The sequence below is a fragment of the Pelagerythrobacter aerophilus genome, assembly GCF_003581645.1.
In the GTDB taxonomy this organism is placed as follows: domain Bacteria; phylum Pseudomonadota; class Alphaproteobacteria; order Sphingomonadales; family Sphingomonadaceae; genus Pelagerythrobacter; species Pelagerythrobacter aerophilus.
In genome coordinates this window covers 110,062-167,732 of sequence record NZ_QXFK01000016.1, presented here as the reverse complement: position 1 = coordinate 167,732, position 57,671 = coordinate 110,062, and the positions used below count along the sequence as shown (strand labels likewise).

General features: G+C 65.6%; 49 protein-coding genes (2 of these 49 only partly in view). 21 read left to right on the top strand and 28 right to left on the bottom strand.

Features of this window, described 5'->3' with window-relative positions; translation table 11 throughout:
* Together D2V04_RS09120 and D2V04_RS17930 are read right to left on the bottom strand one after the other, a co-directional pair.
* Positions 1-639, bottom strand: partial view of an AraC family transcriptional regulator gene (locus D2V04_RS09120; RefSeq protein ID WP_119513258.1) — the 5' portion only. The gene continues 174 nt to the left of window position 1, outside the view; the window shows 639 of its 813 coding nt (coding positions 1-639); the start codon lies at positions 637-639; its stop codon lies beyond the left edge, outside the window.
* Between the two features lie 24 nt (positions 640-663).
* The gene (locus D2V04_RS17930; protein WP_182849715.1) at positions 664-813 is read right to left on the bottom strand and encodes a hypothetical protein; all 150 of its coding nucleotides are present in this window, start codon (positions 811-813) and stop codon (positions 664-666) included.
* A gap of 379 nt (positions 814-1,192) precedes the next feature.
* Here D2V04_RS17930 and D2V04_RS09115 point away from each other — a divergent pair, with 379 nt between their 5' ends.
* Positions 1,193-1,783, top strand: coding sequence for a lysozyme (locus D2V04_RS09115; protein WP_119513256.1), 591 nt, complete (start codon positions 1,193-1,195; stop codon positions 1,781-1,783).
* 11 nt (positions 1,784-1,794) lie between these two features.
* Here the strand turns inward: D2V04_RS09115 and D2V04_RS09110 are convergent, their stop codons facing one another.
* From D2V04_RS09110 to D2V04_RS09095, 4 genes are all read right to left on the bottom strand, one after another.
* Complete coding sequence (locus tag D2V04_RS09110; RefSeq protein ID WP_119513254.1) at positions 1,795-5,991, bottom strand: translocation/assembly module TamB domain-containing protein; 4,197 nt, start codon at positions 5,989-5,991, stop codon at positions 1,795-1,797.
* Complete coding sequence (locus D2V04_RS09105; RefSeq protein WP_228766340.1) at positions 5,991-8,081, bottom strand: autotransporter assembly complex protein TamA; 2,091 nt, start codon at positions 8,079-8,081, stop codon at positions 5,991-5,993. Before D2V04_RS09105 ends, D2V04_RS09110 begins: the two co-directional genes overlap by 1 nt.
* A gap of 46 nt (positions 8,082-8,127) precedes the next feature.
* A complete protein-coding gene (locus D2V04_RS09100; protein WP_119513250.1) occupies positions 8,128-8,970 on the bottom strand; it encodes an arginyltransferase in 843 nt (280 codons plus the stop codon).
* Positions 8,971-9,122: 152 nt separating this feature from the next.
* Entirely contained in the window at positions 9,123-10,376 is a 1,254-nt protein-coding gene (locus tag D2V04_RS09095; protein WP_119513248.1) for a threonine ammonia-lyase, read from the bottom strand.
* A 142-nt stretch (positions 10,377-10,518) separates the two neighbouring features.
* Between D2V04_RS09095 and D2V04_RS09090 the strand changes: the two genes are divergently transcribed.
* Positions 10,519-12,216, top strand: coding sequence for an amidohydrolase (locus D2V04_RS09090; protein WP_119513246.1), 1,698 nt, complete (start codon positions 10,519-10,521; stop codon positions 12,214-12,216).
* A gap of 310 nt (positions 12,217-12,526) precedes the next feature.
* The gene (locus D2V04_RS09085; RefSeq protein WP_119513244.1) at positions 12,527-12,754 is read left to right on the top strand and encodes a hypothetical protein; all 228 of its coding nucleotides are present in this window, start codon (positions 12,527-12,529) and stop codon (positions 12,752-12,754) included.
* 219 nt (positions 12,755-12,973) lie between these two features.
* On the opposite strand, the gene tatC is transcribed toward D2V04_RS09085, so the two are convergent.
* The 9 genes from tatC to D2V04_RS09040 all read right to left on the bottom strand — a co-directional run bounded on the left by tatC (position 12,974) and on the right by D2V04_RS09040 (position 20,213).
* Positions 12,974-13,768 carry a twin-arginine translocase subunit TatC gene (gene tatC / locus D2V04_RS09080; protein ID WP_119513242.1) on the bottom strand — a complete coding sequence of 265 codons (795 nt, stop codon included), beginning with the start codon at positions 13,766-13,768 and terminating at the stop codon, positions 12,974-12,976.
* Between the two features lie 6 nt (positions 13,769-13,774).
* Complete coding sequence (gene tatB / locus D2V04_RS09075; protein WP_119513240.1) at positions 13,775-14,146, bottom strand: Sec-independent protein translocase protein TatB; 372 nt, start codon at positions 14,144-14,146, stop codon at positions 13,775-13,777.
* Positions 14,147-14,172: 26 nt separating this feature from the next.
* Positions 14,173-14,424 carry a twin-arginine translocase TatA/TatE family subunit gene (gene tatA / locus D2V04_RS09070; protein WP_119513238.1) on the bottom strand — a complete coding sequence of 84 codons (252 nt, stop codon included), beginning with the start codon at positions 14,422-14,424 and terminating at the stop codon, positions 14,173-14,175.
* Between the two features lie 74 nt (positions 14,425-14,498).
* Positions 14,499-15,119 carry an SMC-Scp complex subunit ScpB gene (gene scpB, locus D2V04_RS09065; protein WP_119513236.1) on the bottom strand — a complete coding sequence of 207 codons (621 nt, stop codon included), beginning with the start codon at positions 15,117-15,119 and terminating at the stop codon, positions 14,499-14,501.
* Positions 15,116-15,919, bottom strand: a complete 804-nt coding sequence (locus D2V04_RS09060) for a segregation and condensation protein A (RefSeq protein WP_119513234.1) — start codon at positions 15,917-15,919, stop codon at positions 15,116-15,118. The genes scpB and D2V04_RS09060 overlap by 4 nt, the downstream gene beginning before the upstream one ends.
* Positions 15,916-16,935: a beta-N-acetylhexosaminidase gene (gene nagZ, locus D2V04_RS09055; protein WP_119513232.1), complete on the bottom strand. Its 1,020-nt coding sequence runs from the start codon at positions 16,933-16,935 to the stop codon at positions 15,916-15,918. Before nagZ ends, D2V04_RS09060 begins: the two co-directional genes overlap by 4 nt.
* Before the next feature lie 76 nt (positions 16,936-17,011).
* Positions 17,012-17,716: an SPOR domain-containing protein gene (locus D2V04_RS09050; protein ID WP_182849714.1), complete on the bottom strand. Its 705-nt coding sequence runs from the start codon at positions 17,714-17,716 to the stop codon at positions 17,012-17,014.
* A 2-nt stretch (positions 17,717-17,718) separates the two neighbouring features.
* Positions 17,719-19,479, bottom strand: a complete 1,761-nt coding sequence (gene argS, locus D2V04_RS09045) for an arginine--tRNA ligase (RefSeq protein WP_119513230.1) — start codon at positions 19,477-19,479, stop codon at positions 17,719-17,721.
* Positions 19,480-19,562: 83 nt separating this feature from the next.
* Entirely contained in the window at positions 19,563-20,213 is a 651-nt protein-coding gene (locus tag D2V04_RS09040; protein ID WP_119513228.1) for a hypothetical protein, read from the bottom strand.
* Between the two features lie 70 nt (positions 20,214-20,283).
* On the opposite strand from D2V04_RS09040, the gene ispH reads away from it, so the two are divergent.
* From ispH to rnhA, 3 genes are read left to right on the top strand one after another with little or no spacing between them, the layout of a single operon-like run.
* Positions 20,284-21,258, top strand: a complete 975-nt coding sequence (gene ispH, locus D2V04_RS09035) for a 4-hydroxy-3-methylbut-2-enyl diphosphate reductase (protein ID WP_119513226.1) — start codon at positions 20,284-20,286, stop codon at positions 21,256-21,258.
* A 5-nt stretch (positions 21,259-21,263) separates the two neighbouring features.
* Complete coding sequence (gene thrB / locus D2V04_RS09030) at positions 21,264-22,229, top strand: homoserine kinase (protein WP_119513224.1); 966 nt, start codon at positions 21,264-21,266, stop codon at positions 22,227-22,229.
* A 19-nt stretch (positions 22,230-22,248) separates the two neighbouring features.
* A complete protein-coding gene (gene rnhA / locus D2V04_RS09025; RefSeq protein WP_119513582.1) occupies positions 22,249-22,698 on the top strand; it encodes a ribonuclease HI in 450 nt (149 codons plus the stop codon).
* A gap of 15 nt (positions 22,699-22,713) precedes the next feature.
* Here rnhA and D2V04_RS09020 read toward each other — a convergent pair whose 3' ends face one another.
* From D2V04_RS09020 to D2V04_RS09010, 3 genes are all read right to left on the bottom strand, one after another.
* Positions 22,714-22,890, bottom strand: coding sequence for a YegP family protein (locus tag D2V04_RS09020; RefSeq protein WP_119513222.1), 177 nt, complete (start codon positions 22,888-22,890; stop codon positions 22,714-22,716).
* A 69-nt stretch (positions 22,891-22,959) separates the two neighbouring features.
* Positions 22,960-24,057, bottom strand: a complete 1,098-nt coding sequence (locus D2V04_RS09015) for an NAD(P)/FAD-dependent oxidoreductase (RefSeq protein WP_119513220.1) — start codon at positions 24,055-24,057, stop codon at positions 22,960-22,962.
* Positions 24,058-24,064: 7 nt separating this feature from the next.
* Complete coding sequence (locus tag D2V04_RS09010) at positions 24,065-24,961, bottom strand: alpha/beta fold hydrolase (RefSeq protein WP_119513581.1); 897 nt, start codon at positions 24,959-24,961, stop codon at positions 24,065-24,067.
* Between the two features lie 166 nt (positions 24,962-25,127).
* Here D2V04_RS09010 and D2V04_RS09005 point away from each other — a divergent pair, with 166 nt between their 5' ends.
* From D2V04_RS09005 to D2V04_RS08975, 7 genes are all read left to right on the top strand, one after another.
* Positions 25,128-25,619, top strand: coding sequence for an A24 family peptidase (locus D2V04_RS09005; protein ID WP_119513218.1), 492 nt, complete (start codon positions 25,128-25,130; stop codon positions 25,617-25,619).
* 84 nt (positions 25,620-25,703) lie between these two features.
* A complete protein-coding gene (gene cpaB / locus D2V04_RS09000; protein WP_119513216.1) occupies positions 25,704-26,720 on the top strand; it encodes a Flp pilus assembly protein CpaB in 1,017 nt (338 codons plus the stop codon).
* A 64-nt stretch (positions 26,721-26,784) separates the two neighbouring features.
* Positions 26,785-28,314 (top strand): type II and III secretion system protein family protein, encoded by a 1,530-nt coding sequence (locus D2V04_RS08995; protein ID WP_119513214.1) that lies wholly within the window; start codon positions 26,785-26,787, stop codon positions 28,312-28,314.
* Positions 28,315-28,328: 14 nt separating this feature from the next.
* Positions 28,329-28,979 (top strand): CpaD family pilus assembly protein, encoded by a 651-nt coding sequence (locus D2V04_RS08990; RefSeq protein WP_119513580.1) that lies wholly within the window; start codon positions 28,329-28,331, stop codon positions 28,977-28,979.
* Between the two features lie 2 nt (positions 28,980-28,981).
* Positions 28,982-30,256 (top strand): AAA family ATPase, encoded by a 1,275-nt coding sequence (locus D2V04_RS08985; RefSeq protein WP_119513212.1) that lies wholly within the window; start codon positions 28,982-28,984, stop codon positions 30,254-30,256.
* Positions 30,257-30,320: 64 nt separating this feature from the next.
* Positions 30,321-31,292 (top strand): type II secretion system F family protein, encoded by a 972-nt coding sequence (locus D2V04_RS08980; RefSeq protein ID WP_119513210.1) that lies wholly within the window; start codon positions 30,321-30,323, stop codon positions 31,290-31,292.
* A 13-nt stretch (positions 31,293-31,305) separates the two neighbouring features.
* Positions 31,306-32,313, top strand: a complete 1,008-nt coding sequence (locus tag D2V04_RS08975; protein ID WP_119513208.1) for a type II secretion system F family protein — start codon at positions 31,306-31,308, stop codon at positions 32,311-32,313.
* 33 nt (positions 32,314-32,346) lie between these two features.
* Here the strand turns inward: D2V04_RS08975 and D2V04_RS08970 are convergent, their stop codons facing one another.
* From D2V04_RS08970 to D2V04_RS08955, 4 genes are all read right to left on the bottom strand, one after another.
* Positions 32,347-32,826: a MarR family winged helix-turn-helix transcriptional regulator gene (locus D2V04_RS08970; RefSeq protein WP_119513206.1), complete on the bottom strand. Its 480-nt coding sequence runs from the start codon at positions 32,824-32,826 to the stop codon at positions 32,347-32,349.
* A 60-nt stretch (positions 32,827-32,886) separates the two neighbouring features.
* Positions 32,887-33,759 carry a crotonase/enoyl-CoA hydratase family protein gene (locus D2V04_RS08965; RefSeq protein ID WP_119513204.1) on the bottom strand — a complete coding sequence of 291 codons (873 nt, stop codon included), beginning with the start codon at positions 33,757-33,759 and terminating at the stop codon, positions 32,887-32,889.
* A gap of 105 nt (positions 33,760-33,864) precedes the next feature.
* Complete coding sequence (locus tag D2V04_RS08960) at positions 33,865-34,650, bottom strand: SDR family NAD(P)-dependent oxidoreductase (RefSeq protein WP_119513202.1); 786 nt, start codon at positions 34,648-34,650, stop codon at positions 33,865-33,867.
* Positions 34,651-34,741: 91 nt separating this feature from the next.
* Complete coding sequence (locus D2V04_RS08955; protein WP_119513200.1) at positions 34,742-35,914, bottom strand: acetyl-CoA C-acetyltransferase; 1,173 nt, start codon at positions 35,912-35,914, stop codon at positions 34,742-34,744.
* Between the two features lie 295 nt (positions 35,915-36,209).
* On the opposite strand from D2V04_RS08955, the gene D2V04_RS08950 reads away from it, so the two are divergent.
* The 3 genes from D2V04_RS08950 to D2V04_RS08940 all read left to right on the top strand — a co-directional run bounded on the left by D2V04_RS08950 (position 36,210) and on the right by D2V04_RS08940 (position 42,875).
* Positions 36,210-39,308, top strand: coding sequence for a TonB-dependent receptor domain-containing protein (locus D2V04_RS08950; protein ID WP_119513198.1), 3,099 nt, complete (start codon positions 36,210-36,212; stop codon positions 39,306-39,308).
* 406 nt (positions 39,309-39,714) lie between these two features.
* Positions 39,715-40,956, top strand: a complete 1,242-nt coding sequence (locus D2V04_RS08945) for a putative 2OG-Fe(II) oxygenase (protein WP_147391804.1) — start codon at positions 39,715-39,717, stop codon at positions 40,954-40,956.
* Complete coding sequence (locus tag D2V04_RS08940) at positions 40,953-42,875, top strand: tetratricopeptide repeat-containing sulfotransferase family protein (RefSeq protein WP_119513194.1); 1,923 nt, start codon at positions 40,953-40,955, stop codon at positions 42,873-42,875. Before D2V04_RS08945 ends, D2V04_RS08940 begins: the two co-directional genes overlap by 4 nt.
* Positions 42,876-42,900: 25 nt before the next feature.
* Here the strand turns inward: D2V04_RS08940 and D2V04_RS17770 are convergent, their stop codons facing one another.
* Positions 42,901-43,170: a hypothetical protein gene (locus D2V04_RS17770; RefSeq protein ID WP_147391803.1), complete on the bottom strand. Its 270-nt coding sequence runs from the start codon at positions 43,168-43,170 to the stop codon at positions 42,901-42,903.
* A gap of 345 nt (positions 43,171-43,515) precedes the next feature.
* Between D2V04_RS17770 and D2V04_RS08935 the strand changes: the two genes are divergently transcribed.
* Together D2V04_RS08935 and D2V04_RS08930 are read left to right on the top strand one after the other, a co-directional pair.
* Positions 43,516-43,914, top strand: coding sequence for a hypothetical protein (locus D2V04_RS08935; RefSeq protein WP_119513192.1), 399 nt, complete (start codon positions 43,516-43,518; stop codon positions 43,912-43,914).
* A 208-nt stretch (positions 43,915-44,122) separates the two neighbouring features.
* Positions 44,123-47,212 (top strand): TonB-dependent receptor plug domain-containing protein, encoded by a 3,090-nt coding sequence (locus D2V04_RS08930; RefSeq protein WP_119513190.1) that lies wholly within the window; start codon positions 44,123-44,125, stop codon positions 47,210-47,212.
* Positions 47,213-47,290: 78 nt separating this feature from the next.
* Here D2V04_RS08930 and clpB read toward each other — a convergent pair whose 3' ends face one another.
* Positions 47,291-49,870, bottom strand: a complete 2,580-nt coding sequence (gene clpB / locus D2V04_RS08925) for an ATP-dependent chaperone ClpB (protein WP_119513188.1) — start codon at positions 49,868-49,870, stop codon at positions 47,291-47,293.
* A gap of 271 nt (positions 49,871-50,141) precedes the next feature.
* On the bottom strand, positions 50,142-51,596 hold the full coding sequence (locus D2V04_RS08920; protein ID WP_119513186.1) for an ATP-binding protein: 1,455 nt from the start codon (positions 51,594-51,596) through the stop codon (positions 50,142-50,144).
* Between the two features lie 186 nt (positions 51,597-51,782).
* On the opposite strand from D2V04_RS08920, the gene D2V04_RS08915 reads away from it, so the two are divergent.
* From D2V04_RS08915 to D2V04_RS08905, 3 genes are all read left to right on the top strand, one after another.
* Positions 51,783-54,692, top strand: a complete 2,910-nt coding sequence (locus D2V04_RS08915) for a M16 family metallopeptidase (RefSeq protein WP_119513184.1) — start codon at positions 51,783-51,785, stop codon at positions 54,690-54,692.
* Positions 54,693-54,755: 63 nt separating this feature from the next.
* Positions 54,756-55,061, top strand: coding sequence for a hypothetical protein (locus tag D2V04_RS08910; RefSeq protein WP_119513182.1), 306 nt, complete (start codon positions 54,756-54,758; stop codon positions 55,059-55,061).
* Between the two features lie 99 nt (positions 55,062-55,160).
* A complete protein-coding gene (locus D2V04_RS08905; protein WP_119513180.1) occupies positions 55,161-55,511 on the top strand; it encodes a DUF2200 domain-containing protein in 351 nt (116 codons plus the stop codon).
* 16 nt (positions 55,512-55,527) lie between these two features.
* Here D2V04_RS08905 and D2V04_RS08900 read toward each other — a convergent pair whose 3' ends face one another.
* The 3 genes in view from D2V04_RS08900 to gatA are tightly spaced (at most 28 nt apart) and all read right to left on the bottom strand, a layout consistent with a single transcriptional unit that may run on beyond the window.
* On the bottom strand, positions 55,528-55,893 hold the full coding sequence (locus D2V04_RS08900) for a VOC family protein (RefSeq protein ID WP_119513579.1): 366 nt from the start codon (positions 55,891-55,893) through the stop codon (positions 55,528-55,530).
* 28 nt (positions 55,894-55,921) lie between these two features.
* Entirely contained in the window at positions 55,922-57,418 is a 1,497-nt protein-coding gene (gene gatB, locus D2V04_RS08895) for an Asp-tRNA(Asn)/Glu-tRNA(Gln) amidotransferase subunit GatB (protein WP_119513578.1), read from the bottom strand.
* Between the two features lie 14 nt (positions 57,419-57,432).
* Positions 57,433-57,671 carry the 3' portion of an Asp-tRNA(Asn)/Glu-tRNA(Gln) amidotransferase subunit GatA gene (gene gatA / locus D2V04_RS08890; protein WP_119513178.1) on the bottom strand. It continues 1,258 nt past the right edge of the window, so the window shows 239 of its 1,497 coding nt (coding positions 1,259-1,497); its start codon lies off the right edge, out of view — the gene reads right to left on this strand; it ends in the stop codon at positions 57,433-57,435.

Below are 57,671 nucleotides of genomic sequence, written 5' to 3'. Positions count from 1 at the left end.
GAGCCCGGTGCAGGCCTTGAACACGTGGGCGAACCGAAACACGCTGAGGTCTGCGCGCGCCGCAAGGTCGGACAAGCCGAAATCCTCCGCGAAATGGTCGTCGATCCAATCTCGCACGGCGCGTGCGGCATCTCCGCCCGATTGTGGCCGGGCCGCTCGGGATTCGGTGCGGCCGAGCAGCGCATCGATCAGCGCGGCCAGCGCACTTTGCTGCGCCAGCCGATCGTCCGGTCCCTTGCTCAAGCGTGCGTGGAGACCGGCGATCGTCCCGGCCAACGCCGGATCCGATACCACGGGCGCAGAGAACGTCGGCGGCGCGTCTCCTCTTTCGCCGGCATAGGCCGCGATTGCGTGGGCGGGGAGATAGAACACGCGATAGCGCAGCGCCTCGCGCCCGAGGCTGCGGTTGGCGTGGGGTTCGTGCGGGTGGAGCAACAGGGCGTCGCCGCGGGAGACGGTGTACGTTCGCCCGCGCACGCTGAGCTCCTCTGCGCCCTCGATCACGGTTCCGACGACATAGCCCTCGTGCGTGTGCACCGGAAAGGCGCGATCGCGATACGACACCGTGACCAGTTCGACGCCGTCGAGGAAACGGGGCCGCGCGAAGGCCACACTGTCGCGGGATTGCGCTGGTCTCATGTCGTCTCCGGTCGCGCCATATCGCTAGGCGTCGCCCTCGTCCTTCTGCGCTTTTGCCTTGCCGGCCACCGCGCCCAGAAGCAGACCAAGCAATATGCCGAGCGCAACCTGGTCGAAGATAACGCCGGCGATGATGCCCAGCATCAGCCCCCCGCCCGCGAATGTCTTGTCCATCCAGCCTCCCTGCGTTGCGCAAAGCTAGGGGATCACCGCGGCCGGTGCAAACGGACACATGCCATTTTCCTACACGGCCTGACTATGCCACACAGTGTGGATGCGCATTTCCCGATTCGTTTCTTTACCGTGCAGTGTATCGGGCGAGACGGGGCCGGAAAGTCCCGGCAGTGTGGCTTTAAGAAAAGCGAAGTGCACACATGGCCCGGCGATCTCTTTTGTAAACTCCTGACGGGAAAAGAAGAAGCCGCAAGGTTACACTTTGCTAATCCTGGCATGGACGTCAACACCCGCCGGGCTGCACGAAAAACCATTTTCCTACACGGCCCAATCCTGCCTAATTGCTTCGCCTCGATTCGTTTTCGACGAGGTGAGTTCCATGAGACGCAAGACGATTTTCGATGCGGTCCGGCGGATGCTCGGGCGCGGATTCCGGCAGGTGGAGGTCGAGCGGCTCGACCGGGCGATAGACCGGGCGCTCGGCGCCGAAGGTGCGCCTGAACCGCCCCCGTTCCGCTCCGTCGGCCCGTCGGGCGTCGCCCTGATCAAGCAGTTCGAAGGGTGCGAGCGGCTGCGGGCCGACGGACTGGTCGAGGCTTACCCCGACCCGGCCACCGGCGGGGCGCCCTGGACCATCGGCTGGGGCGCGACCGGGCCGGAGATCGGCGCCGGAACGGTCTGGACCCGGGCGCAATGCGACGCCCGGCTAGAACGCGATCTGCAACGCTACGCCGCCGAGGTCGCGGAGGCGATCGGCGAGGCTCCAACAACGCAGGACCAGTTCGATGCGCTGGTCTCGTTCCACTACAACACCGGCGCGATCGCGCGGGCCACGCTGACGCGGAAGCACGTCGCGGGCGACCATGCCGGCGCCGCGCGCGAGTTCGCCCGCTGGAACCGCGCCGGCGGCCGCGTACTCAGGGGACTGACCCGGCGCCGCGCCGCCGAAGCGGAGCTCTACGGCCGGTGAGCGGCCAGCGCTCAGTAGTCGCGGCTGATCTCCGCCCGGACGCTTTCGCGGCCGATGGTCGAGATACTCGCGAGCAGCGACAGCCACGAGGTCACGCGGAACTCGACTTCGGTCGCGCTGTAGCCCTGCCCGTCGGTGATGAGCTCGGCATAGAAGCGGCGCCCGAAGTTCTTGCCCACGGCGACCGCGGTGCCGCGGTCGAGCGCCGGATCTGGCCCGACGATGCGCAGCCGGTCGAGCCCGATCGCGGTGCGGAGCTGGTTGATCGGGTCGAGCCCGCCCCCGCCGCGCAGCGATGCGACCGCCGCGCCGAGTTGCAGCGCATCGGTCGCGGAAAGCTCGGTGATCGAGCCGCCGAACAGCAGCCGGGCGAGGATCTCCTCCTCGGGCAGCGCCGGATTGGAGGTGAAGCTGATCTCCGGCTGCAGGGCGTTACCCTGTACCTGGACGATGACGTTGAGACCGTCGCGCTCGGTCTCGGCGCGAATGTCGAGCCGCGGATCGATCGGGACGGTCTCGTCGAACTCGATCCGGCCGCGGGTCAGTTCGAAGCTGGTGCCGGCGAAGTTGTACTCGCCGCGTACCACCCGCGCCTCCCCGCCGATGCGCGGATCGTCGGTCGTGCCGCGCACGCGGACGTTGGCGCTCCACTCGCTATCGAGGCCCATGCCGTCGACGTCGACGCGGCTCGGCGCCCGCGCATCGATCAGGTAGCGCCACGGCGCGCTCGCCGCGCGGGTGGGTGCGATATCGGCCGGCGTATTGATCTCCCGCGTTTCGATCTGCGGCAGGTCCTGCGCGGTGGCGGCGGTGCCGAGGCTCCAGCTCGCCCGGTCGACCAGCAGGCGCCCGGCGATCGTGCCCCCGATCCCGTCGGAGACGATCCGCAGCGGACCGGTGACGGTTGCCGAAAGGCCGTTGGCGTTGAGCAGGCGCGCGTTCCTTGCCGCCGCGCGGATGTCCATCTGCGGACCGCGGACGCCGAGATCCCGCAGCGTCACCGTGCCGCTGCCCGAGACGGTCCCGCCATTGGGTGTGGTGCCGCTGAACCGGGTCAGGCGAAGGCGCGAGCCTTCGAAGTCGCCGCGCGCCGTGACGCCGGTGATGTCGGTACCCGAAAGCCCGCTGCGCACGCGCAGGTCGTCGCTCGCCATCGAGCCGCGGACGCGCGGTTCGGCCAGTGTGCCGGTGACGTTGGCTGCCAGCGAGAGCGGACCGGTGAGATCGAACGCATCGATCGCCGCGAGGCGCCAGAGCGCGTCGGCCGGACCGGCGTAGCGGAGCTGCGCGAACAGGCTGCCGGCGCGGAGGCGATCGAACAAGGCGCCCGATCGCGGCAGGCCGGAGATCCGGCCCTGCAGCCGCCCGCGCCGTTCCTCGCCCTCGTCGATCACCGCGCGCGTCTCGAGCCGATCCTCGCTCAGCCGGGCGACCAGCGAGAGGTCGATCGGGCGCGAGGACAGCACGAGGCCGGAGCGGGTCAGCCCATCGACCTGCACGCGCACGCTGCCGACCGGCAGACCGCTGGCGCCGGCGCTGAAGTCGATGATTCCGGAGACCGTGCCGCCGAGACCCATGTCCGCCACCACGACGTCCACCAGCGAGAGCGGCATGCGCGCCAGTTGCACCTGCATCGCGGTCGGGTCGTCGCCGCCGAAGCGCCCCTGGGCGATGGCGATGCCGCGGCCGTAGCTGAGCTGCGTGGGCTGGAGGGCCCAGCCACCGCCGTCCTGCGCGATCAGCACTGCGCGGCGCGGCATGCGGATGCGCCGTCCGGCGAAGTCGCCGCGCGCGGCCACGGCGATGCGGTTCGCGGCGACCTGCGCTTCGACCTGCATGTTGAAGCGGCTTCCGCGGCGACCGGAGAACGCCGCACTGACGTTGCCCTCCCCGTTGCGCAGCCGCGCGTTCGCAGCCAGCCGGCCGAGGAACAGCGTGCCGTACTGCACGCCCTGCGCGGAGACGCTGCCTTCGATCGTGCTGTTGCCGTCGACCAGCAAGCCGCTGCCTTCGATCTGTGCGCGCCCGATGGCGATCGTCGTCTCGCCGCCGAAGCGGGCATTGTTGGCGGCGAGATCGACGTCGAACGCCTGCCCGCCGCCGCGCGGGGCGAGCGCGATCGTCCCGTCGAGCCCGCCGCCCGACAGCGCGAGGTCGCCGGTGATCCCGCCGTCGCCAAGCAGCAGATCCCCGCGCACGCTGGTCTCCCACACGTCGAGGCGATTGATCGCGATCCGGGTCGGGCCGCCGGCGGGCATGAACAGATCGAGCGTCCCCTCGAACGGCCCGAGCATCGAGCCGCCTTCGGTATCGATCTGGAAACCGTCCTCGATCGGCGCGATGGCGACCCGCACGTCCTCCAGCCCCGCGGCCGGGAGGGGGCTGGCGAAGACCAGTTCCGCCGTCGGCCCTGCGCCGGTCAATGCAGCCTCGACCGTGAACGGCCCGTATTCCGTATGCGACCCGCGCCCGGCGAGCGTCGTACCGCCGTCGCGCACCTGCCCGTCGAGCGCGAGCTGGAGCTTGGCGGCGTCGAGCGAGACGTCGCGGAACACGATCGGCCCCGCACCGCTCAGACCCACGCCGCCGCGGAAGCGGATCGAGGGGCCGGCGAGGTTCGCGAGGGTGGCGTTCTCGACGTCCGGGATGCGGCCGGCGAAATTGGCGTTCAGCATCCAGGGTACGCCGGACGCGGTCTTGAACAGGATCTTGGCTGTGCCGTTGACGGTGCCGATGTTCTCCAGCTGAAGTCCGCGGAGCGCGATCGGCCCGGCGATGGCATAGGCGCCGGTCCTGGTCTCGCCCCGCAGCGAGAAGCGCGCGCTGGCATCGGGGAAGACGAGCCGCAGATCGTCGGACACGACGCGCGTGCCGCTGTAGGCGACGGTGCCGGCGAGCCGCCCACGCACCAGCCGCGGGTCGATCAGATCGTTTCCGGCGACGACTTGCTGGACCCGCGCATCGAGCGGAAGGACCCAGCGCGCGCCGTCGTACGTTGCGGTCCCTTCCTGAACCAGGCCGCGCACTTCCGTCGTTCCGCTGGCGAAGCGATCGACCACCAGGCGGTGACCGATCGTCAGGTCGCGGAAAGCGCCGTCGAGCGTGGCGAGCACGCGCGCGCCTTCGATCCGCATGTCGGGCCCGAACCCGGCCTCCGCGAGCCGGAGGTCGGTTACCAGATCGTCGAATGCGTTGTTCGCGAGGTCGACCGTCCCCTCGGCCTCGCCGTCGATCGCGCGCGAGCGGACGGCGAGCTCGCCGGACAACACGCTGTCCTTCAGCGTGCCGAACGCTGCGAGCGAGACCGCGCCGTCAAGCAGTTCCGCGGCCTGTCCGGTCAGCGCCGGTGCGGGGGTCGCCTGCCCGACGACGCCGTAGCGCCCGTCGCGGTTGGTGAGGCGGAACGCGGCGAAGCGCTCGCCCTCGCGCTGGACGAGCAGCGCCCCGCGCCAGTCGCTCCAGGTGCCCTCGCCCTTGATCAGCGCGCGGTACCCGGCGTCGGCGCCGACGAGGCCCGCGATCACGCCGTCCTGGGGCGCGAGGTAGTCGAGGTCGATATCGAACCGGTCGCCGTCCGGCTCGGCGTCGACCAGCAGGTGCAGCCGGTCGTGCTCTCCCAGCCTGCCGTCGGCGGTGAGGAACACGCGCCCGTCGCGGATATCCGCCTTGGCGGCGAGATCCACGCGGTGCTGGCGGTCGTCGACCACGCCGCGCGCGACGCGGAAATCGTCGAGCTCCAGCCGGTCCACACGAATGTCGAAGTTGGGCAGGATCGGCGCGTCGGGATCGCCGGGGAGCAGCTCGGGCGTGCGCAGCAGCGTGCCGCGCCGCGCCGTGAGATTGCGCACGTCGAGCCCGCTCCACAGCCAGTTGAGCGGGCGCCAGTCGAGCTCCGCCACCGGCACGGTGAGGAAGGGTCCCTGGGGGTCGGACAGGGTGACGTCGTGCAGGGTCGCACTGCGGTAGATGTCGCCTTCGATCCGGCCGATCGAGATCCGCAGGCCCGATGCCGGCGCGACGTCCGCGATGCGGTCGACGATGAAGCGCTTGCCGATCGGGCTGTTGAGCACCACGAGCGCGAGCAGAACGATCGCCACGAGACCGGCGATGATCCCCGCGCTCCACCGACCCAGCCGGACGATCCGCGAGCGACGCCGACGCGGCGGCGCGGCGTCCTCGGGGGCTGCGATGCTCTCGTCTTCGGCCATCAGAAGGCCTGCCCCAGCGAGACGTAAACCGCGACCGGGCTGTCGTCGGGCCCGGGGTTGAGCGGCGCGCCGACGTCGATGCGGATCGGGCCGAAGCCTGTCTGATAGCGCACCCCGACGCCGGCACCGATGCGGAAGGTTTCGAAGTCCGGCGTCGTGCTGGTGCTCACCGTGCCGGCATCGATGAACGGCACGACCGAAAGCGCACCATCGAAGAAGCCGGTCTTGATCCGGGCTTCGAACGCCAGTTCGGCGAGCGAGCGGCCGCCGGTCGGATCGCCGTTCTCGTTGCGCGGGCCGATCTTGCGATAGCCGTAACCGCGCACCGACCCACCGCCACCGGCGTAGAACCGCCGCGACGGCGCGATGTTCTCGATCGCCGTACCCGGGATCGAACCGAGCCGTCCGCGCCCGGCAAGCACGACCGTGTCGCTGACCTGCTGGTAATAGCTCGCATCGATCTGCGTGCGGACATAGAAGCTCTCGGTTCCGTTGCTGCGCGAGATCTCGGGCGAGATCCGGCCGCCGAGCCGGAAACCTTCGGTCGGGTCGAGCAGGTCGTCGGTCGAATCGTACAGGATCGACATCGGAAGCGCGCCGACGAAGTAGGTCTGGCGCGGCTCGGGCGGCTCATCGTCGGTCACCGGCGGGCGCTCGCCGGTCGCGATCGCTTCGAACCCGACGCTCCAGCCGATCGGCTTCTGGAACAGCAGCGTCGAGGAGCGCGAGTAGGTCGCAACCAGGGCGACCGTACGCGCGTCGAACGCAGGACTGTCGATCGTGCTGGCATAGGCATCGATGTTGAGGATGCGGTCGCGCCCGCCGAAGTTGTTGCGGCGGAAGGTGACCCCGGCGAGCTGCTCTTGCGTCCCCACGATCCCGCGCACGCGGAGCGCGCCTTCGGGCGGGAAGAAGTTGCGGTGCTCCCAGCTCGCCTCGACCCGGTAACCCTCTTCCGAACCGTAGCCGATCGCGCCGGCGATCGTGCGCAGCTCGGCCTCGGTCATCTCCACGTCGAGCGCGACCTCGCCCAGCTGATTGCCGGAGGGCGGCGCGACTTCGCGCTTCTTGATCGTGACCGAGGAGACCAGGCCCGTCGCCAGGATCGCCTGCCGGAGATCCGTTTCCAGGCTCCGCTTGTAGGTGTCGCCCGGATCGAACCGCGCGATCGTCGCCAGATGCTCGCTCGAGAGGAAGTCGGGCATGCTGCTGACGACTTCGCCGAACACGTACTTCCCGTTGGGCCGGACCGGCAGCGTCAGGTCGCCCTCGGTCCGCGCGTGGTCGATGAGCAGCTCGGGCGCGTCGATCGCGGCGAAGGGATAGCCGGTCTCGCCCAGCGCCCGGTCGAGGTCGAACTGCTCCTCGACGATCTTGTCGCTCGACAGCGGATCGCCCGGCTGGATCTCGAACGCGGCGCGCAGGCTTTCGTAGTCGATCGCCTGGTCGAGCTGGCCGAGATCGATCGCCCCGAAGCTGTAGCGCGGCCCGGGCACGATATCGAAGCGCACGTTCGGCCCCTGCGCCGCCTCCTCGCGTCCCGGACGGATACCGCCGACGGTGCGGATCACCTGCGCGTCGTAGTAGCCATAGACGCGCAGCAGCTGCGCCAGAAGCGCCTCGTCCTCGCGGGCACGCGCGGCGAGCTGCGCGATGTTGTCGTCGGTATCGCCGTCCTGCAGTTCCTCGATCGTGGACAGCGATTCGAAGCGCTCGGCGAACTCGCCGCGCATCGGGAAGCTTTCATCGTCCGCCGGGAAGCCCAGCGACAGCTCCGGACCCAGCGTGACCACTTCGGCATCGGCGGCGGCGGCGAGCTCGCCCTCCTCATCGTCGAAGTCGGCGAACTGGATGCTTTCGTCGCGCGGCAGCCGCTCGGGCTCCGGAATGTCCATCTGGTCGGGCCAGGGAACGGTGATGGCAACGTCCTCGTCGAGCGGCGAATCGGGTGCAAGATCCGGCATCTGCTCGGCGATCTCGCGCGCTTCGGGCTCGACGCCCTGCTCTGCCCACCCTTCGGGATTCTCGACCGCCGAATCCGGGATCAGGTCTTCGAGGCTTGCGGGTGCGCCGGAATCCTGCGCCCGCAAGGCCTGAGGGGAAACCGCCAGCGCGAGCGCGAGCGCCGCCGCGAGGTTATTTCGGCAGACGATACTGGTGCGCGGTCCCGTCTTTGGCCGGCCGCCCGTCGACGTCCGCGTCGGGCTTGCGGGCGACGGCCGCGGCGATGAGGGCATCCTGCTGCTCGGCATCGAAGCGGCGCCAACCGTCGTGCCCCAGCCGCTCCATCGGACGGAAGCGGATCTTGTACTGCATGCGCTGCGAACCATCGACCCAATAGCCGAGATAGACGTAGGGTAGCCCGTCGGCGGCAGCGCGCCGGATGTGGTCGAGGATGATGTAGGTTCCAAGTCCAGACCGCGCCTCGTGCTCCGGGTCGTAGAAACTGTAGATCATCGACAGGCCATCCCCCTGCCGATCGGTCAGGCACGCTCCGACAAGGCGACCCGGCCTTTGGCCGTCGGAGGGCTCCCGATATTCAACCACATAGCTCGTTACGGGAGTGTGTTCCACCATATCAGCGAAGTCGAATTCGTCCATCGACGCCATGCCCCCGCCGGGGTGGCGCACGCCGAGATAGCGCTGCAGCAAGGCGAACTGCTCGTCGGTCGCCCAGGGGCGGCATTCGGTGGTGACGAGATCCTGGTTGCGCCGCATGATGCGCCGCTGGGTCGAGGATGGTTCGAATTCCCCCGCCACGACCCGCACCGATACGCAGGCCTGGCAGTCGAGGCAGCTCGGGCGGTAGGCAACGGTCTGGCTGCGGCGGAAACCGATCCGGCCGAGCGCTTCGTTGAGCTGGTCGGCGTTCGCGCCCTTGAGCTCGGTGAACACCTTCCGTTCGCTGCGGCCGGGCAGATAGGGGCACGGCGCGGGACTGGTCACAAAAAACCGGGGAAAGCGAACGGGGGCCGTCACGGTGTGAAATTTACCTCTCTGACAGCAGAATCGAACGGGGCTGCAATTCGATCCCGACTATGCCGACAAGTGCCGCGCGGTAAAAGTCCCTTAACCATGTATCCTGGTTCGGAGCGGCTTCTTTTGCACAAATGGAAGCCCGTGCTCTCCGGTCAGGCGAGTTCCACCTGGCTCACGGAATAGCCGTTGGCGCGCAGTGCCTCGATCAGCGCGTCGATCTGCTCGCGGTCGCGCGCTTCGCATTCGATGTCCGTGATCAGACCCTTCGCCGGCAGGCTGGTGAAGATGCGCTGGTGGTAGATCTCGATGATGTTGACGTTGTGCGCCTCGAACTCGCGCATCACGCGGTAGAGCGCACCCGGGCGGTCCTGCAACGTGATGCGCAGCCGCGAGAGCCGACCCGAGCGGGCGAGATCGCGCAGCAGGACGTTGGCGAGCAGGCGCGTATCGATATTGCCGCCGCACAGCACCAGGCCGACCTTGCGCCCGGCGAAGCGCTCGCGGTGCTCGAGCATGGCGGCAAGGCCGGCCGAGCCCGCGCCTTCGACCACGGTCTTCTCGATCTGAAGCAGGAGCGAGACCGCCTTTTCCAGCGCTTCCTCACTCACCAGCAGGATGTCGTCGACCCGCTCGGCGATCACCTGCGAGGTGAAGACGCCGGGCGCCTTGACCGCGATCCCCTCGGCCAGGGTATCGCCGCCGCAGATCGGATTCTCGCCCTTGATCTTGGCGTACATTGAGGGGAACAGCGCCGCTTGGACGCCGATCACCTGCATGTCGGGGCGCAGTGCGCGCGCCACCGTCGCCATGCCCGAAATCAGGCCGCCGCCGCCGATCGGGGTGACGAGGCAGTCGATCTCGGGCGCATCTTCCAGCATTTCGAGCGCGGTCGTGCCCGCCCCCGCCGCGACGTTCGGATCGTCGAACGGATGGACGAACGTGAGGCCGAGCTCCTGCTCCAGCTTGCGCGCATGGGCATAGGCTTCGTCGAACGTCTCGCCCTCGAGCACGACGTTGCCGCCGACGCTCTCGGTCTGCATGACCTTCACCGTCGGAGTAGGCCGCGGCATGACGATCGTGACCGGCACGCCCAGGCGCGTGCCGTGATAGCTGAGCCCCTGCGAATGGTTCCCGGCCGAGGCCGCAATCACTCCGCGCTCGCGCTGTTCCTGCGACAACAGCAGCAGCGCGTTGAGCGCGCCGCGTTCCTTGTAGGCGGCGGTGAACTGCAGGTTCTCGAACTTGAGCCAGATGTCGGCGCCCGCGATCGCCGAAAGTGTCTGGCTGTACATCGTCGGCGTGCGAACCACTGCGCCCTTGATCCGCTCAGCGGCCGCGCGGACATCGTCGATGGTCAGGCTCTGCGCCGCGGATTCCGCAGCGGAAACGGTTTGGGTCTGGTTCATGGCCAAGCGCCCTAGGGCAAAACCCCGCGGCAGGAAACACGGCTTGTTACAGGGCCGCGCGGGCATTTGCTTTGGCGCCGACTTGCCCTAGTTGCCCGCCCATCCGGGTCTCACGGCCCGCCTGCGACAGAGGAATGCCTGCATGATCCGTCTCGCCACGTCCGTCCTCGCCCTTGCCATCGGCTGCTGGAGCGCCGCGGCCGCGGCCGACACGCTGATCGACAACATCCAGGGGATCACGGTCGACGAGGACGGCAAGATCGACAACTTCACCGGCCTGGTGATTGGCGACGACGGACGTATCCGCGAAGTGCTCGACCGCCGCGACAAGCGCCCGCGCGATATCGACTTCCAGGTCGACGGCGAGGGCCGCTTCGTCATTCCCGGCATGATCGATTCGCATCTCCACGTCATGGGTCTGGGCTTCGCCGCGATCACGCTGGACCTGTCGGACACGAACTCGCTGGAAGAGGCGCAGGCCAGGATTGCCGAATACGCGGCTGCGAATCCGGGCCGGCGGTGGATCATGGGTCGCGGCTGGAATCAGGTGAAGTGGGGCCTCGACCGGTTTCCCACCGCCGCCGAGCTCGACGCGGTGGTGGCGGATCGCCCCGTGTGGCTCGAGCGAGTCGACGGCCACGCAGGCTGGGCGAACTCGGCGGCGATGCGGATCGCCGGGGTCACGGAAGCTACCGCCGACCCCGCGGGCGGGCGAATCGAGCGGATCGCGGGAACGCGCAAGCCGGCCGGCGTGTTCGTCGACGCCGCGACTGACCTGATCGCCGCCAAGGTTCCCGCGCCGCGCCCGGCCGATCGCGACCTGGCTCTGCAGAAGGCGCAGGAAATCCTGCTGCGAAACGGAGTGACCGCCGCGGCCGACATGGGAACGACGATCGAGGACTGGCAGTCCTATCGCCGCGCGGGCGATGGCGGCTGGCTGAAGGTCCGCATCATGGCCTATGCGGCCGGGACCGGGGCGATGGAACTGATCGCCGGCTCCCGCCCCTCGCCCTGGCTCTATGACGACAAGCTGCGGCTCAACGGGGTCAAGATCTACCTCGATGGCGCGCTCGGCTCGCGCGGGGCGTGGCTCAAGCGCCCCTATGCCGACGATCCCGACAACACCGGACTGCCGCTGCTCACCGGATCGCAGCTGCGCAATCTCATGAGCCGCGCCGCGCTCGACAAGTTCCAGATCGCGGTCCACGCAATCGGCGACGCCGCGAACGGCGAAGTTCTTTCGGCGATCGACGAGCTCGCCGGCACTTATGAAGGCGACCGGCGCTGGCGGATCGAGCACGCGCAGATCGTCGACCCCGCCGACATCGCGAAGTTCGGAGAGCACGGCATCGTCGCCTCCATGCAGCCGGTACACCAGACCTCCGACCGGCTGATGGCCGAGGCACGCCTCGATCCCGCCCGGCTCGAAGGCGCCTATGCCTGGAAGAGCATTGCCGACGCCGGCGCCACGCTGGTCTTCGGATCGGACGCCCCGGTCGAATCGCCCGATCCCTTTGCCGGGCTCGCCGCCGCCTTCACCCGCCAGGGCGCGGACGGGCAGCCGTTCGGCGGCTGGCGTCCGGAAGAGGCGGTCACGCGCGAGCGGGCCCTCGCCGCCTTCACCAGCGACGGTGCCTATGCGGCGTTTGCGGAAGGTCGATTCGGCCGCCTAATCGAAGGCGAACGCGCGGACTTCGTGATGATCGACCGGGATCCGCTTCTGGCGACTCCGGACGAGCTGCGTGCCACCCGCGTCCTGGAGACCTGGGTCGGCGGCGAGCGATACTACTTGGCGGCGAACGAGAGCGAGGATGCGCCGGGCAACACGTCGGCGCGATAATCCCCCGGAGCGGCGCAAAGCACGAGAAATCGCTGGCGATTTAAGGTTTTTGCAACGTCGGAGAACTAGGCGATGCGAGCGTTCGACCGGGCTGTAGCGGGTACTCCCGCACCAGCGCGGGGGTGCGCCGGTTTCTGGTGCGCTGATGAAGAACGTCCGGTTTCGCCTCGGCCTTTCGGCCGCAAAGGTGTTACAGTTGGGTAACAAGTAACGAGAAAATCTAAATGTTACGGGTTGCCAGCATCTTCTGTCTGCCTTAGGGGGGACAGCGAGTTTGCACGTTAATAGAGAATTCGGAGGAGACGAATCGATGAAGTTCCGTAATCTTGTTGCCGCGACGGCAGCCCTTTCCCTGGCCGCGTCGCCGGCGATTGCTCAGTCGGCCGTCAGCGCCGATCGTGCCTCGGCTCCGGTCGAAGGTGAGAGCAAGCTGAGCGGTGGTTCGAGCGTCGTTCTCGCGATCCTCGCGGCTGCCGCGGTCATCGCCGGCATCGTGATTGCCGTCGACGGCGGTGACGACGATCCTGTCAGCGTCTGAACGACGTTTCAGAACGAAGTTGAAAACGGGGCCTCACGGCCCCGTTTTTTTATGTCCGAACACGATGTGCCGATGAACCGGCCTCCGGAAGAGAGTAAAGGGTCGCTCTCTCCGCCGCGCCGCTAGGGCCCAACTCATACCTCCCCCTTCCGAAACCGACGGGACAGAAGAGTGTCGCAGGACGGGCCGACCGCCCGGAAATGGCTCAGGCGTTCACGCCTATTCTTCGGTAGCCTCGTCCGGGTTCTCTTGATCGGCGGCGGCTTTGCCTTCCGAGAAGCGCATCAACAAGAGCGATCCTTCGAACAGCAGCAGCAGGGGCACGGCCAGGATCAACTGCGACCCGGGATCGGGTGGCGTGACGACGGCGGCAACCGCGACCACCGCTACGATGACGTACCGCCGCGCGGAAACGAGCTGCGCGCGCGTAACGATGCCCGCGCGGTTCAGCAGCAACAGCAGGACCGGCAGCAGGAAGCTGATCCCGAATGCCAGGATGAACTGCATCACCAGCGAGAGGTAGTTCCCGGTGCCCGGCAGCGCCTCGATGTCGAGTCCGCCGACCGTTCCTTCGAAGCCCAGGAACCAGCGAAACGCCGTCGGCATGACGACGTAATAGGCAAGCGCCGCCCCGCACAGGAACAGAATAGGCGTCGCGATCAGGAACGGCAGAAAAGCCTTCTTCTCGCGCGCGTAGAGCCCCGGCGCGACAAATGCCCAGAGTTGATTCGCGATGACTGGAAAGCTGACGAAGAAGGCCGCGAAAAGGGCCACTTTCAGTTCGACGAAGAACGCCTCGTAGAGCTGCGTGTAGATCAGCTTCCCCTGCCCCTGCGGAAAGGCGAGCGTGAGAGGCCGCACGAGAAAGCCGAAGATGTCGTCGGCGAAATAGAGGCAAACGGCGAAGGCGATCGCCAGTGCGACGACACATCGCATCAGCCGCGCGCGCAGTTCGATCAGGTGATCGAGCAGCGGCGCCTGCGTTTCGTCGAGGTCGCGCAATTGAAAGGCCATGGCGCGTTACTCGGATCCGGGCTTGCCGAGGGGCAGTTTGGGTTGATCGTCCGCTTCGGGCGGCGACGCCGGCGGCTCGGCTCGCGATTCGGCAGCCGGCGCGGCCGTCGGTTCAGTCGATTCAGCCGGCTCGGCCGCTTCCGCCGGATGTTCGGCCATGATCTTTGCGTTCTGCTCCCTCCATTTCTTTTCCATCTCCTCCATTTCCGCCTCGCGAATCATGGTCTCGATCCCCGAGCGAAAATGGCCGGACACACGGCGGATCTTACCCATCCACCGGCCCGCCGTGCGCAAGGCAAGCGGCAGGTCCTTCGGGCCGATCACAATGACCGCCACGATCACGATGACGAGCAGTTCGGTGGCGCCGATATCGAACATGGCTCAGGCGGCGCGGAAATTCGGGATCAACGGTTGCTGTCGCGGCTTTCCGCCGGCTTCGCGTCGCTGGCCGCTTCGGATGCCGGCTTCGCCTCGTGCGCGGGACCTTCGATTCGCGGCGACGGCTTCGAAGTGCTGCCGTCCTCCTCGGTCATGCCTTCCTTGAAGCTTTTGATGCCTTTGCCGAAATCCCCCATCATTTCGGAAATGCGCCCGCGTCCGAAGAGGACGAGGATGACAAGCGCGATGATGATGAGCTGCCAGGGGCCGAGCGACATGGGAAACCTTTCGTTTGCTTGGGGGCGATATAGGCCTTTCCACCGCGGTATGCCAGCGCCGCGCAGCCGAGGATTCAAGCGGATGGCGGCGTTTGCCCCTGCGTTTCCGTTTCTGAGCCGACATCCTCGCCGGCCGCAATCGCTTCGTAGGCATCGTCCACCGGATCGAGCAGGCCAGCGGCACGCAGTTCGTCGATGCCGGGTAAGTCACGGCGCGATTCCAGGCCGAAGTGCTGCAGGAACTCGGGCGTCGTCGCGTAGATCACCGGACGCCCGGGCACTTCGCGCCGCCCCGCAACGCGCACCCAGCCGGCCTCCATCAGCACGTCGAGCGTGCCGGAGGATGTCTGCACGCCGCGGATCGATTCGATCTCCGCGCGGCTGACCGGCTCGTGATAGGCGACGATCGCCAGCACTTCCGTCGCCGCACGACTGAGCCGGCGCACCTGCTCGCGCTCGCGTCGGAGGAGATGCGCGAGATCGGGCGCGGTCTGAAAGTGCCAGCGCTTCGCCCGCTCCACCAGGCGGATGCCGCGCGGCTCGTAGAACGCGGCGAGCTCGCATAGCGCGTGGCGGACCTCAGCCGGATCGGCATCGCCCAGGTGCCCAGCCAACGCCTCAACGGTCATCGCCTCCTCGGCGGCGAACAGCGTCGCCTCGATGGCGCGCTGAAGCTCGTCGACGGCCACGGTCATGCGGTCACTCGCCGCAGGCGAAGCGGGCCGAACACTTCCTCCTGCGCCAGCTCCGCCTTGCCCATCCGCGCGAGTTCCAGCGCGGCGACGAAGCTCGAAGCGAGCGCCGAGCGGCGGAGGCGTGGCTCGGCATGGGGCGGCAGGAAATCGCGCAGTTCCATCCAGTCGAGCGTGACGCCGAGCATGGCCGAAACACGGTCGAGCGCCGATTCGAGCGTCATGACCGGCCGCTCCCGGACCATGTGGATCGCCGGCGCCGTGCGTGCCTTGACCTGTCCGTAAGCCTGGACGAGCGCGTACCAGTCGCAGGTCCATTTGGTTGTGCGGTCGATCCGCAGCCCCTCGGGGGCGGGACGAACGAAGACATCGCGCCCGATCCGGTCGCGCGCCATCAATCGCGCAGCCGCCTCGCGCATCGCGCCCAGCCGCTGAAGCCGCAGTTGCAGCCGCAGCGCGAGTTCTTCGGGGCTCGGATCTTCCTGCTCGTCCTTGGGCAGCAACAGGGCGGACTTAAGATAGGCGAGCCAGGCCGCCATCACGAGATAGTCGGCCGCCAGCTCCAGCCGCAGCGCTTCCGCCCGTTCGATATAGCCGAGGTACTGGTCGACCAGCGCGAGAATCGAGATCGAACGCAAGTCGACCTTCTGCCGCCGCGCAAGGTCGAGCAACAGATCGAGCGGCCCTTCCCACCCGTCGAGCTCGAGATAGAGCGCGGTGTCCTCAGCCTCGCTCCCCGCGGCGCCGGGCCAGACCTCCTCGCCATCGTCGTCGATATCGAAGAGGAGACCGTCTTCCGTCACGCCGCCTGTCCCACGAGGGCGAGCAAGGCGTCCCGTTTGGCCAACAGCTCCGCCGCCTGTCCGTCGTCCTCGCGCACCTGTGTGCCGGTGAGAGCATGCTCGAGACGTTTCTGGCCCCGTTCGGGCAAGCCGGGCAGGCGCCCGGCGATCGCCGTCATGTCGCCCATTTTCGCCCAGCAGTTGAGCACCAGATCGCAGCCCGCGGCGATGGCGCGTTCGGCGCGCTCCGGAACCGAGCCCGAGAGCGCCTCCATGTCGATGTCGTCGGTCAGCAGAAGGCCGTCGAAACCGATTCGCCCGCGGATCACCTCGTTCACGACCGTGGGCGAGAGCGTGGCCGGGTTGTCGGCATCCCACGCGGTGAACAGCAGGTGGCCGGTCATGCCGATCGGCGCGTCTGCCAGTGCGCGGAACGGCGCAAGGTCGGTTTCCAGCTCCGCCTCGCTGGCGGTTACGGTCGGCATTTCCTTGTGGGTGTCGGTGCTCGAACGCCCGTGCCCAGGCATGTGCTTGATGCATCCAGCGACTCCGCCCCGCGCGAGCCCATCGAGAATCGCGCGGCCGAGAGCTGCAACTTGCTTCGGTTCACTGCCGAGCGCGCGATCCCCGATCACATCGTGGGCGCCTTCCTGCCGCACGTCGAGCGGGGGGTGACAGTCGACGGTGATGCCCATCGCGGAAAGCTCGAGCGCCATGGCCTCCGCATTGACGCGCGCCGCCTCGATCGCGCTCGCGGGTGCGATGTTGTAGAGCCGGTCGAACGCCGCGCCGGCCGGATAGCCGGCCCACTGCGGAGGGCGCAGGCGAGCAACGCGGCCACCTTCCTGGTCGATGCAGACGAGCAGGCGCTCCCGCCCGTGCAGGTCGCGCAGAGAGTCGGTCAACGCGCGCAGTTGCGCGCGCGTTTCGCAGTTGCGACCGAACAGGATGTAGCCCGCAGGATCCGCCTCGCGGAAGAAGTCACGCTCTTCGGCGGTCAGCGTAGCCCCGGACAGTCCGAAAATTGCGGGCGTCATGAGCGAGGAATCGCAGCAATCCGCGCCTGCCGCAAGCACGGCGGCAGGCTACAGTGTGGATAGCGGGTCCGACAGCTCAGCGCTTGACCTGGCAGGCGACCCCGTCCGCCTCCAGCGCGTCGCACAGCCGCTTTGCGGCAGCCACGTCGCCGGCAACGGCCTGAAGGCGGTAAACAGTGCCGATATCGGCTTTCCCCTCGACGATGCGATGCTTGACGCCATTCAGCACGTCGGTTTGGCGAGTCAGCGTGGTCCAGCCGCGTTGTGCGGTCTCGCGGGTCGAGAATGCGCCGACCTGCACCGCAACGCCGGTGGAGGACTCGGCCTGGCCGGTTTCGGAGTCGGCAGCGTCGGCCGGCGGCACGTCCTGCTCCTGTGCGAGACGACCCTGCTGGCTTTGCCCGAGGCCGACGGCCGGCGCCACGTCGCCGGTCCCTTCGGCGATACGGCCGCCGGGGTTTTCCGGCCGCTCCTTGTAAGGGCCCTCCGGCGCCTCGATGGTGCTGCCATCCGCCACAAGCTCCGGATTGCCGCGCCCTTTCAGCAGATACCAGCCGCCACCGAGAAGGACTGCGAGCACGAGAAGCGCGATGAGCACGAAGCCAACGATCCGGCCGGCATCGACGCCCTGCTCGTCGCCCTCGTCATCGGCTGATTCGAGCCAGGGGAGTCGTTCGTCATCGTCGAGTTCGAGTTCCTGAGTCTCCATGGCGTCGCCATCCTCATCCCACTCGTCGGCGATCGGTCCGCCGTCTTCGATGTTTCCGCCCCGCCCCGTCATCGTCACATCTCCTCGACGGCCTCCACCCCCAGCAATGCGAGGCCATTGCGGACCACTTGCCCGATCTGCGCGGCGAGGAAAAGCCTCGCGCCGCTGAGCTCGGCATCTTGTGCCACGATGAAGCGCTTTGCCGGGGCATCGTTGCCGAGGTTCCAGTACGCGTGGAACGCCGCCGCCAGATCGTAGAGGAAGAAGGCGATGCGATGCGGTTCACGCGCCTGGGCGGCCGCTTCGACCATGCGGGGGAACTGCGCCGCCTGCTTGACCAGCGCGAGTTCCTCCGCACCCAGACGGGCAATCGCGGCATCGGACGGCACCACGCCTTCCGCAGCACCCTTGCGCAGCGTCGAGCTGATCCGGGCATGGGCGTACTGCACGTAGAAGACTGGGTTGTCCTTCGACGCCTCGACCACCTTGGCGAAGTCGAACTCCATCTGCGCTTCGGGCTTGCGGGTGAGCATGGTGAAACGGACCACGTCCTTGCCCACTTCCTGCACCACGTCCGCCAGCGTGACGAACGTCCCGCTGCGTTTCGACATCTTCACCGGCTCGCCGCCGCGCATGAGCTGGACCATCTGCACCAGCTTGACGTCGAACGGGATCGGCTTGCCCTCCTCCGCGCTGAGCGCGGCGACGGCGGCCTTTATCCGCTTCACCGTGCCCGCGTGATCCGCGCCCCAGATGTCGATCAGTGCGTCAGCGCCTTCGGCCTTCTGCATGTGATAGGCGAGGTCGGCACCGAAGTAGGTCCAGCTTCCGTCGCTCTTGCGGATCGGGCGATCCTGATCGTCGCCGAAGCGAGTCGAGCGGAACAGCGGCAGCTCCACCGGCTCCCAATCCTCGGGCGTCTTGCCCTTGGGGGCCTCAAGCAGGCCGTCGTAGACGAGATCGTGCTGGCGCAGCCATGCTTCCGCCTGCGCGGGCTTGCCGGCGCGCTGCAGTTCGGCTTCGGAGGCGAATACGCCGTGGTGGATGCCGAGCAGAGCGAGGTCGGCCTTGATCAGGTCCATCATCGCCGCGACCGCACGGGCGCGAAATTCGGGCAGCCACTCGCTTTCGGGAGCGTCGCGATACTTGTCGCCGAGTTCCGCCGCGAGCGTTTCGCCGACCGGCTTCAGATAGTCGCCAGGATAGAGGCCTTCCGGGATTGCACCGATGTCCTCACCCAGTGCCTCGCGGTAACGCAAGTGCGCCGAGCGGGCGAGCACGTCGACCTGGCCGCCGGCATCGTTAACATAGTATTCACGGACCACCTCGTGCCCGGCGAATTCGAGCAGCGCCGCCAGCGCGTCGCCGACGACGGCCCCGCGGCAGTGCCCCATGTGCATCGGGCCCGTCGGGTTGGCCGACACGTACTCGATATTGACGCGCGTGCCGGTGCCGAGCGTCGAACGGCCGTAGTTCGCTCCGAGCTCCGCGATCGCGGCCAGCTCCTCGCGCCACGCCGCGTCGGACAGCCGCAGGTTGATGAAACCCGGGCCGGCGATGTCGGCGCTTTCGATGTCCGGATCGCGTTCGAGATGGGCGACGACCTTCTCCGCCAGCGCGCGCGGGTTGGTCGCGGCGTGCTTCGCCAGCACCATCGCGGCGTTGGTCGCGAGATCGCCGTGGCTGGGATCGCGCGGCGGTTCGACCGCGACGTTGGCGCGCGGACTGCCTGCGGGCAGCGCGCCTTCGGCTTCGAGCGCGGCGAGCACGGCATCGACTTTCGCCGCAAAGGCGGCGTGCAGGGTCTCGCGTTGGGAAATCTTGTGTTCGGGCATGGCCCCGCGCGGTTAGACGAAATGCCGCAAAGCGCAAGCGCTCGCCCCGGCGAGCGGCCTGCCGTGGGCCGCTGGCTCAGGACCTAGCGCGTGGCGTTGTAGGTCAGTTGGTCCTGCGTGAGCTGGAAACCGATCAGCAGCTCGAAATTCGCCCGGTCGAGCGCGGCACGAACCTTGGGATCGGCCAGCGGATCGAGCGCGGCGTCGGGATCGCCGGGCTCGCGGCGGCGCGTGATCTGCTCGCGAATGTCCTCGGGCAGCGTCGCGGCGCCCCGGTCGATGAACGCGCCGGCCACGCCGTGACCCTGCGCCCGCTCCTGTCCGGCCGCGAAATCGATCACGACGGTACCGACTCGCTTCGACTGCACCGCCGAACCGCCGCGCAGGACGGTGGAGAAATAGGGCAGCTCGACCCGGCGCGCTTCGCTCGCGTCGGTGCGGCGCGCAAGCACGTCGAACGTCGCTTCGGAATAGATCCGCTCGCCGGTTTCGTTGCAGGTGCTGCGCACGTTGGTAATCGCCGCAGTGACGTCGATATTGGCGGCGGTGGGCTGGCCGGGCGTGCGGAACAGCGTGATGTCGCCAGTATAGTCAGGCACGCCCACGGCCGGGCATGCGGACCGCACGGCGGTGATGCCGACGCCCTGATTGATGACGAGATCGCCTTCGCCCGCGCAACCCGCCAGCGCTGCTGCGAGGGCAATCGGGGCGAAGAGGCGGCGGCTCGGTGTCATGCAAGGCTTCCTTCGAATTCCAATCTCGCCGCCCTAGCGAGGCGCGCGGCAAAGCGCTAGAGGCGCGGATATGAATGCCCCATTGCAATCCCGCGACCGTGCCGAGGAGCGCGACGCATTGACCTTGCTGATCGCAGCGCCGCGTGGGTTCTGCGCAGGCGTCGACCGGGCGATCGAGATCGTCGAGCGCGCGCTCGAACGTTACGGGCCGCCGGTCTACGTGCGTCACGAGATCGTCCACAACCGTTATGTGGTCGATTCCCTCAAGGCGAAGGGCGCGGTGTTCGTGGAGGAACTCGATTCGGTGCCCGACGGCGCACCGGTGGTGTTCAGCGCGCACGGAGTGCCGAAAGCGATCCCCGCCGAGGCGGAGCGGCGCGGGCTCGACTATCTCGACGCGACCTGCCCGCTGGTGAGCAAGGTCCACCGTCAGGCCGAACGGCAGATCGAAGCGGGGCGCCATATCGTATTCATCGGCCACAGGGGACACCCGGAAGTCATCGGCACCATGGGCCAGGTCCCGGAGGGCAAGATGACGCTGGTCGAAACCGTTGCCGACGTCGAGGCACTCGACTTTCCCCCCGACCGGCCACTCGCCTTCCTGACGCAGACGACGCTTTCGGTCGACGACACCCGGGCGATCGTCACGGCGCTCCAGGCGAAGTATCCGCACGTGGTAGGCCCCAAGGCCGAGGATATCTGCTACGCCACCTCGAACCGCCAGGCGGCGGTGAAGGCGATAGCGCCCGACAGCGATCTGGTGCTCGTGATCGGAGCACCGAACAGCTCGAACTCGCTGCGGCTGGTCGAAGTGGCGGAGCGCTGCGGTACCGACGCCAGGCTGATCCAGCGCGCGAGCGATATCCGGCCCGAGTGGCTGGAGGGCGTTCGAACGATCGGCCTCACCGCCGGCGCCTCGGCTCCGGAGGAGTTGGTGCGCGAAGTGGTCGAGCAGCTTTCGCAGTGGCGCACGGTCGAGGAACACACTCTCGTCACCGCCGAAGAGAAGATGGTGTTCAAGCTGCCGCGCCAGCTCGTCGACTAGAAGCCATGGCGGTCTATACCCACCTCGGGGCCGAAGATCTCGCCGATCTGATCGCACACTACGATGTCGGAACGCTGGTTTCGGCGAAGGGCATTGCCGAAGGCGTGTCGAACAGCAACTGGCTGATCGAAACCGACCGCGGCCGGTTCATCCTGACGATGTACGAACGGCGGATCGATCTCGACGACCTGCCCTTCTTCCTCGGCCTGCTCGATCATCTCTCCGCCGCCAGTTGCCCGGTGCCGCGCACGATCCACGACCGCGACGGGCAGGCATCGCGAATTCTGGACGGTAAGGCTGTTGCGCTGATCGAATTCCTGCCCGGCGTTTCGGTCGAACGGCCGACGCCTTCGCAAGCGCGGGCGGTCGGAGCGGCGCTGGCGCAGGTCCATCTCGCCTCGCGCGATTTCCCGCTCGAGCGGACCGATCCGCTTGACCCCAGCTTCAACTGGCACACACTCGAACGTTGCGGAGAGCAGGCGCTGGCGTCGATCGATCCCGAGTTGCCCGGAACGATAGATCTGGCCCGGCGGATAGCCGAGAACTGGCCGGCGGATCTCGACCGTGCGATCATCCATGCCGATCTCTTTCCCGACAACGTGCTGATGCTCGGCAACCGGGTCTCGGGAATGATCGACTTCTATTTCGCGTGCAGCGGCGCGATGGCCTACGACCTTGCCGTGACGCATGCCGCCTGGAGCTTCGATCCTCGCGGTGCCGACTACCGGCCCAGGGTCGGAGCAGCCTTGATCGAGGGCTACGAGTCCGTTCGGCCGCTCACATCTCGCGAGCGTCAGGGAATGTCGCTGCTTGCGCAGGGCGCCTGCCTGCGCTTCACGGCAAGCCGCGCCGAGGATTGGCTCGACACGCCTTCCGATGCGCTCGTGACGCGCAAGGACCCGATGGATTTCGCCCGGCGCTGGCAGTTTTATGCCGAAGCGGGCGATGCGCCGTTCGCAGCGCGCGATTGAGGATGTACGGACGACAGCAATGAAGCAGGTCGAAATCTTCACCGACGGCGCGTGCAAGGGCAATCCCGGCCCGGGCGGCTGGGCCGCGTTGCTGCGCATGGGACGGCACGAAAAGGAACTCGCCGGCGCCGAGAGCGACACGACCAACAACCGCATGGAACTGACCGCAGCGATCCGCGGGCTTCAGGCGCTGACCGAGCCCTGCCGCGTAACGCTCCATTCGGACAGCAAGTACGTGCTCGATGGCATTACCAAGTGGGTCGAAGGCTGGAAGCGACGGGGCTGGACGAATGCCAGCAAGAAACCCGTCCGCAACGCCGATCTGTGGCACGAGCTGATCGAGGCCGCTGCGCGCCACGAGATCGTCTGGCGGTGGGTCAAGGGGCACTCGGGTCACCCCGAGAACGATCGCGTGGACCAGCTCGCGAGCGACGAGGCCGATCGGATAGCGCGCGAGGCGATCCGCTGACGGCGCGCGCCGGCGTCAGCTTTCGTCGACGGTGTCGGCGCCGGGGCCGTTCTTCTTGATCGATTCGATCGCGTTCTTCGCGCTAGCCTTGCTCGTGTAACCCTCGGTCCAGAAGATCGCCTCCGAGTTGTACATGAAGTAAGCCACGAACTCGCCGGCCTTGTTCTTCTTGATCTTGAAGTGATGAGCCATCTGTGCGTCGTCTCCTGTCGATTGCGAAGCATCGGCAGACTAACAAATGATATGCGAATGGCCAGGGCTTTATCGGCCCAACCGCGCCGGAGAGTAGAGCGCCGGGTTCAATCCTTCCGTCATCTCGTCGCGAGTCGTGCCGAGCAGCAGTTGCGCGCCCAGGCGCGCCGCGGCGGGCGCCGTCTGGATGCCGAAGCCACCCTGCCCGGCGAACCAGAAGAACGCCGTGTCGGCCGGGTCGAAACCGTAGACCGGTCGCCGGTCGGGCGCGAAGCTGCGCAAGCCCGCCCATTTGCGTTCGACCGCTTCGACGTGCCAGTCGACCACGTTCTGCAGCCGGTCGATAGCTTCGGCCACCGCCAGTTCCTCCGGTGCGGCATCGCACGGCTGGGATGGCGCCTCGTCCTGCGGACTAAGCCAAAGGCGCCCGTTCTCGGGCCGGAAATAGAAGCCACCCTCGATATCGAGAACCAGCGGCATATCGTCGGGCGGCGGCGGATCGACGCGAAGTTGCACGACCGTGCGCCGCATCGGCGAGATCCCAGCCGTCGGCACGCGGGCCATTCCGGCGACGCCATCCGCCCAGGCGCCGGCGGCATTCACCAGAATGGCCGCTTCGAACTCCGCGCCTGCCGACGTTATCGACCATCCGCCGCCGGTGCGTTCCAGCCGTTCGACCCGCGTGCGCGTCCGGAGCGTACCCCCCGCACAGGCAAAGGCTGCAAGATAATGCGCGTGAAGCCCGGCGACATCGATATCGGAACAGGCGGGTTCCCACACACCGCCCGTCCACCCAGAGCGAAGGCCGGGGATTTGCGCTTCAAGCGTTCTCCGGCCGATCCGTTCGAGGTTCGCGCCTCTGGCGCTGAAGCGCGCGAGAAAGGCATCGAGCGCCTCGTCGTCGCTGTCGCGCCCGACGTAGATGGCGCCGCGACGTCTCAGGAATCCGTGGTCGCGCAAATAGGGGCCCGATGCGAGCGTGAGCGGGACCACCTCCGCACCCCCGTAGCATTCCTCCCAGAACGCGGCCGAGCGGCCAGTCGCGTGGTATCCTGGCCTGTCCTCCGCCTCGAGCATGAGCACGCGCGCGTGCGGCGCAAGTTCGGCGCCAAGGCTCGCCCCGGCCATGCCCGCGCCGACGATCGCGATATTGAACCGTTCCGCCAAGCCCGACCTACACTTTCGGTGGAGCGGTGCGATCGAGGAATTCGGCGATCGCGTTCATCGCACGGTCGCGCACGGCATCCACTTCGCGCAGGATTTCATGCCGCGCTTCCTTCCCGAAGGCGAGCAGTTCGCCTTTAGGCAGGCGCCGTGCGGCGGCCTCGATCGCGATCATATCGACCAGCCTGTCGCTGGTGGTTCCGATCAGGAGCACGGGCGTACGGATCGCCTCGAGCGTGCCCGGCGCATAGAGCAGGCGCATCGATTCGTAGGCGCGCTCGACCCAACCCCAGCTTCCCGGCCCCATGACCAGCTCGGGACGCTTTTCCCGCCACCAGAGTTCGTCCTGATAACGCTCCGCATCGTGGGTAAGCAAAGCCACACGGGTCGCGGGGACCTCCCCTGGCTTCTCGCTCCATTTCCACGCCGGCCGCGCGGGATCGCCGAAGCGCAGCATCGCCTTCGCCACCCGGTGCATCCAGCTTACCGGTAGAACGCTGCCGAAGAAGCCCAGCATCGGTGCGGACAGAACCACCGCATCGGGATCGGCGCGTTGCTCCGCCACGGTGCGCAATACCAGATGGCCTCCCATCGAATGGCCGATCAGTATGTGCGGCCCCGGGGTCTCGGCCTTCCACCGAGCCCAGAGATGCGCGAGATCGTCCACCCAGCGCGAGAAGTCGTCAACATGACCGGTGACGGCATCGGTGCCGAGCCGGCCCGAACCCGCCTGCCCGCGCCAGTCCGACGCGGTCACGCGCCAGCCGGCGCGGTGCCATTCCTCCAGCGTCTCGAGATACTTCTCGTAGCAGTCGCCGCGGCCCGGCAGGAACAGGATCGAGCCCCGCAGCGAGGCCGCCTGGCCGGGCCAGTCGATCCGGCGGATGGCATACTGATCGGGCGCCATCCAGCGGCTCTCGACCGCGTGCGGCGGGATCGCGCGGCGGTCGATCGCATCACGGTTCACATCGGCTTCCTGCACCTGGCTAACGCCGCCCTCCTGCGGATGGTTACTCTTTGGTAAGCCATCTTCTGTAGCACCGGCGCTTGACGGGGGACCATGGGGGGTTTCGATGCCGGACGGCTATTTCCACTACGGGCTGCTCGTAGCCTTGGCAATCGCGCTGGTTATTGCAGCGTTTACCGATCTTCGCCGACGGCAGATCGACAACTGGCTTACCGGCGCGATCGCGCTCGGCGCACCGCTGTTCTGGTGGGCCGGCGGGATTTCGCTATGGCCGGGCGTGGCGATCCAGCTCGGCGTGGCGCTTGCCGCCTTCGCGGTGCTCGCCGGTCTCTTCGCGCTGCGCATGATGGGGGGCGGCGACGTGAAGCTGCTGACCGCACTGGCCCTGTGGATAGCGCCGAGCCTGTTCCTGCAACTGCTGATCGTCATGGCGCTGGCAGGCGGGATCCTGACCATCGTGCTCGGCGCCTGGCATGTCATGCGGCGCCAGCGTGATCGGCTCGCGATTCCCTACGGCGTGGCGATCTCCGCCGGCGGCCTCTGGGTTCTGGGCATTCACTACCTCCCGGCAGCCGCAACCGCTGCCAATTTGGGGTGAACTCCATTTTAACCAGTTCGATTCTAGGACGAAATCTGGACTCGCCCGCAATCTGCCGGGCATGACGAGGGGGCTTCAAAAGCCATGGACAGGAAGAAGCTGGTTCTGCTGCTCGGCGCGCTGATCATTGCGATCGGCACGGCCCTGGCGGCCCGCAGCATGTTTGCCGGGGCTGCCACGCCCCAGGCCGAAGCCGCACCGCCGGTGCCCCAGGGACCGCGCGTGCTGGTCGCCCAGCGCGCACTGCCGGCCGGCACGATCATCACAGCCGACGCGCTCGGCTTTCAGATGTGGCCCGAGGACCTCGTCCAGGACGCCTACTTCCTCGATGGCGAAGCGGATATCTCCAAGCTGCTCGGCACCGTCGTGCGCCTGCCGATCACGGCGGGTGAGCCGGTGACGCAGGGCTCGCTGGTCAAGCCGGGCGATAGCGGTTTTCTCGCTGCTGCGCTGGGCCCGGGGATGCGCGCCGTCACCGTACCGGTGTCCGCGCAGACCGGTGTGGCCGGTTTTGTCTTTCCGGGCGACCGCGTCGACCTCATGCTGACGCAGACAGTGAAGGGCGACGACGGTCAGTCTCTCAAGGCATCGGAAACGATCCTGCGCAACCTGCGCGTGCTCGCAACCGACCAGTCGACCACGCAGGAGATCGTCGACGGCCAGACGGTGGTTCGCGCATTCCGAACGGTGACGATCGAGGTTACACCCAAGATCGCCGAGAAAGTCGCCGTGGCGCAAACCATCGGTACGCTGAGCCTCTCGCTGCGCTCCATTGCCGACAACGAATCCGAGCTCGAACGTGCCGTCGCGGCCGGGGAGATCAAGATCCCCGACGACGCGACGCCCGAAGAAGAGGAAAAGCTGCTGCGCCAGGCGATCGCTCGTCCCATCGACCAGAGCTCGTCCTACGTCACCGGCGGCGATGTCTCGCGCTTCCAGCGTTCGTCGATGCCCCCGGCGCGCCCGGTAATGTCCGACCCTTCGTCGGCGGGCATCTCCCGGTCCAGTCCAGACGGCGAAGCCGCCCCGATCCGCAGCGGTCCGAGCGTGCGCGTCACCCGCGGCAAGACCACGGTCGAAGTTCCGGTCGGGAAGAACTGACATGCACCGTATCCACGCATTTTCCGCCTGCCGCACCCGCGGCATGCAATCGAGGGGCAAGACGATGAAACGCCGCCTTATCGCAACCGCGCTGTTTGCCGGTGCCGCGCTGGCCCCGATCGGGAGCCTGCCCGCGAACACCGCCAATGCGCAGACCATCTCCACGCCCGCACAGAGCATCGTGCTCTCGATCGGCCGCGGTGAACTGATCAGCGTCCCCGGCGCGATGGCCGACGTGTTCATCGCCAACGAGGCGATCGCCGACGTCCAGGTGAAGTCGCAGCGCCAGCTTTTCGTGTTCGGAAAGTCGGGCGGCGAGACCACGATCTATGCCAGCAACGCAGCGGGCGACATCATCTGGTCGGCCAACGTGCGCGTCGGATCGAATATCGACAGCATTCCCCAGATGCTCGCGCTGGCCATGCCGGAGGCGGAGATTTCCGTCGCGACCATGGGCACGAATACCGTGCTGCTGACGGGCACCGTCGCCGCGCCGGAAGACGCCGCCGAGGCCGAGCGTCTGGTGCAAGCTTTCGTCGGCGAAGAAACCAACGTGATCAGCCGCCTCAAGATGGCGACGCCGCTGCAGGTCAACCTGCAGGTTCGCTTTGCCGAGGTGAGCCGTTCGCTGGTCCGCGCAATTGGTGCCAACCTGGCCAGCTTCGATGGCACGAATGGCTTCAAGTTCGGTGTGACGACCGGCCGCTCACCCTTCCCGCAATACGCGCCCGGCGGTGGTGTATTCACCGGGGTAACAGAAGCGACGGAGGGCTCGTCCGTCGTGACCGGTATGGAAGGCGGCACGACGCTCGCGGGCTTCGGCCGCTTTCTCGGCCTCGATCTTGCCGGCGCGCTGGATCTCGCCGAGCGGAACGGCCTGCTGACCACGCTGTCGCAGCCCAATCTCACCGCGCTGTCGGGTGAGACGGCGGAATTCCTCGCCGGCGGCGAGTTCCCCATTCCGATCAGCCAGGGTCTCGGCACCACGGCGATCGAATACCGCAAGTTCGGCGTCAGTCTCGCCTACACACCGGTCGTGCTGGCGAACGGACGCATCTCTATCCGTGTGCGCCCCGAAGTCTCCGAACTGTCGAGCCAGGGCGCGGTGATGATGGATAATTTCCAGATCCCCGCGCTCACCATTCGGCGCGCCGAAACCACGGTGGAGCTCGGCTCGGGCCAGAGCTTCATGATCGCCGGTCTCATGAGTAACAGCGCGCAGAATTCGATCGACAAGGCCCCTGGTCTTGGCGACGTGCCGATCCTCGGCAACCTGTTCCGCTCGCGCCAGTTCCGCAAGGGCGAGACCGAGCTGGTAATCGTGGTGACGCCATATCTGGTGAACCCGGTCGACGCCAATGACATCAAGCTGCCGACCGACGGCTTTCACGCCTCCAACGAGATCGAGCAATTGCTTGGCTATCAGGAAAGCGCCGGCGTCAGCGGTGAAGCGCGTCCGGCGCCCAGCGCGGTCGATCGCGATGCACCTGAGCCGGACGTCTCGCGGATCGATCCGCAGGCCATGCTGCCGGAAACGAGTGGCCGTCGTGAGCGCCGCGCGGAAAGCGCCGCACCCGGCTTCAGCCTGAAGTGAGAAAGGTGATCACCATGCCCAAGGCTATCAATCGCAAATTGGCGGGCGCGATCGCCCTCTCGCTGGGTCTGTCGCTCGCGGCGTGCGGCGGAATGCCGGAGAACCGCAGTCTCTATTCGACGAAGCAGCCGGTGGTCGAGAGAACCAATTACGTACTGGACGTTCAGGCGAACGCCGGCGGGTTGCCGATCTCGGAACAGCAGCGCCTCGCCGAATGGTTCGACGTGATGGATCTCCGCTACGGCGATCGTGTCGCGATCGACGATCCCGTCGCCAGCGGCGCGACGCGCGAAGCCGTCGCCCAGCTCGCAGCACGTCACGGCATTTTGCTTAGCGAAGGCGCGCCGGTGACCGCCGGTTATGTCGAGACCGGCAAGGCCCGCATCGTCATCACCCGTTCGAGCGCGCATGTTGCCGGCTGTCCCGACTGGTCGGCCAAGTCGGACATGAACTACACCAACGCGACCTCGCCCAATTACGGATGCGCCGTGAACGGCAATATGGCGGCGATGATCGCCAATCCCGAAGATCTGATCAGCGGCCAGAAGGGCACCGGCGAAACCGTGGTCATGAGCTCGAGCAAGGCCATCAACAGCTACCGTGAACAAGCACCGACGGGCGAAGGCGGCCTGACGGCGTCGAGCACCGGTACCGGAGGAAACTGAACATGAACGCCCCCTGGAAAGCCGGTGGAAACCGCGATCCGTTTGCCGCCTTCATCTGCGACGAGGCTGCGCTCGACGTGCTGCGGCCGGTGGTCGTCGAAATGGGCTGGCAGCCCGAGAAATGCGCCAAGGGCGGGTTGCGCAACGCCGTGCAGTCGCTCTCGGTCACCGCGAGCCCGAACATCCTGCTGGTCGATCTGTCCGAAAGCGGCGACCCGCTGAACGATATCAACGCGCTGGCCGAGGTTTGCGAGCCGGGAACGGTGGTTATCGCGATCGGCCAGGTCAACGATGTACGGCTCTATCGCGATCTGCTTGCGAGCGGCATCCACGACTACCTGCTCAAGCCGCTGTCGGCCGGGCAGTTGCGCGATGCCTTCAACCAAGCACAGGCGGTGTTCGCTGCACCGCGCGCAAGCGATCCGGATACGGCCAAGCGGCATATCTCGACGGCGGTCGTCGGCACACGCGGCGGCGTGGGTGCGTCAACCTTGGCGACGTCGCTTGCCTGGCTGTTCAGCACCGATCACAAGCTGCCGACCGCGCTGCTCGATCTCGACGTGCATTTCGGTACCGGTGCGCTGGCGCTCGATCTGGAACCCGGCCGCGGCCTGACCGATGCCATCGACAATCCGAGCCGCATCGACGGACTGTTCATCGAGCGCGCGATGATCCGCGCGAACGACAACCTCGCGATCCTCTCCGCCGAAGCGCCGATCAGCACACCGCTGATGACCGACGGTTCCGCCTTCGTGCAACTGGAAGAGGAGTTCCGTCAGGCATTCGAGATGACGGTGATCGATCTGCCGCGCAACATGCTGATCAACTTCCCCCATCTGCTGGCGGAAGTGAATGTTGTAGTCCTGGCCACCGAGATGACGCTCGCCTCGGCGCGCGATACGATCCGCATCCTCTCGTGGCTGAAGGCCAACGCCGCGCATGTGCAACCCATCGTGGTGGCGAACAAGGTGCAGACGGCGATCTCGGAAATCGGCAAGGCCGACTTCGAAGCGTCGATCGAGCGCGAGATCGATTTCGCGATGCCCTATGATCCCAAGGCCGCGGCCAATGCCGCCAAGCTGGGACAGACGTTCGTCGACTCCAATCCGGCCAGCAAGGCCTCCGCAGCGATGCGGCAGGTGGCCGAGCGGGTGCTCGGAGCGAGCGACGAAGGGCTGGACGATGGCTCGTCGGAAAAGAAGTCACTGCTCGGCAGCTTCGATTTCAAGTCGCTGCTGGTGAAGAAGGACAAGAAGGTCGCGGCCACGGCCGATTGACCGTGCGTGATCTCGCCGCGGCGCAGGTGTCCGCAGCGCGAGCCAGGAAGGGCAGGACACGAGCATGAACATCATCCAGCTCCTGCTGGTCGGTTGTGGACTGATGAGCCTCATGGTTATCGGCTACATGCTGCTGGCCGGACCATCTGCCGCCAAGGAGGCGCAGCGGCGCATGGACGCGCTGCGCTATCGCCATTCCGAAAGCACCGACACCAAGGTGGAATCGCAACTCAAGAAGGCCATCGCGTCGCGCAAACCCCGGATGCACAAGGTTGCGGGGTCGGAATCGCGGTCGGAAGCGCTTGCGCTCAGGCTTGACCGGACGGGCAAGAAGTGGACCGTCACGCAGTATATCTACGCGTCGCTCGGCATCGCGCTCGCCGTCGCGGTTATCGTGTATCTGCGTTCGGGCGCGGCGATGCTCTCGCTTGGCATCGGCCTGCTGCTCGGTGCGGGAATTCCTCATATCGTCGTCGGTCATTTCATCAAGAAACGGACCAATGCCTTCAACGCGCGGTTTCCCGATGCGATCGAACTGCTGGTGCGCGGCCTGCGATCGGGTTTGCCGGTTACGGAAACGCTGCAGGTGGTGGCACAGGAAGTCCCCGGCCCCGTGGGGATCGAATTCAAGGGCGTGGTCGAGCGGATCAAGATCGGGCGCTCGATGGAAGAAGCCCTGCAGGACACGGCCGACCGCCTCGGCATCCCGGAATTCAATTTCTTCTGCATCGCGCTGGCTATCCAGCGGGAAACCGGCGGCAACCTAGCGGAGACGCTCGGCAATCTCGCCGACGTGCTGCGCAAGCGCGCCCAAATGAAACTGAAGATCCGGGCGATGAGCTCGGAATCCAAGGCATCGGCCTACATCGTCGGCGCCCTGCCGTTCATCGTCTTCGCGATGATCTGGTGGATCAACCCGGGCTACGTCGGCGGCTTCTTCGAGGATGACCGGCTGATCGTCACCGGCCTCGGCGGATTGGTGTGGATGTCGATCGGCGGCTTCATCATGGCCAAGATGGTCAGCTTCGAGATCTGAGCGAGAACAGGACATGCCCGACACGCCCGCCGGCCCCACCCTCCTCGGTTTCGACGTCATTCTCGTCGGTTCGATCCTCGCCGGGATCGCCGCCCTCGCCGTGCTGCTCGCCATCTATGCCGCGCTCACGGTCAAGGACCCCATGGCGCGCCGGGTGAAAGCGCTCAACGCGCGCCGCGACGAACTGAAGGCCGGTATCGTCAAGGCCAATGCCCGCAAGCGCCAGAGCCTCCTCCACAAGACCGAGGGGACCGAAAAGCTCAAGGACACGCTGGCGGGGATGAAGGTCCTTCAGCAAAGCCAGATCGAGGTCATCCAGCAGCAACTCGCCCACGCCGGCTACCGCAACAGGGAGCTGGCGGTCTACGTCATCGCAGGCCGTATCCTGCTGCCGCTGCTGCTCGGCGGGCTGGGCATCATGCTGATCTACGTGATCGACTACTTCCCGGATTGGGGCGTGATGAAGCGCACCGGCGCCATGGGCGCGCTCCTGTTCGCGGGCTACAAGGCGCCCGAGATTTTCCTCAAGAACAAGGCGACCAAGCGTACCGACGCGATCCGCAAGGGTCTCCCCGACGCGCTCGACCTGCTGGTGATCTGCGCCGAAGCGGGCCTGACGGTCGATGCGGCCTTCAACCGGGTCGCCAAGGAACTGGGCCGCGCCTACCCCGAGCTCGGCGACGAGTTCGCGCTGACCGCGATCGAGCTTTCGTTCCTCACCGAACGCAAGATGGCGTTCGACAATCTCGCCTACCGCGTGGACTTGGAATCCGTGCGCGGCGTGGTGACGACGATGGTGCAGACCGAACGCTACGGCACCCCGCTCGCATCGGCGCTGCGCGTGCTCTCGGCCGAATTCCGCAACGAGCGCATGATGCGCGCGGAGGAGAAGGCCGCACGCCTGCCTGCGATCATGACCGTGCCGCTGATCCTGTTCATCCTGCCGGTGCTGTTTATCGTGATCCTGGGCCCCGCGGCCTGCTCGATCAGCGACGCTTTCGCGACCAACCCCGGCCAATAAGCAGATCGCCCGAAACCTGAGCGGCGGAGGTCGCTAGACGTTCTCGCTTGCGGGATCGAGAGCGCCCGCCTGTTCGCGCACGCGGGTCAGAAGCCGGACGAAGATATCGCGCTCGCTAGCGGAGAACGATGCGAAGAGCTGCTGCTCCATCTGCAAGGTAAGGGGCATGATCCGGTCGTAGATCGAGCGGCCCTGCGCGGTAAGTTCGAGATGGTGCGAGCGGCCGTCGGTAACGTTGGGTTCGCGCTCCACCAACCCGCGCTCGGCGAGGGTGCGGCAGGCACGATTGACGGCGACTTTATCCATCAGCGTGCGCTCCGTCAGCTCACGCTGCGTCGCCGGCCCGGTGTCGCCGAGCACAGCCATGATCCGCCATTCGGGAATCTTGAGGTCGAACCGGTCGCGATAGATCTCGGCAATACGGTTGCTGACCGCGTTCGATGCGATGGAGAGCTGGTACGGCAGAAAACGGTCGAGCTGGAGCCGGCCGGGGCGATCGTCGGGTTCGGTCATGGAACTCGTTTCTAGTGCAACCGCCTGTGTTGACAACCGGGTCGGGGTCCTTGCCGACCGTTATCGGTAATCGGGCTCGTCCCACCACGGATAGAAGTCCGGCATGTCGCGCGAAGGCTTCATCGGAAATTCCGGCGGCCGCTTGTCGAGAAAACTAACGATACCTTCGGCTGCATCAGGTGTCCTCGCCATGCGGTATATCGCGCGGCTGTCGATCCGGTGGGCCATCATCGGATGGTCCGCGGCCGACAGGCGCCACATCATCGCCCGCGTCAACGCGATCGATACGGCCGAAGTATTCTCCCCGATCTCGCGTGCCAGCGCCCTCGCCTCGCCCATCAGCTTGTCCTGCGGGTGAACCGAGCGGACGAGCCCCGCTGCAAGGGCTTCCTGCGCATCGAAGATGCGGCCGGTGTACGTCCACTCGAGCGCCTGCTGAATGCCCACGAGCCGCGGCAGGAACCAGCTCGAACACGCCTCAGGCACGATCCCGCGCCGCGCGAACACGAAACCGTACCGCGCGGTCTCCGCCGCCAGGCGAATGTCCATTGCGAGTTGCATCGTCGCCCCGATGCCCACGGCCGCACCATTGCACGCAGCGATCAGCGGCTTGGTCGAATTGAACAGGCGCAGGGTCACTTGCCCGCCGCCGTCGCGCACGAGCGGATGGGACAGATCGTCGACCGCTTCGTTGCTGGCGAACGGCTTGGCACCGTCCTCCGGTGTAAGATCGGCGCCAGCGCAGAATGCACGGTCGCCGTATCCGGTGAAGATGACCGCCCGCACCGCGTCGTCAGCATCGATCGCGTCCATCGCAGCAATGATTTCCGCCATCATCGTGCGGGTAAAAGCGTTCATCTTCTCCGGCCGATGGAGCGTGACCGTCGCAATGCCGTCGTCGATGTCCAGTTTGATCTGCGTGAACTCGGGCACCGCTTCCTCCCCACACCTTGCGCGAGCCCCCTCGCAGGCTTGGACCTCCCTCGGTCTCGGGCGAGCCGAGGGAGGCCCCTGCCTGTGCAAGAGCTCATACCATCGTCACCGCGGCGCCATCCGGATTCCGCCGTCAAGCCGCACGTCCTCGCCGTTGAAGTAGCCGGTCTCGATCATGCACAGCGCGAGTTTGGCATATTCCTCGGGATTGCCGAGCCGCTTGGGGAACGGCACCGAGGCGGCCAGCGCCTCTTTCACCTGCGGCGGTGCGGCGTTCATCAGCGGCGTGTTGAAGATGCCCGGCAGGATCGTGTTCACCCGAATGCCCTCGCCCATGAGGTCGCGGGCGATCGGCAGCGTCATCCCGATTACCCCGCCTTTCGACGCGGAATAGGCCGCCTGGCCGATCTGCCCGTCCTCGCCGGCAACGCTGGCCGTGTTGACGATCGCGCCGCGGTCGCCGTCCTCCGACAGCGGATCGAGCGTCATCATCCCCGCCGCCGACTTGGCGATACAGCGGAAGGTGCCGATGAGGTTGATCTGGATCACCCAGTTGAACGCATCGAGCGGGAAATGGCTGATCTCACCGGTCTGCTTGTCGCGCTTGGCGGTCTTGATCGCATTGCCGACACCGGCGCAGTTGACCAGGATCCGCTCCTGCCCATGCGCCTCGCGCGCCTTGGCGAAGGCGGCGTCGACCGACGCTTCGTCGGTCACGTTGCATTCGCAGAATGTGCCGCCGATCTCCGCGGCGACCTTCTTCCCCTTCTCCTCCTGCAGATCGAAGATCGCGACTTTTGCGCCTTTCGCGGCGAGTGCGCGCGCGGTCGCTTCGCCGAGACCGGAGGCGCCGCCGGTGACCACTGCGGGAGTGTTGCTGCCGATTTCCATTTTTGTCTTCCTCTTCCTGATCCCCCGCGCAGGCGGAGGTCTCGTGTAATACTTGCCGGAGGTCCCGCCTTCGCGAGGACTCACAACTCGATCAAAGCGCCTCGATGATCGTCACGTTGGCGATACCGCCGCCTTCGCACATCGTCTGCAGCCCGTACTTCTTCCCGCGCGCCTTGAGCGCGTGGGTCAGCGTCGCCATCAACTTGGTGCCCGAGGCGCCGAGCGGATGGCCGAGGGCAATGGCGCCGCCGTTGACGTTGAGCCGCTCCGGATCCGCACCCGTATGCTTTAGCCACGCGAGCGGTACGGGCGCGAAGGCCTCGTTCACTTCGTAGAGGTCGATATCCTCGATCTTCATGCCTGCCCGCCGCAGTGCTTTGTCGGTCGCGAACAACGGTTCCTCCAGCATGATGACCGGGTCGCCCGCCGTGACGGTGAGATTGACGATCCGTGCAAGCGGGGTCAGGCCCTGTTCCTTCAGAACCTTTTCGGACACGATCAGCGCCGCGCTGGAGCCGTCGCAGATCTGGCTGGCCGTGGCCGCCGTGATCGTACCGCCTTCGCTGAGCAGCTTGACGCTGGCGATGCTTTCGAGCGTCGCGTCGAAGCGGATGCCTTCATCGACCCTGTGCATCTGCGGTCCATCGGGGGCCTCGATCTCGACCGGCACGATCTCGGCGTCGAACGCCCCTGCCCGGGTTGCGGCGATCGCTTTCTCGTGGCTCGCAAGAGCGAAGCGATCGAGATCGTCCTTCGTGAAGCCATGCTTCTCGACGATCATCTCGGCGCCCATGAACTGCGACCACAGGACGCCGGGATACTTCTCCTCCAGCCCCGGCGACTTGTAGGTGCCCAGGCCTTCCTTCATGTGGAACGTCAAGCTCGAGCCCATGGGTACGCGGCTCATGCTCTCGACGCCGCTGGCGATGACCACGTCCTGCGTGCCGCTCATCACCGCCTGCGCGGCGAACTGCACCGCCTGCTGGCTCGACCCGCACTGGCGGTCGATCGTAACCGCTGGCGTGGATTGCGGCAGCAGCTTCGAGGCCAGCACCGCATTGCGCCCGACGTGCATCGACTGCTCGCCCGCCTGGGTAACGCAGCCCATGATCACATCGTCGACACTCTTCGGGTCGACCCCGGTGCGCTCCACCAGCGCATCGAGCGCCTCCGCTGCCAGATCGACCGGGTGGACACCGGCCAGCTTTCCGCCCCGGCGCCCTCCGGCCGTGCGAACGGCATCGACGAGGTAGGCAGTGGTCATCCAACTCTTCCCAACCGGTTTCGCATTGCAACCCGGTTAGGAAGCCTGCGGTACGCGGTCAAGCGGGACACGAATTGGAGCGCGGAAACGGGCGGATTCGCCCAACTTCACACATGTTGCAGAATGGCGACAATGCCGGTCAATCTTCCGAGTTCGCCCGATTAGGATTTGCGGCGCGACACTGTGAGAGGCATCCCATTGAGTAGCTGGCGGAGTGCGTGCTTCACGCACGCCTCGCTGCAGCTTCAAGTAGCAGCGCCCCGTGCCCGGGCGCATCAGAGGGGAAAGAAATCACATGAGGAATCTAACCATTCTCAAGGCTGGCGCAGCGCCTATCGCGCTCGGCTTGGCTCTGGCGAGCGCGCCCGCGTTCGCGCAGACCACCGAGAGCGAAGACGTTGGCGTTGGTCCGGCTGAAGCGGTTGATGACGCTTCGGCGCCGCAGACCATCGTCGTCACCGGTTCGCGCATCAAGCAGCCGAATCTCGAATCGGCCAGCCCGGTCACCGTCGTCACCAGCGAGGAAGTGACCCAGACGGGCACGACCCGCGTGGAAGACCTCGTCAACTCGCTGCCGCAGGTCTTCGCCGGCCAAGGTGCGAACGTCTCGAACGGCGCGAGTGGCACCGCCACGCTGAATCTGCGTGGTCTCGGCTCCGAGCGCACGCTGGTTCTCGTCAACGGCCGTCGCCTCGTCCCCGGTGACCCGACCACGTCGGCCGCCGACATCAACGTGATCCCGGCCGCCCTGATCGATCGGATCGACGTGCTCACCGGCGGCGCCTCGTCGGTGTACGGCGCCGACGCCGTCGCGGGCGTCGTCAACTTCGTGATGGATACTGATTTCGAGGGCTTCAAGCTCGACACCCAGTACTCGGTCTACAACCACGACAACCGCAACAAGAGCAAGTACACCGACGCGCTTGATGCGAAGGGCTTTGGCTATCCGCGCGGCATGTCAACCAACGGCGGCGCGTTCGATATTACGGCCTCCTTCGGCGCCGGCTTCGACGATGGTCGTGGCCACGTCATGGGCTATGTGGGGTATCGCAAGATCAACCCCGTGCTCCAATCGAGCCGCGACTACTCGGCATGCGCCCTCTCGGCGACTGCGAGCGGCAACCCACCCTATACTTGCGGTGGTTCCGCGACGTCGCCACAGGGCACACTGTTCTATTTCGACAACTTCGGCGATCCGACGGATGCAGATGGCGACGGTGTTGCGGATTCGTTCACCTCGACGATCGGTCAGTTCGGTCCGAACCGCACGCTGCTTCCCGGCTTTACGCAATACAACTACGCGCCGCTGAACTATTTTCAGCGTCCGGACGAGCGCTACACCGCCGGCGTGTTCGCCGACTATGAGATCTCTGAAGCGCTGCATCCCTATATGGAGTTCATGTTCATGGACGACCGCACGGTCGCCCAGATCGCTCCGTCGGGTAACTTCGGTAACACCGTCTCGATCAACTGCGATAATCCGCTCCTGTCGCCCGAGCAGAAGGCTGTGATCTGCGACAACGAGAACCTGCTGGTCAGCCCGCTTGCGGCAGACGCCTTCACGGTGGTTGGTAACGTTGCAGCCGAGAATCAGGCTCGCATCGATCGTGGTTTGGGCGAGCCGCTGTTGCCGACGACGCCGTACATGTTCGGCCCAGCAAGCGGCCAGTACACCCGCGGCTTCGCGCAGATCCTGCGCCGTAACGTGGAAGGCGGCGGGCGTCGCGACGACCTCCAGCACACCAGCTATCGCGCGGTGCTCGGAACCCGCGGCGACCTGAGCCCGGTCTGGTCGTATGACATGTACTATCAGTACGGCCGGACCAACTTCGCCGAGACCTACTTCAACGACTTCTCGGTCACACGCATCTCGCGTGCGCTCGACGTTGTCACCGGTCCCGACGGCACTCCCGTCTGCCGCTCGACCCTTGATGGAACCGACCCCAACTGCGTCCCATGGGATATCTTCTCGCCTGGCTCTGTCACGCCATCGAACGAAGCGATCAATTACCTGCAGACGCCGGGCTTCCAGCGCGGTGTCGTAAGTGAGCAGGTTGCTTCCGGCTACGTCTCGGGTGCGCTCGGTGAATACGGCATCCAGAGCCCCTGGGCTTCGGAAGGCGTTGGCATCGTGCTCGGCGCCGAATACCGAAAGGAAAAGCTCGACTTCTTCGCGGATAGCGCGTTCCAGACGGGCGATCTCGCGGGCCAAGGTGCGCCGACGCTGCCGGTTGCGGGCTCGTTCGATGTGAAAGAGTTCTTCACCGAGGTCCGTCTGCCGATCGTCCAGGACAGCTGGCTGCATGACTTCAACATCACGGGCGGCTACCGTTATTCGGACTACAACACCGGGTATTCGACCGACACCTACAAGATCGAAGGCGAGCTCGCCCCGACCCGGGACATCCGCTTCCGCGGCGGCTACAACCGCGCAGTGCGTGCCCCGACGGTACAGGATCTCTTCGCTCCGCAACGTGTCGTTCTCGATGGTTCGACCGACCCGTGCGCCGGCTTCGCCATCACGGCGGCGGACACGGGCTGTCTCGCCCAAGGTCTTAGCGTCGGCCAGACCGTCGCTCCGAACCCGGCGAGCCAGTATAACGGCCTGATCGGCGGTAACCCAGACCTGGTTCCCGAAGTCGCCGACACCTACACCGTGGGTGTGGTACTGACTCCCGGCTTCCTGCCGGGCTTCAATGCCAGCGTTGACTACTTCAACATTAAGGTTGAAGGCGCCATCCAGGGCATCGGTGCGGACACGATCATCGACCAGTGCACCAACAACAACGACCAGTTTTTCTGCGATCTCATCCATCGCGATGCATCGGGTTCGCTGTGGCGCACCTCGGCAGGCTACATCGAGGACCTATCGCAGAACATCGGTCGTCTTGAGACGTCGGGCATCGACGTGCAGGCGGGCTACAGCCGCGAGATCGGCAGTGCGGGTCGGCTGGGCCTGACCTTCGTCGGCACCTGGCTGGACACGCTGACCACCAATCCCGGCGTGGGCGACGATGTCGAGTGCGTTGGCCTGGCGGGCAACCAGTGCGGCACGCCGAACCCCGAATGGCGCCATCAGGCTCGTCTGAGCTTCGATTGGACCAACGGGATGGGTGCGTCGGTCCGCTGGCGCTACTTCGGTCCGGTGGACCTCGACAGCACCAATCCGGGTGCATCGCACTTCAATGCCGTCAACTACTTCGACCTCGCGTTCACCTGGGAGGTTGGCGATCACTACGACTTCCGCCTGGGCGCCAACAACGTGCTCGACAAGGAGCCGCCGATCACCGGTTCGCAGACCTGCCCGGCCGGGTTCTGTAACGGCAATACGTTCGCGCAGGTGTACGACGCTCTGGGTCGTTACATCTACGCTGGTGTGACGCTTGAATTCTAAGCGTAGCGCAGACTAGACAGGGGATGGCGGGCCGAAAGGTCCGCCATTTCTTTTTGGGCCGGTCTGGCCGGATCAAATCAAGCAGGAGGGCTGGGCCGTGCGTCCAAAGGAAGCGCAGGCAATAGCAGAGGGGCTCGTGCGGTCTTCCTCCGAAGCTGCCTTCCGCGGAGGCCTCGATCTACTGAAAGCGGACTATCCCGAAGTTCTTCTACCCACAGCGAAGCGCCTCTCTGAGCGGAATCGCGCGGATCCACGGCTCGCTCAGTTGCTCGGACTCGCCGCACGCGCGGCGGGAGACGGGCCCCTCGCCCACTCCGCGTTTTCCAGAGCAGCACGTCTCGCGTCGGCCGACCCTCTTATAGTTCATTCGCATGCGCGAACCGCACTTGAGGCGGGCAAGCCTGCGGTGGACCTGTTCGAGCGGGCGGTGAGCCTTGCGCCGCAAGACGGATCGGTGCTGCTCGGTCTCGCCGCGGCGCTGGTTGCCGAGCGGCGTGGGCAGGAGGCCATCGAGCGCCTCGAAGCCATATTGACCCGTAACCCGCTATGGATCGATGGACACCGAACACTGGCGCACATTCGAGGCCAGCTCGGCTTTGATCCTGTCGCGCATATCAATACCGCACTCGCTACGATGGGAGCGCGGCACGAGCTACACCGCTTACGCATTCTGACGCTGTTCGAAGCCCGGCGCTACAGCGACGCCACTGTGGCCGTCGCCAAGGCGCGCGGGCTGCTCGGAGACCTGGGTTGGCTGCGACAATTCGCCGCCCATGCGGCTTCCGAAATGGGCGACATCGACACGGCCGAGAACGAACTCGCTGCCGCGCCGCTGCCCGCATCACAAGAAGAGTTTGCGATGCATGCTCGGCATTTGCTGCGCGTGGGTCGCCCGGCAGAGGCGGCCGAGCTGCTAGAGCCGCGCGTTGCGGAGGATCGTGACCATCTCTTCTGGCCCTATCTCTCGCTCGCTTGGCGCCTTCTCGACGATTCGCGAGCGGACTGGTTGGAAGGGGATGAGAGCCTCGTGGGCCTCTACGACCTTGGCGACCAAGTTGGCGATCTGGAAGCGCTCGCCACTGACTTGCGACATCTTCATGTTGCAGCCGAAGCACCACTCGACCAATCGGTGCGCGGTGGCACTCAGAGCGACGGTAATCTGCTACTGCGGGACACTCCCCCAATTCAGAGGCTGCGTAAGACGCTGCTTGAGACCGTTGCTGCTCACGTCGAACGTCTTCCCCAGGCACGCGAGGGCCACCCCACTTTGTTTTCCCGCCGTGCACCGCAGCGTGTTGCCGGATCCTGGTCGGTTCGCCTGCGCGAGGCGGGCTTCCATGTCGATCACGTCCACAGCCAAGGTTGGCTGAGCTCGGCCTTCTATGTTGCCCTTCCTGAAACGCTCGCTCGCGATGATCCCGCAGATTTGACGGGGAAAGATGGGGGTACTCACGAAGGCTGGCTCACGCTGGGCGAATGTCGTGACCTCGTTCCGGACCTCGCGCCAACCCGCCTGATCGAACCACGGCCGGGTCGCCTCGTCTTGTTCCCCTCGACCATGTGGCATGGTACACGCCCCTTTTCTGCAGGCGAACGCCTGACGGTCGCTTTCGATATCGCGCTGCCCAGACAAGAAACGGATCAATGACAGAGACGAAAAGCTCCGCCCCGCCGCCAGACCTGTTGGCTGCGATGCAACGCATGCGCCTTGCGGATAACCGCGGCGCTTTGGAACTCGCGGAGGCGGCAGTCGCGACGGCAAAGGACCGGGCGCCCTATCTGGCACTCGCAAGCCTTGCTGCCCTGCGGCTTGAAGAGCCGGCCAGGGCCATCCCCCACCTACGCGCTTTGCTGGCCCTGAACCCAAACGATCGAGCCAGTCGTGCCAATCTCGCCAATGCTTTGGTTGAGACGGGAGACATGGACGGTGCGATAGCCCTGATCGGTGGAGCTGCCGAACCAAATCTCGCACGTATCGAGGGCTATGCGCGTCAGCAACGCGGCGACATCGAAGGTGCGATCGCAGCCTATCTTCGCGCGCTTGCAGGCGACGGGGCGGATCTTGCAAGTCTGAACAATCTCGGAAACCTATATGCCGCCTGTGGCAAGTACGACGAAGCCATCGGGTACTTCGAGCGTGCAATTACGCTCGCGCCACGAGAGATCGATATCTACCTCAATCTTGCCGAGGTACTTCGGCAGGCTGATCGTGGCCGAGAACGCCTGAAGGTCATGCGCGACGCGCAGGTCATCGCCCCCGGCAACCGCAAAGTGCTGACCGAACTGGCCTTGGCTCATGTACACGCCGACGGAAGTGCGCCCTCAACGTCGATCGACTCGAAGGACGGGATCGATGGAATCGAAACAGCGATCGCTATTCTCGAAGATGTTGTTGCGCGGTTTCCCGAATTCGGCGAATCGCATATTGAGCTCGGTCGTTTGTACGAGGCGCTTAACCGGGTTGACGATCTGGCAGCGTTGATCAACCGGATCGACGGCGTAAATGCACCGCCTGAAGCCGCCTTCCTCCTTGCTTGGCAGGCGCAACGCGAAGGTCGCTTCGATGACGCTGCGGAGTTGGCACGGGGCATTCCGGAGACGGTCCATCCCATGAGGCGCCTGCACTTGATCGGGGCGATCGCTGACCGCCGTGACGACACGGCCGCTGCATTTGCCGCCTTCGAGCGCATGAACGAAGCGGCTGTCACTGATTCGGCTCCAGTCCAAGGCCCGACCTTCCGCGAGACTGTGGAGCGCAACGCGGAGCGCTGGACGCGTGATTGGTTCGAAAGTTGGACCGAGGTCGACCTCGCAGGTGAGCAGCAGGATCCGGTATTTTTGGTCGGCTTTCCACGCTCGGGTACGACGCTGCTCGACACCATGCTCATGGGTCAGCCAGAGCTTTCCGTATTGGAAGAGCGACCGATACTGGCGAGCGTGGCGAACGCGCTGGGCGGGGAAGATCTGGCAACGCTCTCATTGGACCGGACGAAAGAATTGCGGTCGCAGTATTTTGCCACCGCACGCACCTGTGGTTGGGACGAATCGCTGCGACTTGTAGACAAGCATCCTCTCAACATGACCCGTCTGCCGCTCATTCACCGCCTCTTTCCCAACGCAAAAATCGTGCTCGCGGAACGGCATCCCTACGATGTGGTGCTGAGTTGCTTTATCGCGAACTTTCAACAGAACTTCGCGATGCGTAGCTTCACCTCGCTGGAAGAGAGTGCGCGCACGTACGACGCCGTGTTTTCTGCATGGGAACGAGCGCGCTCCCTATGCGACGCGGATATTCGACCGATCCGGTATGAGCGACTACTGGACAACACCCGCGACGAACTCGAGCCACTGATCCGATGGTTGGGGCTCGAGTTCAACGAGCGGTCGCTTGCGCACGAGGAAATCGCAAAAGCACGCGGACTCGTGCGTACCGCCAGCTACTCACAGATTGTCGAGCGCCTCTATATACGCGCCCGCGATCGCTGGCGGCGCTACGCCGACCACCTGACGCCCGTTATACCCATCTTGCACCCTTGGGCGGAGCGGATGGGTTACGCTACCGAGTAAGGACCGGGGTCCTTACTCGGTAGAATCAGTCGCTTTTCCAGCGCGCCGACTGGGTGCGCTCGGTCGCTTCGCGCTGATCACGCTTGAGTTGCGCCCACTGAGCAGCTGTCAAGCATATCTTTTCTGCACTCAAACGCGATCCCGTGTTCTTCTGCCGCTTGCAAATCACGCGATTTTGCGAAGCCTCCGTGTCGTCACCCGACGTCCGGGGGGCATCTTCAGCCTGGCCGTGTGCGGAAGCCGCGGCTGATACTGTAAGCGCGACTGTTGCAGCGACTGAAAAGAGATACTTCATCCAACTTGCCTTTCCGATCCAATGTTTTTCGGATGGTAGACCCTTCCAGCAGGAATAATGCGTACGAGATCTCGAGATCTCCAAAGGGTCACGCCGATGCTTTATACTGGAATTTCGCGTAGCATGCGAATAGTCTTTTTGCACGACGTCGTTGAGCGGCGGGTAGTCGAAACAGGGCGGGGGGAAGGGATGCCAGGATTGCAGCCAACGGGAAAGCATCTCCTCCGACCGATCATATGCGCGGGGATAGCTCTGTTATGCCTTTCCGCACCGTCGGCCGGGCAGGAGAGGGGGCAGCCAGATCTGCTGGCCCCTCTCAAGACTTGTCAGGCTGAGAGCGACGCCATGGTCCGGCTCGCCTGCTATGATGCAGCCGTCAAGGATATCGTGGCAGCGTCGGACCAAGGGGAACTACGAGTTATCGACGCTGAAGCGGTTCGCAAGACGCGCCGCGGTCTATTCGGCTTCTCGCTTCCCGACCTGGGTATATTCGGGGGCGATGATGGCGAGAAGGACGAACTCGACAGGCTGGAAACGACCGTCAGTAGCGTCCGCTATCTCACACCGAACTCATTCGTGTTCAGAATCGCGGAAGGCGATGCCCTTTGGCAGGTAAGCGATGCGCCCAGGCGTCTGCTGAGAGTCGAGTCCGGCGATCCCGTCGTTATCGAAAAAGCTGCACTCGGCAGCTACTTCATCCGTTTCGATGGCCAGAACGGCGTGAAGGGGCGACGGGTAGAGTAACCGCCAAAGATGCTTGCACACCATGATGTGTTGCAATTTAGCGACAGACCGTGCCGAACGGCGCAAAAGAGCTTAATTTCATTTGCGACTATCCACCCCGTGTCGCATCGGGACAGAATAAATGCCGCGCAGGCCGCTGCACGGTCACACTAACCTTACGTCTAACGCCGGCACACATACCGGCCTTCTTAGGGGGACTGAGAAAATCATGAACAATGCTTTTGTAAGCAAGGCCCGCTTGTTCGCTGGCGCCGGAGTGGCAGCGCTATCGCTCGCAGCCTTTACGTCGCCCGCTTATGCCCAGGATGCCGAGGATGATAGCCTCCAGGCACCGGCCGAAGAAGAGGTGCAGGAAACCCCTGCGACAGCGGAGCGGGATACGATCGTCGTGACTGGCTCGCGCATTCGTCGCGACGAATATTCGACGATCGAGCCCATCACTGTGGTTACGGCGGACGAGATCACCCAATCGGGTTTCAACAGTGCTGGGGACGCCCTGCAGAGCGCCGAAGTCACCGCTGGCTCGGGCCAGATCAATAACTACTACGCCGGCTTCGTTACGGACGGCGGGACCGGCGCCAATACGCTTGGCCTGCGCGGCCTCGGGCCCGCGCGTACACTGGTTCTGCTCAATGGCCGCCGTCTCGCGCCCGCAGGTACCCGCGGTGCGGTTCTCTCGGCCGACCTCAACGTGCTTCCGACAGCCATCGTAGAGCGGATCGAAATCCTGAAGGCAGGCGCTTCCTCGGTCTATGGATCCGATGCGATTGCCGGGGTGGTGAACATCATCGCGGACCAGGAAGTGCGCGGCCTCACGCTCGACGCGCAGGTCAATGTGCCGGAAGTGGGCAGCGGCATCGATCGCCGTATATCCGCCACCTTCGGCCTGGGCACTGACCGATTGAATCTCATCGGCTCGCTCGAGTATCGCAAGCGCAACGGAATTCGTCTCGCGGATGCCGACTTCACGCAGTGCCCGATCCCCGGCAACATCGATGGTGAGGGAGCCCCGCTCGGCTCGGCTGACCCTTACCCGCTTGGCGATCCGCGGAACTGCTTCACCATCGACAACGGGGGTGTAACGATCAACACGATCGGTACCGGCAGCCGGTCAGGCATCGGCCGTACAAGTGGTGCGCTTGGCACGTTCAACCGCTTCGTTCCGGCACCTGGCCAAGGCGGCGGCGCCACCCCGGGTTACTTGGGTGTCGGGCTCTACGATCGTGACAGCTTCGATCCCGCGAGCCAGCAGGAATACCTGATAACCCCCGTCGAAACCTACACTGGTTATCTTTCGGGAACCTACGAGCTTGATGCTCTCGGCAACGCTGAACTCTATGCAGAAGTTCTGGCCACCCGCCGGAAGTCCGAAGCGCCGCTCTATCGGCAGCTTTCGCTGGATTATCCGGTGTATCTGGTCGACGATCGCTGTGACGCGGTGTCCTGCTCGATCGATCCTGCCAGGCCCAATCCCCTCGTTCCCGAGTTTCTGCGGAACTCGATCCTTGCGTTCCCCAATGAAACGACTGGTGTCGGGTTCCTCGGTGTTCGGGCGTTCGTCGGCTTCGGTCTGACCGAGTCGAGCCAGGAGGTTGATTACGTTCGCGCGGGCGGCGGCATTCGTGGTGACTTCGTATTCCCGGGATGGCGTTACGATTTCTACGTGGGCAAGTCGTGGACCGACGGCACCTACGAGATCGAGTCGTTCCTGACCGACCGTATCGCGAATTCTTTCGACGTGGTTCAGAACGCTGACGGCACCATCAGCTGCGCGAGCCTGGCAACCAACCCGAACTGCGTCGCAGCCCCGCCACTCAATGCAGACACGGTGGGGGGTCGCCTGCCACAGACATATCGTGACTACATTCTGCAGAACACCGTCGGAACCAACAAATTCCGCGAGACGACGTTTGCCTTCGCCGTCGATGGTCCGCTGTTTGCTCTCCCCGGCGGAGATGTGCAGCTGGCCTTGGGCGCCGAATATCGTAAGCAGCGGATCGATGACACGCCGGATGTGAATGCGATTCAGGGCAACCTGCTCGGCCTGACTTCATCGGAGCCGACTCGCGGTACGGACAGCGTGCGAGAGGTCTTCGGCGAACTCTTCGTGCCGCTGCTGGCCGATCGTCCGTTCTTCGAGAATCTGAATCTGAATGCTTCAGCGCGCTACACGGATTACAAATCCTACGGCAGCGACGTCACATTCAAGATCGCGGGCGAGTGGGAACTGTTCCGTGGCTTCGGGTTCCGCGGCAGCTACGGTACGTCCTACCGCGCTCCGGCGCTGGCCGAGCAGTTCCTGGGCGCGACAAGCGGGTTCTTGGGAGGCGGTTCCGACCCCTGCGATAGTGATAACTTCCCGGACGATCCGGCTGATTATACGCCGAATGATACAATCACCGCGCAGAATTGCGCCCAGATTGGGATCGACGTAGCCACGTTCAGTCAGAACAACAGCATTACGACCTACAGCCTTGGCGGTGCGGAGTTCGGTCTCGAAGCCGAGACTTCCACCAACTGGTCGGTCGGGGCTGTAGTTCAGCCTCAGCTTCCGGCTGCAGTGGGTAGCCTTAGCTTGGCGCTCGACTACTTCGACATCAAGGTTGAAAACGGAGTTGCTCAGCTTGGAGCGGGGAATATCCTCAACCGTTGCTACAGCGATCCCGCTTTCGATCCGGATGCGGGCTTCTGCCGACTGCACGAACGTGACGCCAGCAACCGGCTGACTGTCAACAACGGCTACGTTAACCTCTCTACAGACATCGTGAAGGGCTTCGAGTTCAACGGTCGCTTCGCGACTGAAGCACTCTTTGGTAATCGGTTGGTGCTGAACGCCAGCGTCACCAAATACACCGAACAATCCAGTCGGCTGTTCGAGGATGAGTTCCTGACGGACGCGAACGGCACCTACGTCACCCCTGACTGGGTTGGCACTTTCGACGCAACCTACGATGTGGGCTCGGTGCTCTTGCGTTACGGTCTGACTTGGATCGACGGCAGTTCGGGAACGTACGAATACTTCGCATACGATGAGCAGACCGGGACGGTGGACGAAGACCTGGCGCAGCTCTATCGCGACAACTACATCCTGGAAGTGCCGGATTACTTCCTGCACAATGCCTCGGTACAGTTCGATGTGGCCGAAGACTTCGAGTTCACCATTGGCGTTCGCAACATCTTCGACAAGCAGCCCCCGCGGATCTCCGCAGCTGTTACGACGATTGGGAACGCCCCACTTTACTCAGGCTTCGACTACTTCGGTCGCCAGTTCTTTGTGAACACAACGTTCTCGTTCTGACGTGATCGTTGCCTAAAGATAAAGGGCCCCGGTTTCCCCGGGGCCCTTTTTTGTACTGCTTCGCTGCGTTTGCGGGCCCTAGCCCACCACCATCTCCAACTCCCCGTCGCCCTCGTCCACCTTCACCGTCGCGCCATCCGGCACTTCGCCTGCCAGCAGCTTCTCGGCGAGCGGGTCCTGCAGGTACCGCTGGACGGCCCGCTTCAGCGGCCTTGCGCCGTAGACCGGATCGTAGCCCACGCGGCCGAGCCAGCGGCGGGCGGCGTCGGTCAGATCGAGTTCGATCTTGCGGTCCTTCAGCAGCTTCTGCACGCGCGCGACCTGAATATCGACGATCGGCGCCATGTGCTCGGGTGCGAGGCGGTGGAACAGGATAATTTCGTCCAGCCGGTTGAGGAACTCGGGGCGGAAGTGTCCGCGCACGACGTCCATCACTTGCGGCTCGACGCTCTCGACACCCTGTCCGTCCTCGATCTGGGTCAGGAACTGGCTGCCGAGATTGCTGGTGAGGATGATCAGCGTGTTCGAGAAGTCGACCACCCTGCCCTGCCCGTCGGTCAGGCGCCCGTCGTCGAGCACCTGGAGCAGAACGTTGAACACGTCGTTGTGCGCCTTCTCGACCTCGTCGAACAGCACGACCTGATAGGGCCGGCGGCGAACCGCCTCGGTCAGCACGCCGCCTTCCTCGTAGCCGACGTAGCCCGGCGGCGCGCCGATCAACCGGGCGACCGCGTGCTTCTCCATGAACTCGCTCATGTCGATGCGGACCATGGCGTTGTCGTCGTCGAACAGGAAGCCGGCGAGCGCCTTGGTCAGCTCGGTCTTGCCGACGCCCGTGGGGCCGAGGAACAGGAAGCTGCCGAGCGGCCGGTTCGGGTCCTGCAGGCCGGCACGCGCGCGGCGCACGGCCTTGGAAACCGCCTGCACGGCCTGCTCCTGGCCGATCACCCGCTTGCCGAGGATCGATTCCATCTGGAGCAGCTTCTCGCGCTCGCCTTCCATCATCTTGTCGACCGGCACGCCGGTCCAGCGGCTGACGATCGAGGCGATGTCCTCCTCGGTCACTTCCTCGCGCAGCAGAGCGTTCTCGGCCTGGCCCTGGGCTTCGGCGAGCTGCTTCTCGAGCTCGGGGATGCGGCCGTAGGATAGCTCGCCGGCTTTCGCGAGATCGCCTGCACGCTGCGCCTGCTCGAGTTCGATCCGCGCGTGGTCGAGCTCTTCCTTGATCCGGCTCTCGGCATGGATCTTGTCGCGCTCGTTCTGCCAGCGCGTGGTCAGCTCGCTCGACTGCTGTTCGAGATTGGCGAGTTCCTCGCGCAGCGCCTCGAGCCGGTCCCTGGAGGCCTGATCGCTCTCCTTGCCGAGCGCCTGCTCCTCGATCTTGAGCTGGATGATCCGCCGGTCGAGCGCCTCGATCTCCTCGGGCTTGGACTCGACCTCCATACGGATGCGGCTCGCGGCCTCGTCCATCAGGTCGATCGCCTTGTCGGGCAGGAAGCGGTTCTGGATGTAGCGGTTGGAAAGCTGCGCCGCGGCGACGATCGCGCCATCGGTGATGCGCACGCCGTGGTGCAGCTCGTACTTGTCCTTGATCCCGCGCAGGATCGAGATCGTATCCTCCACGCTCGGCTCATCGATATAAACGGGCTGGAACCGCCGCTGGAGCGCCGGGTCCTTCTCGATGTACTTCTGGTATTCGTCGAGCGTGGTCGCGCCGATGCAGTGCAGTTCGCCGCGACTGAGCGCGGGCTTGAGCAGGTTGGAAGCATCCATCGACCCTTCCGAAGCGCCCGCGCCGATCAGCGTGTGCATCTCGTCGATGAACAGGATGATCTGCCCTTCCGCGCCCTTCACTTCGTCGAGCACGGCCTTGAGCCGTTCCTCGAACTCGCCGCGATACTTGGCGCCGGCGATCAGCGCGCCGAGATCGAGCGCCATCAGCGTGCGGCCCTTGAGGCTGTCGGGCACGTCGCCGTTAGCGATGCGCAGCGCGAGGCCTTCGGCGATCGCGGTCTTGCCGGTGCCGGGCTCGCCGATCAGCGCGGGATTGTTCTTGGTTCGGCGAGCGAGGATCTGAACGGTCCGGCGAATTTCCTCGTCGCGGCCGATCACCGGGTCGAGCTTGCCGTCGCGCGCCGCTTCGGTGAGATCGCGCGCATAGCGCTTCATCGCGTCGTAGGCCTGCTCGGCACCGGCGCTGTCGGCGGTGCGGCCCTTGCGCAGCTCGTTGATCGCGGCGTTGAGCTTTTGCGCATCGATGCCCGCTTCCTTGAGTGCCTGCCCGGCAGCCGTGGTCGAGGCCAGCGCCAGCGCCACCAGCAGCCGCTCGACGGTGACGAAGCTGTCGCCCGCCTTGCTCGCGATCTGCTCGGCCTGGTCGAGGACGCGCACGGCATCGTTGTCGAGCCCGGGCGTCTGCTGCGCACCGCCGCCCGACACCGCGGGAATCTTCGCCAGCTCGGCATCGACGCGATCGACCGCACGGCCGACGTCGCCCTCGGCGCGCTGGATCAGGCCCGCGGCCATGCCCTCGCTATCCTCGAGCAGCGCTTTCAGGAGGTGCAGCGGCGTGATCCGCTGATGGCTCATGCGGATGGCGACGGTCTGCGCGCTCTGCAGAAAACCCTTCGCCCGATCGGTGAATTTTTCGAGATTCATCGGTGATCCCTCATGCTGGTTACCGGCTCGATATGATGTTGCTAATTTGCAACACAAGAACACACCATAGGGAAATTTCGCGGTGTGTTAGGGAGATATAGGACCTTCTCCGCCTTGCGCGAGAGAGAGAAGGCGAAATTTTTTGCTTTTCGCCTGGGTATGGTGGCGATGGCTTTTAGGCCTCGAAATCGGCGGATGTGAGGGTTGATAACCTATTTGGTTATCTATGTCAAGAAAAATGCGCGTTCCGGCTAATCGCCGAGTGGCGGAGTCACCGGGGCTCGCCCGAAACCGCCTCGATCCCCGGCACGATCAACGTCCGCCCACCGCCGAAATCCTGCCGCACGACGATCAGCCCGAGCCGTTCCATATGATCGAGCAGGCGGCGGATGCGGCCCGGCGAGTTCGAGCCATAGACCCGCGACAGTTCCTCGTCGTCGGGCGCCGACAGGCCTTCTGCCGCCGCGGCGGCGACCGCGAGGTAAGGAGCAAGCACGTCGTCGGGCACGGCCTCGCCGAGCTGCAGGATGCGCGCACGGACCGGCTCGTCCAGTCGCTCCAGCCCTGCGCTGGCGATGGCGAACCGGCGGCGGAACGCGACCATGTCCGGCAGCGGACCGACCAGCCGCTGCTGGCGGCAGCGAACGAGGAAGCCCTGGTAGAGCGCGGAGGCGGACTGGAAGGTACTGCCCTCGTCGCGCGCCATCTCGGCGATCACCGCCTGGATCTGCTCGCCCGCCTCCCCGTTCGTGTCGGATGCCTCGGCGGCCGGCGCACGATCGGCCTCTTGCCGTGCAATGCTGGCTTCGAGCTGCTCCGGCTTCGGGGCGGGCGGAGGGGGCGGCGGCGGCGCGGCCTTGGCAGCTTCGCCCGCCAGCTCGTCGAGCAGCAGCGCCTCCATCTCGTCGGGCGCGGCGCTCGGCAGGGGTATGAGCCCGTCCTTGCGCGCGACGCTGCCCGACTTTACCGGCCCGATCTTCACCGCCACCGGCCGCCGCGTGATCGCCGGACCGAGCGCGAGGAAGTGCCCGCGCTCGAGTTCGCGGATACGCTCGGCCTGGCGGCGCTCCATCCCGAGCAGGTCCGCGGCGCGCACCATGTCGATGTCGAGGAAAGTCCGGCCCATCAGGAAGTTGGACGCTTCGGCCGCCACGTTCTTGGCCAGCTTCGCCAGCCGCTGGGTCGCGACGATCCCGGCCAGCCCGCGCTTGCGCCCGCGGCACATGAGGTTGGTCATGGCCGAGAGCGTCATCCGCCGCGTGTCCTCCGCGATCTCCCCGGCGACGGCGGGGGCGAACATCTGCGCCTCATCGACCACTACCAGCGCCGGATACCAGTGCTCGCGCGGGGCATCGAACAGGGCGGTGATGAACTGCGCGGCGCAGCGGATCTGCTGCTCGACCTCCAGGCCCTCCAGCGCGAGCACGACCGAGGCGCGGTGCGCGCGGATGCGGCGGGCGAGCGTCTCGACCTCGGCCGGCGAGTAGGCGGCGCCGTCGATCACCACATGGCCGAATGGCTCGGCGAGCGTGACGAAATCGCCCTCCGGGTCGATCACGACCTGCTGCACCATCTGCGCGCTCTCCTCGAGCAGGCGGCGCAGCAGGTGCGACTTGCCGCTGCCCGAGTTGCCCTGCACGAGCAGGCGCGTTGCGAGCAGTTCCTCGATGTCGAAGGCGACGGGCGCGCCGCCCGCATCATGGCCGATGGTGATCTGCGGTTTCACGGCCCATGCGCCTAGCCATCCGACCCCGCCTACCGGAAGGGGCGAAGATTACTTATCCCGAGCGAATCGCATGCGGCCGTGATGCGCCGGTATGCCCGGCAATGCCGTTCGCCGAAAAACCGTGTCGAATCGCTTGTCCCTGCCTAGTGTGCGTCCACAGGAACGAATCCATTCCGGGGGAAAATCATGCGTTTGAAACTCGCCGCGGTCAGTCTTGCCGCGCTGTCGCTCGCCGTATCGGTGGGGGCTCAGGCCCAGAACGCCGCGGATCCTGCCGCTCAGGCGGCGGCCGCAGCGACGGGCGAACCCGCGCCGGTATCGGAGCTGATCGAAAGCGTTTCGATTCCCTACGAGCAGTTCCAGCTCGACAATGGGCTGACCGTGCTGGTGCACGAGGATCGCAAGGCGCCGGTGGTCGGCGTTTCCGTGTGGTACGAGATCGGCTCGAAGCACGAGCCCAAGGGCAAGACGGGCTTTGCCCACTTGTTCGAGCACTTGATGTTCAACGGCAGCGAGAACGCGCCGGGCGACTTCTTCGAGCCGCTTCAGCAGGTCGGCGCGACCGACTTCAACGGCACGACCTGGTTCGACCGCACCAACTATTTCGAGACCGTGCCGACCGGCGCGCTCGACCTGGCGCTGATGCTGGAGAGCGACCGCATGGGCCATCTGCTCGGCGCCGTGACGCAGGAGAAACTCGATAACCAGATCGGGGTCGTTCAGAACGAGAAGCGCCAAGGCGACAACCAGCCCTACGGCCTCGTCGAATACGAGCAGCTCGAGAACCTCTACCCCTCCGGCCATCCGTACCACCACTCGACCATCGGCTCGATGGCCGACCTCTCGGGCGCCACGATGGAGGACGTGCAGAAGTGGTTTCGCGACCACTACGGTCCCAATAACGCCGTGCTGGTGCTGGCGGGCGATATCGATACCGCCACCGCGCGGGAGAAGGTGACCAAGTGGTTCGGCGCGATCCCTGCCGGGCCGGAGATCCACCCGGTTGCCGCACCGGTGCCGACGATGCCGGAACCGCTGTCGAAGACGATCTACGATCGCATCGCCAGCCCGCGCCTCTACCGCATGTGGGCGGTGCCGGGGCTCGACGACCCCGAGTACCTGCCGCTTTCGATGGGCGCGACGGTGCTCGGCGGCCTCGCCAGCTCGCGGCTGGATAACGCCCTCGTGCGCGAGCAGCAGCTTGCCGTGCGCGTCGTCGCCAGCGCGCAGATCTTCGCCCAGGCGGGCCAGTTCGTGGTCTATGCCGACGCCAAACCCGGCGTGAGCGAGGAACAGCTCGCCGCCGCGCTCGATGCCGAGATCGCCGAGTTCATCGCCGAAGGCCCGACTGCGGACGAGCTGCAGCGCGCCGTCACCACCTATGCCGCCGGGCAGATCCGCGGCCTGGAGCAGGTCGGCGGCTTCTCCGGCAAGGCGCCGACTTTGGCCGAGGGCCTGCTCTATTCGGGCAATCCGGCCGAGTACAAGGAAGTGCTCGAAACCGCCGCTGCAATGACGCCCGAGCGCGTGCGCGACGTCACTGCCAAGTGGCTCTCGCGCCCGGTATTCGAACTCACGGTCGAACCGGGCGAGCGCAAGGAAGGCGGCGAGGCTCGCGGCGGGTACTTCACCGGCGGCAGCGACAGCGGCCTTGCCGGTCCGGCGTTCTACTCCAGCCCGCTTTCGATGCAGGGCAGCACGGCCGCCGCGGAAGTCGACCGGTCGACCCTGCCCGAAGTGGGCGAGCTCAAGCCGCTCGACTTCCCCGACATCCAGCGCGCGACGCTCTCGAACGGGATGGAAGTCTATTTCGCCCAGCGCGACGCTGTACCGGCGGTCAGCGTGCGGGTGAACTTCGACGCCGGCTATGCCGCCGATCCGAAGGACAAGCTCGGCGTCCAGTCGCTGATGCTGAGCATGATGGACGAAGGCACGACCAGCCTCGATTCGAACGCGCTGGCGATCGCCAAGGAGCGGCTCGGCGCGAACCTCTACACGTATGCCGACATGGACACGACCGCGGTCGGTCTCGATGCCATGGCGCCGAACCTGGCGCCCTCGCTCGAGCTCATGGCCGACTATATCCGCAACCCGGCGTTCGATCCGAAGGAGCTCGAACGCGTCCGCGCGCAGCAGCTCACCCGGATCCAGAACGAGCTCAACAGCCCCGGCGCCATTGCGCAGCGTGCGCTGGCCCCGGTCCTGTTCGGCGATGCGCATCCTTACGGCATTCCGCCGTCAGGTACCGGCAATCCCGATGTCGTCGCATCGCTGACCGCACAGGAGCTGCGCGCCTTCCACGACACCTGGCTGCGCCCCGATCTGGCGCGCATCTTCGTGGTCGGCGACACGACGCTGGCGGAGACGACGCGTCTTCTGGAGCAGGCGTTCGGCAACTGGCAGGCACCGGCCACGCCCGCGCCGGAGAAGAACTTCGACGTCGCGGTCCCGGCACAGACGTCCCGGATCATCCTGATCGACCGGCCGAACTCGCCGCAGTCGGTGATCCTCGCCGGACGCGTGCTGGAGCAGAAGGGAACCGACGATCTTCTCGTCCTCAACGCCGCCAACGAGGTCTTCGGCGGCAGCTTCCTCAGCCGCATCAACATGAACCTACGCGAGACCAAGGGCTGGTCCTACGGCGTGCGCAGCATGGTCCAGCAGCCGCTCGATCGCTCGAGCTTCATGATCTACGCCCCGGTCCAGGCCGACCGCACCGGCGACTCGATCGTCGAGCTGCGCAAGGAACTGACCGCCTATACCGACGACGGCAAGGGCGTGACCCAGCCGGAGCTGACCCGCCTCATCAACGGCAACGTGCGCGAACTGCCGGGCCAGTTCGAGACCTCCGGCGACGTGCTCGGCGGCATCGTCAACATCGTCACCTACGGCCGGCCGGACGACTACTACGAGACGCTGAGCGAGCGCTACTCGGCTCTTACCGCGGCGGAAATCGATGCCGAGGCGGTCGAGACGCTTGAAGGGAACGACCTGGTCTTCGTGGTGGTCGGCGATGCCGACGTGGTCCGGCCGCAGCTCGAAACGCTCGGTCTGCCGGTCGAAGTTCGGGAGGCCGAAACCTCAGCCGGCGAATGAGCTTGTTGACATCAGTGTAAGCAATCGCGATTGCTGATGCACGTTACAAACGAGGAGATGACTATGTCTGTTGGCGGCACTTACGACTGTGTGACCAAGACCCCGATGGGGGAGCAGAAGAGCACTTTCACCGTGGTCCCGAGCGACGACGGCACGACCTTCACCGGCAGCAATGCCGGCACGCTCGGTTCGATGGAGGTCAAGGACGGCAAGATCGACGGCAACACGCTGACCTGGAAGATGGACATGACCGTGCCGATGCCGATGACGCTGGAAGGCACGGCCACGATCGACGGCGACCAGCTCACCGGCTCTGTCAACGCCGGCGCTTTCGGCGCCATGCCGATGACGGGCCAGCGCCAGGGCTGACATCGCCCTTCGCGAAGGACACGAGGGCCGCCGGAGCGATCCGGCGGCCCTTTTCTTTTCGTGCTCGGCCCGGCAAACTCGACTTTCCCGGAGGGCACCATGGCCAAGCACCGCATATATTCGATGAGCGTGGCGAGCGTGTATCCCCACTACGTCACCAAGGCGGAGAAGAAGGGGCGCACGAAAGCGGAAGTCGACGAGATCATCCGCTGGCTGACCGGGCACAGCCAGGCGTCGCTGGAGGACGAGCTGGCGAAGAAGACCAGCTTCGAGGATTTCTTCGCGCAGGCGCCCCACATGAACCCCGCGCGGTCGCTGATTACCGGAACGGTCTGCGGCGTGCGGGTGGAGGAGGTCGAGGAACCGCTGATGCGCGAGATCCGCTACCTCGACAAACTGATCGACGAACTGGCCAAGGGCCGTCCGATGGAAAAGATATTGCGCGCCTGAACCGCGTCCGCGAGTGCTAGCGATCGTCTGCCGAGGGTTCCCACAGCTCGATCGGGTTCCCTTCGGGATCGTGGATGCGGCAGAAGCGGCCGGCTTCGGAATCCCACTCCGGGCGCGTCTCGACCGCGATCCCTGCGGCTTTGAGATCCGCCATCGCGGCGTCGAGGTCCTCGACCCGGAAGTTTATCATCCACTGTTGTTCGGATCGGCCGAAATAATCGGTATCGGCACCGAATGGAGCGAACACGGTCGGCCCCGCCTGCTGCTGCCATACCGCCTTCACCATGTCGTCGATCCCGAGGTGCTTTTCGTACCACGCGGTGAGAGCGGCCGGGTCACGTGCCCGGAAGAAAAAACCCCCAATGCCCGTAACCCTGGTCATCATGCCCTCCCCTGTTGATCGATCGAAGCTACCCCAGCTTCGCCTTCAGCAGCTCGTTCACCACCGCCGGATTGGCCTTGCCCTGCATGGCCTTCATCGTCTGGCCGACGAAGAAGCCGAACAGCTTGTCCTTCCCGCCGCGGTATTCCTCGACCTTGTCGGCATTGGCGGCGAGGACCTTGTCGATCTCGGCCTCGATCGCGCCGGTATCGCTCTGCTGCTTGAGACCTTCGGTTTCGGCGATCTCGGCCGGCTCGCGGCCGGTCTTGAGGACGATCTCGAAGATCTCCTTCGCCTGCCCGCCCGAGATCTCGCCCGCGGCCTGCATCTGCAGGATCACGGCCTGGGCCTCGGCCGTGGCGTGCGCCGGATTGGCCTCGTCGCCCAGTGCGTTCATCACGCCCGGCGCGACCGACAGCGACCAGTTGGCGACCTGCGTGGCGACATCCTTCTCGCCTTTGCCGAGCCGCTTGGCGGTTTCCGCCAGCAGCGTCTCGAACCGGGCAAAAGTCTCGACCTCGGCCGTCAGAACCGCCGCGTTGTAGTCCGACAGACCCAGTTCCCCGACATAGCGCGCGCGCTTGGCGTCGGGCAGTTCGGGCAGCGAGGCACGGCATTCCTCGAGAAACGCATCGTCGAGCTCGAGGGGCAGCAGGTCCGGATCCGGGAAGTAGCGATAGTCGTGCGCGTCTTCCTTGCTCCGCATGGAGCGGGTGGTGCCGGTGTTCGGATCGAACAGCCGGGTTTCCTGCACCACCGTGCCGCCATCCTCGATCAGGTCGACCTGACGGCGCGCCTCGTGCTCGATCGTCTGCATGACGAAGCGCACCGAGTTGACGTTCTTCGTCTCGGTGCGGGTGCCGAACTCCTCGCCCGGACGGCGGACCGACACGTTCACGTCGGCGCGCATGGAGCCTTCCTCCATGTTGCCGTCGCACGAGCCGACGTAGCGCAGGATGGTGCGCAGCTTGCGGACATAGGCGCCCGCTTCGGCCGGCGAGCGCATGTCGGGCCGCGAAACGATCTCCATCAGCGCGACGCCGCAGCGGTTGAGGTCGACGTAGCTCATGGTCGGGTGCTGATCGTGCATCAGCTTGCCCGCGTCCTGCTCGACATGGATGCGCTCGATGCCGATGACCTTGTCCTGCGAGATGCCGGCCTTCTCGTCGGCTTCGATCAGGAGCTGCCCCTCGCCCACCAGCGGATGGTAGAGCTGGCTGATCTGATAGCCCTGCGGCAGGTCCGCGTAGAAGTAGTTCTTGCGATCGAACCGGCTCCAGCGGTTGATCTCAGCCTCGATCGCCATGCCCGTGCGTACCGCCTGGCGGATGCACTCGCGGTTCGGGACCGGCAACATGCCCGGCATCGCCGCGTCGATCAGGCTCACCTGCGTGTTCGGCTCCGCCCCGAACGCGGTGGAAGCGCCCGAGAACAGCTTGGCGTTCGAGGTGACCTGCGCATGGACCTCGAGGCCGATCACGACCTCCCACTCGCCCGTCGCGCCCTGGATGCGGTAAGTGCTCATCGTCTCGGCCCCCGTCACCACCACTTCTCCGGCTTCGCATCGAAGCCCGCGCGTTGCTGGATCGCGAGCCCGGCATTCAGCACGCCCTGCTCGTCGAAAGCCTTGCCGATAAGCTGGAGGCCGAGCGGCAGGCCCTCGCCGTTGAGCATCGCCGGCACGCTCATCGCGGGCAGACCGGCAAGGCTGGCGGGAACGGCGAAGACGTCGTTCAAGTACATCGCCAGCGGATCGTCCATCTTGTCGCCCAGCGCGA

Excerpts from the sequence above, each read along its gene's own strand:
- tatB (WP_119513240.1), bottom strand. The coding sequence starts at position 14,146 with ATGTTCGATATCGGCGCCACCGAACTGCTCGTCATCGTGATCGTGGCG.
- D2V04_RS17930 (WP_182849715.1), bottom strand. The coding sequence starts at position 813 with ATGGACAAGACATTCGCGGGCGGGGGGCTGATGCTGGGCATCATCGCC.
- rnhA (WP_119513582.1), top strand. The coding sequence starts at position 22,249 with ATGAAGCAGGTCGAAATCTTCACCGACGGCGCGTGCAAGGGCAATCCC.
- ispH (WP_119513226.1), top strand. The coding sequence starts at position 20,284 with ATGAATGCCCCATTGCAATCCCGCGACCGTGCCGAGGAGCGCGACGCA.
- D2V04_RS09095 (WP_119513248.1), bottom strand. The coding sequence starts at position 10,376 with ATGAACCAGACCCAAACCGTTTCCGCTGCGGAATCCGCGGCGCAGAGC.
- D2V04_RS08915 (WP_119513184.1), top strand. The coding sequence starts at position 51,783 with ATGCGTTTGAAACTCGCCGCGGTCAGTCTTGCCGCGCTGTCGCTCGCC.
- D2V04_RS09010 (WP_119513581.1), bottom strand. The coding sequence starts at position 24,961 with ATGGCGCCCGATCAGTATGCCATCCGCCGGATCGACTGGCCCGGCCAG.
- D2V04_RS08955 (WP_119513200.1), bottom strand. The coding sequence starts at position 35,914 with ATGACCACTGCCTACCTCGTCGATGCCGTTCGCACGGCCGGAGGGCGC.
- argS (WP_119513230.1), bottom strand. The coding sequence starts at position 19,479 with ATGCCCGAACACAAGATTTCCCAACGCGAGACCCTGCACGCCGCCTTT.
- D2V04_RS08960 (WP_119513202.1), bottom strand. The coding sequence starts at position 34,650 with ATGGAAATCGGCAGCAACACTCCCGCAGTGGTCACCGGCGGCGCCTCC.
- D2V04_RS08905 (WP_119513180.1), top strand. The coding sequence starts at position 55,161 with ATGGCCAAGCACCGCATATATTCGATGAGCGTGGCGAGCGTGTATCCC.
- D2V04_RS08940 (WP_119513194.1), top strand. The coding sequence starts at position 40,953 with ATGACAGAGACGAAAAGCTCCGCCCCGCCGCCAGACCTGTTGGCTGCG.
- D2V04_RS09085 (WP_119513244.1), top strand. The coding sequence starts at position 12,527 with ATGAAGTTCCGTAATCTTGTTGCCGCGACGGCAGCCCTTTCCCTGGCC.
- tatC (WP_119513242.1), bottom strand. The coding sequence starts at position 13,768 with ATGGCCTTTCAATTGCGCGACCTCGACGAAACGCAGGCGCCGCTGCTC.
- D2V04_RS09115 (WP_119513256.1), top strand. The coding sequence starts at position 1,193 with ATGAGACGCAAGACGATTTTCGATGCGGTCCGGCGGATGCTCGGGCGC.
- D2V04_RS08990 (WP_119513580.1), top strand. The coding sequence starts at position 28,329 with ATGCCCAAGGCTATCAATCGCAAATTGGCGGGCGCGATCGCCCTCTCG.
- D2V04_RS08970 (WP_119513206.1), bottom strand. The coding sequence starts at position 32,826 with ATGACCGAACCCGACGATCGCCCCGGCCGGCTCCAGCTCGACCGTTTT.
- nagZ (WP_119513232.1), bottom strand. The coding sequence starts at position 16,935 with ATGACGCCCGCAATTTTCGGACTGTCCGGGGCTACGCTGACCGCCGAA.
- D2V04_RS09090 (WP_119513246.1), top strand. The coding sequence starts at position 10,519 with ATGATCCGTCTCGCCACGTCCGTCCTCGCCCTTGCCATCGGCTGCTGG.
- D2V04_RS08900 (WP_119513579.1), bottom strand. The coding sequence starts at position 55,893 with ATGACCAGGGTTACGGGCATTGGGGGTTTTTTCTTCCGGGCACGTGAC.
- D2V04_RS08985 (WP_119513212.1), top strand. The coding sequence starts at position 28,982 with ATGAACGCCCCCTGGAAAGCCGGTGGAAACCGCGATCCGTTTGCCGCC.
- D2V04_RS17770 (WP_147391803.1), bottom strand. The coding sequence starts at position 43,170 with ATGAAGTATCTCTTTTCAGTCGCTGCAACAGTCGCGCTTACAGTATCA.
- clpB (WP_119513188.1), bottom strand. The coding sequence starts at position 49,870 with ATGAATCTCGAAAAATTCACCGATCGGGCGAAGGGTTTTCTGCAGAGC.
- D2V04_RS09040 (WP_119513228.1), bottom strand. The coding sequence starts at position 20,213 with ATGACACCGAGCCGCCGCCTCTTCGCCCCGATTGCCCTCGCAGCAGCG.
- D2V04_RS08935 (WP_119513192.1), top strand. The coding sequence starts at position 43,516 with ATGGTCCGGCTCGCCTGCTATGATGCAGCCGTCAAGGATATCGTGGCA.
- D2V04_RS09110 (WP_119513254.1), bottom strand. The coding sequence starts at position 5,991 with ATGGCCGAAGACGAGAGCATCGCAGCCCCCGAGGACGCCGCGCCGCCG.
- cpaB (WP_119513216.1), top strand. The coding sequence starts at position 25,704 with ATGGACAGGAAGAAGCTGGTTCTGCTGCTCGGCGCGCTGATCATTGCG.
- D2V04_RS08950 (WP_119513198.1), top strand. The coding sequence starts at position 36,210 with ATGAGGAATCTAACCATTCTCAAGGCTGGCGCAGCGCCTATCGCGCTC.
- gatB (WP_119513578.1), bottom strand. The coding sequence starts at position 57,418 with ATGAGCACTTACCGCATCCAGGGCGCGACGGGCGAGTGGGAGGTCGTG.
- D2V04_RS09050 (WP_182849714.1), bottom strand. The coding sequence starts at position 17,716 with ATGACGGGGCGGGGCGGAAACATCGAAGACGGCGGACCGATCGCCGAC.
- tatA (WP_119513238.1), bottom strand. The coding sequence starts at position 14,424 with ATGTCGCTCGGCCCCTGGCAGCTCATCATCATCGCGCTTGTCATCCTC.
- thrB (WP_119513224.1), top strand. The coding sequence starts at position 21,264 with ATGGCGGTCTATACCCACCTCGGGGCCGAAGATCTCGCCGATCTGATC.
- D2V04_RS08930 (WP_119513190.1), top strand. The coding sequence starts at position 44,123 with ATGAACAATGCTTTTGTAAGCAAGGCCCGCTTGTTCGCTGGCGCCGGA.
- scpB (WP_119513236.1), bottom strand. The coding sequence starts at position 15,119 with ATGACCGTGGCCGTCGACGAGCTTCAGCGCGCCATCGAGGCGACGCTG.
- D2V04_RS08980 (WP_119513210.1), top strand. The coding sequence starts at position 30,321 with ATGAACATCATCCAGCTCCTGCTGGTCGGTTGTGGACTGATGAGCCTC.
- D2V04_RS08975 (WP_119513208.1), top strand. The coding sequence starts at position 31,306 with ATGCCCGACACGCCCGCCGGCCCCACCCTCCTCGGTTTCGACGTCATT.
- D2V04_RS08910 (WP_119513182.1), top strand. The coding sequence starts at position 54,756 with ATGTCTGTTGGCGGCACTTACGACTGTGTGACCAAGACCCCGATGGGG.
- D2V04_RS09020 (WP_119513222.1), bottom strand. The coding sequence starts at position 22,890 with ATGGCTCATCACTTCAAGATCAAGAAGAACAAGGCCGGCGAGTTCGTG.
- D2V04_RS08995 (WP_119513214.1), top strand. The coding sequence starts at position 26,785 with ATGAAACGCCGCCTTATCGCAACCGCGCTGTTTGCCGGTGCCGCGCTG.
- D2V04_RS09005 (WP_119513218.1), top strand. The coding sequence starts at position 25,128 with ATGCCGGACGGCTATTTCCACTACGGGCTGCTCGTAGCCTTGGCAATC.